The 55,400-nt window shown below is 62.2% G+C and carries 56 protein-coding genes (2 of these 56 cut by a window edge); 26 read left to right on the top strand and 30 right to left on the bottom strand.

Features of this window, described 5'->3' with window-relative positions; all coding sequences use genetic code 11:
- From NA645_RS14875 to polA, 3 genes are all read right to left on the bottom strand, one after another.
- Positions 1-110, bottom strand: the 5' portion of a protein-coding gene (locus tag NA645_RS14875) for a TRAP transporter small permease (RefSeq protein WP_256049542.1). 415 nt of this gene lie to the left of the window's left edge; the window shows 110 of its 525 coding nt (coding positions 1-110); it begins with the start codon at positions 108-110; its stop codon lies beyond the left edge, outside the window.
- A gap of 85 nt (positions 111-195) precedes the next feature.
- Positions 196-1,167 carry a TRAP transporter substrate-binding protein gene (locus NA645_RS14870; RefSeq protein ID WP_256049541.1) on the bottom strand — a complete coding sequence of 324 codons (972 nt, stop codon included), beginning with the start codon at positions 1,165-1,167 and terminating at the stop codon, positions 196-198.
- A gap of 626 nt (positions 1,168-1,793) precedes the next feature.
- The gene (gene polA / locus NA645_RS14865) at positions 1,794-4,532 is read right to left on the bottom strand and encodes a DNA polymerase I (protein WP_256049540.1); all 2,739 of its coding nucleotides are present in this window, start codon (positions 4,530-4,532) and stop codon (positions 1,794-1,796) included.
- Between the two features lie 74 nt (positions 4,533-4,606).
- Between polA and NA645_RS14860 the strand changes: the two genes are divergently transcribed.
- The 6 genes from NA645_RS14860 (at position 4,607) to ppnN (ending at position 10,203) form a co-directional block, all read left to right on the top strand.
- Positions 4,607-4,888, top strand: a complete 282-nt coding sequence (locus NA645_RS14860; RefSeq protein WP_256049539.1) for a DUF2782 domain-containing protein — start codon at positions 4,607-4,609, stop codon at positions 4,886-4,888.
- A gap of 30 nt (positions 4,889-4,918) precedes the next feature.
- A complete protein-coding gene (locus NA645_RS14855) occupies positions 4,919-5,869 on the top strand; it encodes a homoserine kinase (protein WP_256049538.1) in 951 nt (316 codons plus the stop codon).
- 339 nt (positions 5,870-6,208) lie between these two features.
- Positions 6,209-6,817 carry a CDP-alcohol phosphatidyltransferase family protein gene (locus NA645_RS14850; protein ID WP_256049537.1) on the top strand — a complete coding sequence of 203 codons (609 nt, stop codon included), beginning with the start codon at positions 6,209-6,211 and terminating at the stop codon, positions 6,815-6,817.
- Positions 6,818-6,887: 70 nt separating this feature from the next.
- Positions 6,888-7,508 carry a lysophospholipid acyltransferase family protein gene (locus tag NA645_RS14845; protein WP_256049536.1) on the top strand — a complete coding sequence of 207 codons (621 nt, stop codon included), beginning with the start codon at positions 6,888-6,890 and terminating at the stop codon, positions 7,506-7,508.
- A gap of 1 nt (position 7,509) precedes the next feature.
- Positions 7,510-8,442 (top strand): phosphatidate cytidylyltransferase, encoded by a 933-nt coding sequence (locus tag NA645_RS14840; protein ID WP_256049535.1) that lies wholly within the window; start codon positions 7,510-7,512, stop codon positions 8,440-8,442.
- Between the two features lie 387 nt (positions 8,443-8,829).
- A complete protein-coding gene (gene ppnN / locus NA645_RS14835; protein WP_256049534.1) occupies positions 8,830-10,203 on the top strand; it encodes a nucleotide 5'-monophosphate nucleosidase PpnN in 1,374 nt (457 codons plus the stop codon).
- Positions 10,204-10,495: 292 nt separating this feature from the next.
- Here the strand turns inward: ppnN and NA645_RS14830 are convergent, their stop codons facing one another.
- From NA645_RS14830 to NA645_RS14820, 3 genes are all read right to left on the bottom strand, one after another.
- Positions 10,496-11,191 carry an NrdJb gene (locus NA645_RS14830; RefSeq protein ID WP_256049533.1) on the bottom strand — a complete coding sequence of 232 codons (696 nt, stop codon included), beginning with the start codon at positions 11,189-11,191 and terminating at the stop codon, positions 10,496-10,498.
- A 49-nt stretch (positions 11,192-11,240) separates the two neighbouring features.
- The gene (locus tag NA645_RS14825; protein WP_423836584.1) at positions 11,241-13,400 is read right to left on the bottom strand and encodes an adenosylcobalamin-dependent ribonucleoside-diphosphate reductase; all 2,160 of its coding nucleotides are present in this window, start codon (positions 13,398-13,400) and stop codon (positions 11,241-11,243) included.
- A 155-nt stretch (positions 13,401-13,555) separates the two neighbouring features.
- Entirely contained in the window at positions 13,556-14,536 is a 981-nt protein-coding gene (locus tag NA645_RS14820; RefSeq protein WP_272892091.1) for a zinc ABC transporter substrate-binding protein, read from the bottom strand.
- A gap of 60 nt (positions 14,537-14,596) precedes the next feature.
- Between NA645_RS14820 and zur the strand changes: the two genes are divergently transcribed.
- Genes zur through NA645_RS14800 form a run of 4 tightly spaced genes read left to right on the top strand, consistent with a single transcriptional unit; the run spans position 14,597 to position 17,154 of the window.
- Entirely contained in the window at positions 14,597-15,082 is a 486-nt protein-coding gene (gene zur, locus NA645_RS14815) for a zinc uptake transcriptional repressor Zur (protein ID WP_256049530.1), read from the top strand.
- Positions 15,079-15,849 (top strand): zinc ABC transporter ATP-binding protein ZnuC, encoded by a 771-nt coding sequence (gene znuC / locus NA645_RS14810; protein WP_256049529.1) that lies wholly within the window; start codon positions 15,079-15,081, stop codon positions 15,847-15,849. Before zur ends, znuC begins: the two co-directional genes overlap by 4 nt.
- Positions 15,850-15,858: 9 nt before the next feature.
- Positions 15,859-16,644, top strand: a complete 786-nt coding sequence (znuB, locus tag NA645_RS14805) for a zinc ABC transporter permease subunit ZnuB (protein ID WP_256049528.1) — start codon at positions 15,859-15,861, stop codon at positions 16,642-16,644.
- A 6-nt stretch (positions 16,645-16,650) separates the two neighbouring features.
- A complete protein-coding gene (locus NA645_RS14800; RefSeq protein WP_256049578.1) occupies positions 16,651-17,154 on the top strand; it encodes a YgjP-like metallopeptidase domain-containing protein in 504 nt (167 codons plus the stop codon).
- 187 nt (positions 17,155-17,341) lie between these two features.
- Here the strand turns inward: NA645_RS14800 and katE are convergent, their stop codons facing one another.
- Positions 17,342-19,477, bottom strand: coding sequence for a catalase HPII (katE, locus tag NA645_RS14795; RefSeq protein WP_256049527.1), 2,136 nt, complete (start codon positions 19,475-19,477; stop codon positions 17,342-17,344).
- A 266-nt stretch (positions 19,478-19,743) separates the two neighbouring features.
- Between katE and NA645_RS14790 the strand changes: the two genes are divergently transcribed.
- The 3 genes from NA645_RS14790 to NA645_RS14780 are packed head-to-tail and all read left to right on the top strand — an operon-like array spanning position 19,744 to position 22,248.
- Positions 19,744-20,751 carry a methionine ABC transporter ATP-binding protein gene (locus tag NA645_RS14790; protein ID WP_256049526.1) on the top strand — a complete coding sequence of 336 codons (1,008 nt, stop codon included), beginning with the start codon at positions 19,744-19,746 and terminating at the stop codon, positions 20,749-20,751.
- The gene (locus tag NA645_RS14785) at positions 20,751-21,416 is read left to right on the top strand and encodes a methionine ABC transporter permease (protein ID WP_131649247.1); all 666 of its coding nucleotides are present in this window, start codon (positions 20,751-20,753) and stop codon (positions 21,414-21,416) included. The genes NA645_RS14790 and NA645_RS14785 overlap by 1 nt, the downstream gene beginning before the upstream one ends.
- Before the next feature lie 58 nt (positions 21,417-21,474).
- On the top strand, positions 21,475-22,248 hold the full coding sequence (locus tag NA645_RS14780) for a MetQ/NlpA family ABC transporter substrate-binding protein (RefSeq protein WP_256049525.1): 774 nt from the start codon (positions 21,475-21,477) through the stop codon (positions 22,246-22,248).
- A 181-nt stretch (positions 22,249-22,429) separates the two neighbouring features.
- Here the strand turns inward: NA645_RS14780 and NA645_RS14775 are convergent, their stop codons facing one another.
- From NA645_RS14775 to NA645_RS14755, 5 genes are all read right to left on the bottom strand, one after another.
- Positions 22,430-23,062: an SCO family protein gene (locus tag NA645_RS14775; RefSeq protein ID WP_256049524.1), complete on the bottom strand. Its 633-nt coding sequence runs from the start codon at positions 23,060-23,062 to the stop codon at positions 22,430-22,432.
- Positions 23,063-23,082: 20 nt separating this feature from the next.
- A complete protein-coding gene (gene cyoE, locus NA645_RS14770) occupies positions 23,083-23,982 on the bottom strand; it encodes a heme o synthase (RefSeq protein ID WP_256049523.1) in 900 nt (299 codons plus the stop codon).
- A gap of 16 nt (positions 23,983-23,998) precedes the next feature.
- On the bottom strand, positions 23,999-25,075 hold the full coding sequence (locus tag NA645_RS14765) for a COX15/CtaA family protein (protein WP_256049522.1): 1,077 nt from the start codon (positions 25,073-25,075) through the stop codon (positions 23,999-24,001).
- A gap of 153 nt (positions 25,076-25,228) precedes the next feature.
- Complete coding sequence (locus NA645_RS14760; protein WP_256049577.1) at positions 25,229-25,825, bottom strand: hypothetical protein; 597 nt, start codon at positions 25,823-25,825, stop codon at positions 25,229-25,231.
- 5 nt (positions 25,826-25,830) lie between these two features.
- The gene (locus NA645_RS14755; protein WP_256049521.1) at positions 25,831-26,538 is read right to left on the bottom strand and encodes an SURF1 family protein; all 708 of its coding nucleotides are present in this window, start codon (positions 26,536-26,538) and stop codon (positions 25,831-25,833) included.
- 82 nt (positions 26,539-26,620) lie between these two features.
- On the opposite strand from NA645_RS14755, the gene NA645_RS14750 reads away from it, so the two are divergent.
- Positions 26,621-26,821: a twin transmembrane helix small protein gene (locus NA645_RS14750; protein ID WP_131649240.1), complete on the top strand. Its 201-nt coding sequence runs from the start codon at positions 26,621-26,623 to the stop codon at positions 26,819-26,821.
- 22 nt (positions 26,822-26,843) lie between these two features.
- Here the strand turns inward: NA645_RS14750 and NA645_RS14745 are convergent, their stop codons facing one another.
- From NA645_RS14745 to NA645_RS14720, 6 genes are all read right to left on the bottom strand, one after another.
- Positions 26,844-27,743: a cytochrome c oxidase subunit 3 gene (locus tag NA645_RS14745; protein WP_256049520.1), complete on the bottom strand. Its 900-nt coding sequence runs from the start codon at positions 27,741-27,743 to the stop codon at positions 26,844-26,846.
- Positions 27,740-28,321: a cytochrome c oxidase assembly protein gene (locus tag NA645_RS14740; RefSeq protein ID WP_256049519.1), complete on the bottom strand. Its 582-nt coding sequence runs from the start codon at positions 28,319-28,321 to the stop codon at positions 27,740-27,742. The genes NA645_RS14745 and NA645_RS14740 overlap by 4 nt, the downstream gene beginning before the upstream one ends.
- 198 nt (positions 28,322-28,519) lie before the next feature.
- Positions 28,520-30,148 carry a cytochrome c oxidase subunit I gene (gene ctaD, locus NA645_RS14735; protein ID WP_256049518.1) on the bottom strand — a complete coding sequence of 543 codons (1,629 nt, stop codon included), beginning with the start codon at positions 30,146-30,148 and terminating at the stop codon, positions 28,520-28,522.
- 12 nt (positions 30,149-30,160) lie between these two features.
- The gene (coxB, locus tag NA645_RS14730) at positions 30,161-31,294 is read right to left on the bottom strand and encodes a cytochrome c oxidase subunit II (RefSeq protein ID WP_256049517.1); all 1,134 of its coding nucleotides are present in this window, start codon (positions 31,292-31,294) and stop codon (positions 30,161-30,163) included.
- A 209-nt stretch (positions 31,295-31,503) separates the two neighbouring features.
- Entirely contained in the window at positions 31,504-31,764 is a 261-nt protein-coding gene (locus NA645_RS14725) for a hypothetical protein (protein WP_131649234.1), read from the bottom strand.
- A gap of 237 nt (positions 31,765-32,001) precedes the next feature.
- Positions 32,002-33,066, bottom strand: a complete 1,065-nt coding sequence (locus NA645_RS14720) for a PA0069 family radical SAM protein (RefSeq protein WP_256049516.1) — start codon at positions 33,064-33,066, stop codon at positions 32,002-32,004.
- Between the two features lie 191 nt (positions 33,067-33,257).
- On the opposite strand from NA645_RS14720, the gene NA645_RS14715 reads away from it, so the two are divergent.
- A complete protein-coding gene (locus NA645_RS14715) occupies positions 33,258-34,328 on the top strand; it encodes an acyltransferase family protein (protein ID WP_256049515.1) in 1,071 nt (356 codons plus the stop codon).
- A 117-nt stretch (positions 34,329-34,445) separates the two neighbouring features.
- Here NA645_RS14715 and NA645_RS14710 read toward each other — a convergent pair whose 3' ends face one another.
- From NA645_RS14710 to NA645_RS14680, 7 genes are all read right to left on the bottom strand, one after another.
- A complete protein-coding gene (locus NA645_RS14710; RefSeq protein ID WP_256049514.1) occupies positions 34,446-35,525 on the bottom strand; it encodes a hypothetical protein in 1,080 nt (359 codons plus the stop codon).
- A gap of 104 nt (positions 35,526-35,629) precedes the next feature.
- Entirely contained in the window at positions 35,630-36,406 is a 777-nt protein-coding gene (locus tag NA645_RS14705; protein WP_256049513.1) for a DUF1835 domain-containing protein, read from the bottom strand.
- Positions 36,407-36,424: 18 nt separating this feature from the next.
- Positions 36,425-36,703, bottom strand: coding sequence for a YheV family putative zinc ribbon protein (locus NA645_RS14700; protein WP_256049512.1), 279 nt, complete (start codon positions 36,701-36,703; stop codon positions 36,425-36,427).
- A complete protein-coding gene (prlC, locus tag NA645_RS14695) occupies positions 36,700-38,748 on the bottom strand; it encodes an oligopeptidase A (protein WP_256049511.1) in 2,049 nt (682 codons plus the stop codon). The genes NA645_RS14700 and prlC overlap by 4 nt, the downstream gene beginning before the upstream one ends.
- 177 nt (positions 38,749-38,925) lie before the next feature.
- Positions 38,926-39,258: a type II toxin-antitoxin system HicB family antitoxin gene (locus tag NA645_RS14690; RefSeq protein WP_256049510.1), complete on the bottom strand. Its 333-nt coding sequence runs from the start codon at positions 39,256-39,258 to the stop codon at positions 38,926-38,928.
- Positions 39,255-39,461: a type II toxin-antitoxin system HicA family toxin gene (locus tag NA645_RS14685; RefSeq protein WP_256049509.1), complete on the bottom strand. Its 207-nt coding sequence runs from the start codon at positions 39,459-39,461 to the stop codon at positions 39,255-39,257. The genes NA645_RS14690 and NA645_RS14685 overlap by 4 nt, the downstream gene beginning before the upstream one ends.
- A gap of 97 nt (positions 39,462-39,558) precedes the next feature.
- Positions 39,559-40,569, bottom strand: coding sequence for a bile acid:sodium symporter family protein (locus NA645_RS14680; protein WP_256049508.1), 1,011 nt, complete (start codon positions 40,567-40,569; stop codon positions 39,559-39,561).
- Between the two features lie 84 nt (positions 40,570-40,653).
- On the opposite strand from NA645_RS14680, the gene NA645_RS14675 reads away from it, so the two are divergent.
- From NA645_RS14675 to NA645_RS14665, 3 genes are all read left to right on the top strand, one after another.
- Positions 40,654-41,466, top strand: a complete 813-nt coding sequence (locus NA645_RS14675; RefSeq protein ID WP_256049507.1) for an AraC family transcriptional regulator — start codon at positions 40,654-40,656, stop codon at positions 41,464-41,466.
- A 58-nt stretch (positions 41,467-41,524) separates the two neighbouring features.
- On the top strand, positions 41,525-42,061 hold the full coding sequence (locus tag NA645_RS14670) for a gamma carbonic anhydrase family protein (protein ID WP_256049506.1): 537 nt from the start codon (positions 41,525-41,527) through the stop codon (positions 42,059-42,061).
- Positions 42,062-42,255: 194 nt separating this feature from the next.
- The gene (locus NA645_RS14665) at positions 42,256-42,900 is read left to right on the top strand and encodes an HAD family hydrolase (protein ID WP_256049505.1); all 645 of its coding nucleotides are present in this window, start codon (positions 42,256-42,258) and stop codon (positions 42,898-42,900) included.
- Positions 42,901-43,070: 170 nt separating this feature from the next.
- Here the strand turns inward: NA645_RS14665 and NA645_RS14660 are convergent, their stop codons facing one another.
- Positions 43,071-45,014, bottom strand: a complete 1,944-nt coding sequence (locus NA645_RS14660) for an alkaline phosphatase family protein (protein WP_256049504.1) — start codon at positions 45,012-45,014, stop codon at positions 43,071-43,073.
- A gap of 223 nt (positions 45,015-45,237) precedes the next feature.
- Positions 45,238-45,819, bottom strand: coding sequence for an alpha/beta hydrolase (locus tag NA645_RS14655; RefSeq protein ID WP_256049503.1), 582 nt, complete (start codon positions 45,817-45,819; stop codon positions 45,238-45,240).
- Between the two features lie 256 nt (positions 45,820-46,075).
- On the opposite strand from NA645_RS14655, the gene oscA reads away from it, so the two are divergent.
- The 5 genes from oscA to NA645_RS14630 all read left to right on the top strand — a co-directional run bounded on the left by oscA (position 46,076) and on the right by NA645_RS14630 (position 50,277).
- Positions 46,076-46,255 carry a sulfur starvation response protein OscA gene (gene oscA / locus NA645_RS14650; protein ID WP_256049502.1) on the top strand — a complete coding sequence of 60 codons (180 nt, stop codon included), beginning with the start codon at positions 46,076-46,078 and terminating at the stop codon, positions 46,253-46,255.
- 194 nt (positions 46,256-46,449) lie between these two features.
- Positions 46,450-47,448: a sulfate ABC transporter substrate-binding protein gene (locus NA645_RS14645; RefSeq protein WP_256049501.1), complete on the top strand. Its 999-nt coding sequence runs from the start codon at positions 46,450-46,452 to the stop codon at positions 47,446-47,448.
- 153 nt (positions 47,449-47,601) lie between these two features.
- On the top strand, positions 47,602-48,420 hold the full coding sequence (gene cysT / locus NA645_RS14640) for a sulfate ABC transporter permease subunit CysT (protein ID WP_256049500.1): 819 nt from the start codon (positions 47,602-47,604) through the stop codon (positions 48,418-48,420).
- Between the two features lies 1 nt (position 48,421).
- On the top strand, positions 48,422-49,291 hold the full coding sequence (gene cysW, locus NA645_RS14635) for a sulfate ABC transporter permease subunit CysW (protein ID WP_256049576.1): 870 nt from the start codon (positions 48,422-48,424) through the stop codon (positions 49,289-49,291).
- Between the two features lie 2 nt (positions 49,292-49,293).
- Positions 49,294-50,277 (top strand): sulfate/molybdate ABC transporter ATP-binding protein, encoded by a 984-nt coding sequence (locus tag NA645_RS14630; RefSeq protein WP_256049499.1) that lies wholly within the window; start codon positions 49,294-49,296, stop codon positions 50,275-50,277.
- A gap of 74 nt (positions 50,278-50,351) precedes the next feature.
- On the opposite strand, the gene NA645_RS14625 is transcribed toward NA645_RS14630, so the two are convergent.
- From NA645_RS14625 to NA645_RS14615, 3 genes are all read right to left on the bottom strand, one after another.
- Positions 50,352-51,074, bottom strand: a complete 723-nt coding sequence (locus NA645_RS14625) for a ferritin-like domain-containing protein (RefSeq protein ID WP_256049498.1) — start codon at positions 51,072-51,074, stop codon at positions 50,352-50,354.
- An 11-nt stretch (positions 51,075-51,085) separates the two neighbouring features.
- Positions 51,086-52,261 (bottom strand): hypothetical protein, encoded by a 1,176-nt coding sequence (locus NA645_RS14620; RefSeq protein ID WP_256049497.1) that lies wholly within the window; start codon positions 52,259-52,261, stop codon positions 51,086-51,088.
- A 229-nt stretch (positions 52,262-52,490) separates the two neighbouring features.
- The gene (locus tag NA645_RS14615; protein WP_256049575.1) at positions 52,491-53,549 is read right to left on the bottom strand and encodes an aminopeptidase; all 1,059 of its coding nucleotides are present in this window, start codon (positions 53,547-53,549) and stop codon (positions 52,491-52,493) included.
- Positions 53,550-53,684: 135 nt separating this feature from the next.
- On the opposite strand from NA645_RS14615, the gene NA645_RS14610 reads away from it, so the two are divergent.
- The 3 genes from NA645_RS14610 to NA645_RS14600 form a co-directional block, all read left to right on the top strand.
- Positions 53,685-54,110, top strand: a complete 426-nt coding sequence (locus NA645_RS14610) for a hypothetical protein (RefSeq protein ID WP_256049496.1) — start codon at positions 53,685-53,687, stop codon at positions 54,108-54,110.
- A 94-nt stretch (positions 54,111-54,204) separates the two neighbouring features.
- Complete coding sequence (locus tag NA645_RS14605; protein ID WP_256049495.1) at positions 54,205-54,615, top strand: hypothetical protein; 411 nt, start codon at positions 54,205-54,207, stop codon at positions 54,613-54,615.
- Between the two features lie 29 nt (positions 54,616-54,644).
- Positions 54,645-55,400, top strand: the 5' portion of a protein-coding gene (locus NA645_RS14600; RefSeq protein ID WP_256049494.1) for an LLM class flavin-dependent oxidoreductase. It continues 240 nt past the right edge of the window; only the first 756 of its 996 coding nucleotides appear in the window; its start codon is at positions 54,645-54,647; the stop codon falls past the right edge of the window.

Below are 55,400 nucleotides of genomic sequence, written 5' to 3'. Positions count from 1 at the left end.
CCGACCAGGCGTGAAACAAATCCGATTGTAACAACCGCTGCCAGCGCGATGATGTTGATTACAACGATGACTTCAAGAAGCTTGAAGTAACCTTTTTTAAATGAGCTCATCAGTTCCTCCTGATAAATCGACCCTCAATTGTTCCGTGCATGACTTGCGGGATGAGCAAGTCATGCACAACGGAGATATCACCTATCAGTCGCGGAGCTGCCTTACTTTTTCCAGCATTTCTTTGCCGCCATCAACTTCCTCGGAAAACTTCGCATAAATTGCATCCGAGCCGTCAATGAACGCTTGCTGGTCAACCTCGTTGATCTCCATGCCAGCCTCTTTCATCTTTTCGACAAGGCTGTTATCAAGCTCCTCGCCTTGTTTTAGAGCAAAGTCTTCAACTTCCATCGCTGCATCCGACAGCACTGTTCTCACCTCTTCCGGCAAACGCTTCCAGCTGGCGCCTGCCACCACAAACGCCGGGGTGTAGACATGGTTGGACAAGGAAAGAAAACGTTGAACCTCATGGAAACGCTGCGAGTAAATCTGGACGAGCGGGTTTTCCTGGCCATCCATCGCGCCGGTCTGCAATGCAACGAAGGCTTCGGAGAGCGCCATGGGCGCGGGGTTAGCGCCGTAGCCCTTGAACATTTCAACGCGCCAGATCCCGTTCGGCGTCCTTAGCTTTAGCCCTTCGAGATCTTTGGGTACTACGATCGGACGGCTGTTATTGGTGATCTGCCGGCTGCCGTTCTCCCACACGGCAATGATATTCAGGTTTCTTTTTTCCGCCGCTTTGTACATGACATCGCGCACTACTTCGTCGCGAACCTTCTTCATGTGTTCCCGATCCTTGATCAGGTACGGCATTTCGAACAGCGAGAACTCGGGGCTGACGCTGCTCATGACCGTGGAGGGCAACGCCAGATCAAGCGTGCCTAACTTGAGCTTGTTTAGCATTTGCGAATCACTACCGAGCTGACTGGAGCCGTAAGGCACAACCTCATACCCATCCAGTTTTTCATTAGCGATCCGAGCGAATTCGTTAGCTGTTATCTCAAATAGGGAGCCTGGCCCGCCCACATGACCAAATTTGATTTGGGTATCAGCAGCCTGTGCTACCGAAACGCCGAGGGCCAGTACTGATGCAAGAAGCGCTTTCTTTGAGCCTTTCATATGGATCTCCACTGATTGTTATTTTTGTTGGTACCCAACGCCGCAAAGCCCAATTTCTTTCCCGTTCGGTCAGTTCGTCGCTGTTCTTTGCAGCAATAGAACGGGAAGAGTGACGAGTAGAACTCACGCATTTGCCGGGCCGCGCAGCTGACTGATCAAAATGAATTCATAATTCACTTTGGACGTTAGTCTAAGATTCGCAGCCTAGCAAATGGCTTTTCCATAAATTTCATTTTGCTTTTTCAGCACCTAATCAGGCGCTGCGATGGCTAGCGATTAGCGGTTCGCGCAGGGATATCTGCAGCCAACACAGGTGTTCGCCGCTAAGAAGGGACGTTGAAATGCGGTTCGTCGGGTCTGTCAAAGCACAGCCGGACGAGCGCGAAGACTCGTCTGGGCCGGAGTTTTGTCCAGGCGAAAAAAAACCTCGAACTTCGTTGGGGGAGGGGGAAGTTCGAGGTTCCAAATCCGGACCGCTAGGGCGAGGTCCAGATGATCTGCCAACACTTAACACAACAAGGAGCATCGAAGGGTTTTGACACCCTCCGAAGCCTATGACTCGCCTTTTGCGTCAAAAGTTCAATGAGTCATGAAAATAATTTCGTTTCGCTTCGACTACGCTCGCCTCAATGCGCCTCGTCCCAGTTGTCGCCCACGCCCGCTTCCACCAACAGCGGCACGTCCAGCTCGGCGGCCTGGCTCATTAGCGGGCAAATGGCCGCACGTACCTGCTCGACCAAATCATCACGGACTTCCAGCACCAGTTCGTCGTGCACCTGCAGGATCACCCGGGCATCCAGCCCACTGTCCTGCAGCCAGTTGTCCACGGCGATCATGGCGCGCTTGATGATGTCCGCCGCGGTGCCCTGCATCGGCGCGTTAATGGCGGTGCGTTCGGCGCCCTTGCGCATGGCGCCGTTCTTCGAGTTGATCTCGGGCAGATACAGCCGGCGACCGAACAGGGTTTCCACATAGCCCTGCTCGGCGGCCTGAGTACGGGTGCGTTCCATATACGCCAGCACGCCGGGGTAACGGGCGAAGTAGCGGTCGATATAGGCCTGCGCTTCGCCGCGCGCGACATCGATCTGCTTGGCCAGGCCGAAAGCGCTCATGCCGTAGATCAGGCCGAAGTTGATCGCCTTGGCGCTGCGGCGCTGGTCGTTGCTCACCTCATCCAGCGGTACGCCGAAGACCTCGGCGGCGGTGGCGCGGTGCACGTCCAGGTCGTTCTGGAAAGCGTGCAGCAGGCCGGCGTCCTGAGCCAGGTGGGCCATGATGCGCAGCTCGATCTGTGAATAATCCGCCGCCAGCAACTTGTAGCCCGGCGCAGCCACGAAGGCCTGGCGGATGCGGCGGCCCTCGGCGGTGCGGATCGGAATGTTCTGCAGGTTCGGGTCACTGGAGGACAAGCGCCCGGTCGCTGTAACCGCCTGGTGATAGCTGGTGTGGATGCGTCCGGTGCGCGGGTTGATCTGTTGCGGCAGCTTGTCAGTGTAGGTGCCCTTGAGCTTACTCAGGGAGCGGTGCTGCATGATCACCTGGGGCAGCGGATAGTCGCGCTCGGCCAGTTCGGCGAGCACGCTTTCGGCCGTCGAGGGCTGGCCGCCGGCGGTTTTCGACAGCACCGGGCAGCCGAGCTTTTCATAAAGGATGGCGCACAGCTGCTTGGGCGAACCGAGGTTGAATTCTTCGCCAGCGATGTCATAGGCCTCGCGTTCCAGGGCGACCAGCTTTTCGCCCAGCTCGACGCTCTGCAGGCCGAGCAGGTTGGCGTCGACCAACGCGCCGTTGCGCTCGATGCGCGCCAGCACCGGCACCAGTGGCATTTCGATCTCGCTCAGCACTTTGAGCAGCGACGGCGTGGCTTCGAGCTTGCTCATCAATGTCTGGTGCAGCCGCAGCGTGACGTCGGCGTCTTCGGCCGCGTAGGGCCCGGCCTGCTCGATGGCGATCTGATCAAACGTCAGCTGCTTGGCGCCCTTGCCGGCGATGTCCTCGAAACGGATGGTGCCGCGACCGAGATATTTCAACGCCAGGCTGTCCATATCGTGGCGCGTGGCGGTGGCGTCAAGCACGTAGGATTCGAGCATGGTGTCGCAGGTCATGCCGCGCATTTCTATGCCGTAGCGCATCAGCACGTTCATGTCGTATTTGCCGTGCTGGCAAATTTTGCGTTTGGCCGGATCTTCAAGCAGCGGCTTGAGTGCGGCGAGCACCGCGTCTCGATCCAGTTGCTGCGGTACGCCCATATAGGAATGGCACAGCGGCACGTAGGCGGCCTTGCCGGTTTCGATCGCGAAGGAAACGCCCACCAGCTGCGCCTTCTGGGCGTCGATGCTGGTGGTCTCGGTGTCGAAGGCGAAGCAGTCGGCGGTCTGTAGGCGTGCCAGCCAGGCGTCGAATTCGGCCTGCTCGAGAAGGGTGTCGTACTCGGCCTCGGCCTGGATCGAGCAATCCTCGGGCGTGACTTCGCAGTTCGCCGCCTTGGCCTCGCGCAGCAGCTCGTCCAGCCATTGCTTGAATTCCAGCTCGCGGTAGAGCGCGATCAGCGCTTCGCGATGCGGCTCGCCGGGCATCAGGTCACCCACTTGGACATCCAGCGGTACGTCGATCTTGATGGTCGCTAGCTCGTAGGACATGAACGCCGCGTCGCGGTGCTCCTCGAGTTTGACAGCCAGCGACTTGGCGCCGCGGATCGGCAGGTCGCAGACCTTGTCGAGGTTCTGGTAGAGTCCCTTGAGGCCGCCGGGAATGCCGTTGAGCAGGCCGCAGGCGGTCTTCTCGCCGACACCCGGCACGCCGGGAATGTTGTCGACCTTGTCGCCCATCAGCGCGAGGAAATCGATGATCAGCTCAGGGCCGACGCCGAACTTGGTCCTGACGCCCTCGATGTCGTAGACGCTGCCGGTCATGGTATTGACCAGCGTCACGTGCGGGCAGACCAGCTGCGCCATGTCCTTGTCACCGGTGGAAATGATCACGTCGCGACCCAGCGCCGCGCACTGGCGCGCCAGGGTGCCGATCACGTCGTCGGCCTCGACTCCGTCCACGCACAACAGCGGCATGCCGAGGGCGCGAACGCTGGCGTGCAGCGGCTCGACCTGGCCACGCAGATCGTCCGGCATCGGTGGGCGATGGGATTTGTATTCAGCGAACAGCGTGTCGCGGAAGGTCGGTCCCTTGGCATCGAAAACCACCGCGAAGGGGCTGTCCGGATACTGTCGGCGCAGCGACAGCAGCATGTTCAACACGCCCTTCACCGCGCCGGTCGGCTTGCCGGTGGAGGTGGTCAGCGGCGGCAGGGCGTGGAAAGCACGATAGAGGTAGGACGAACCGTCCACCAGAACCAGGGGCGTTTGACTCATGAGCGGGATCAACCTTTTCGGCGGGTCCGGGGCTAGAATGCAGGGACCACTTGACGACAAAGGGCAAGGTTATCATGCGTACGCTCAAACCTCTGATGCTGGCCAGCCTCCTGGTGCTCGTGCCGCTGACCGGCTTTGCCCAGGAGTCGGTCGAGGGCGAGCCCGACGTGACCATTCGCCAGGAAGGCGAGCGGACCATCGAGGAGTACCGGGTAAACGGCTTCCTCTATGCTGTGAAGATCACCCCCAAGTCCGGCAAACCCTACTTTCTGGTGCGCGCCGATGGCGACAGCAACTTCATCCGGGCCGACCGCCCGGACATGCTGATCCCAGCCTGGGAAATCTTCAGCTGGTAACGCGGCGACGTCGATAACGGAAGGCCATTCATGTCGGTATTCACCCCGCTGCAACACGAAGAACTGGAAGTCTTTCTGGCGCCCTATCAACTGGGGCGCCTGCACGATTTCCAAGGCATCGCCGCTGGCAGCGAGAACAGTAATTTCTTCGTCAGCCTGGAGCAGGGCCAGTACGTCCTGACGCTGGTTGAGCGTGGACCGACCCAGGATCTGCCGTTCTTCATCGAGCTGCTCGAAGTGCTGCACCGGGCGGGCCTGCCGGTGCCCTACGCGCTACGCACCCGCAATGGCGAAGCCCTGCGCAACCTGGCGGACAAGCCGGCGCTGCTGCAACCGCGCTTGCCGGGCCGGCACGTGGCGGCGCCCAATGCCCATCACTGCACCGAAGTGGGCCGGCTGCTGGCGCGCCTGCATCTGGCGACGCGCGAGCAGATCATTGAGCGACGTAGCGACCGCGGCCTGGACTGGATGCAGGAAGAAGGCCCCAGCATCGCCATGGGCTTGCCGGAGGACCAGCTACCGCTACTGCGTGAAAGCCTGACGGAAATCGCCGAGCTGAAACCGAAGATCCTCGCCCTGCCCCGCGCCAACCTGCACGCTGACCTCTTCCGCGACAATGTGCTCTTCGAGGGCAGCCACCTGACCGGCGTAATCGACTTTTACAACGCCTGTTCCGGGCCAATGCTCTACGACATCGCCATCACGGTTAACGATTGGTGCAGTCACCCCAACGGCGAACTCGACGAGGAGCGCAGCCAGGCGCTGCTCGCGGCCTATTCCAGCCTGCGCCGCTTCACCCCGGCCGAGGCTGAGCTGTGGCAGCCGATGCTGCGCGTGGCCGGCGTGCGTTTCTGGCTGTCGCGCCTGATAGCAGCGCAGAACTTCGCCGGGCAACCGGTGCTGATCAAGGACCCCGAAGAATTCCGCCGCCTGCTCGCAGCCCGCCGGCAATGCCATAGCGCATTGCCGTTTGCGCTCTAATAGCCCGGCCAAGAGGCTGATCACGGCAGAAGACTGCGAACGCTAGGAATCTCCGGGCCCACACGCATCGAAGATCTGGCCGAACTGAAGCGGCCATGTACCGAAGCCCGGGCGGATCTCCGAGCTTTGGATACCTGGCTGGCGCATCTTCCCAGTGAACCCAGCGCCGTAACGGGTCCTTCTACTGTTGACGACGACCAGCTCCCAAAAACAGCGGCGCACCGCTGAGCCTACTTGCCACGCGCCCTGTTTTTCCCCAAAGTCCGGCTCCGATTGATCTCGCCCGACGGCTTGCACATCATTCGCGTACATCATGCCCCACATCGAAAGGAATCGATGATGCTCTCCATCTATCAGCTCAAGCCACGCTTCCAGGATCTGTTGCGCCCATTGGTGCAGCGCCTCCACGCGCTCGGCATTACCGCCAACCAGGTCACCATCGCCGCCCTCGTGCTGTCGCTACTGGTCGCTGGCGTCGTCGCGCTGTGGGTCGAGCAGACCTGGCTTTTTGCATTGATCCCCATCTGGATGCTGTTGCGCATGGCGCTCAATGCCATAGATGGCATGCTGGCGCGCGAATTTCGCCAGCAGTCCAGGCTGGGTGCCTATCTCAACGAGCTCTGCGATGTCGTAGCGGATAGCGCCCTCTATCTTCCTTTCGCCCTGATCGCTGGCGTTTGGCCGCAGGCGGTCATCGCTGTGGTACTGCTGGCGATGATCAGTGAATACGCTGGCGTCCTAGGATTGATGGTCGGCTCCTCCCGTCGCTACGACGGCCCCATGGGCAAGAGCGACCGCGCCTTTGCCTTCGGCGTACTGGCCGCTGGCGTGGCCTGCGGCTGGTTGCCGGCAAGCTGGATCAACGCAGCGTTGCTGCTGATCGCCGCCCTTGCGCTGTACACGCTGATCAACCGTGTACGCCAAGGATTGAACGAAACAGCCGCCTGATTTCACGCAAGTTGCTCACTGCGCTCAGCTCTGCGCCCCGTCAATCGCCGATACCCCAGAGGAACCACTGATGCTCGGCTACCTGTCCGCTTTCCTTCTCACCTCTGCGGCGCGCCTGCTCACCGGCGCGCGCAGCCTCTGGCTGGGTTGTGCGCCGACCCGCACACAGCGTATCTATTTCGCCAACCACACCAGCCACGGCGACTTCGTGCTGCTCTGGGCCTCCCTGCCGCCCGACCTGCGCAAACGAACCCGACCGGTAGCCGGTGCGGATTACTGGCAGAGGGGACAGATGCGCCGCTTCATCATCAATCGCGTGTTTCACGGCGTGCTGGTCGACCGTGAGCGGCGCGACCCGTCGGTCGATCCGTTGCAGCCGATGCTCGATGCACTGGATGAAGGGCATTCGTTGATCCTGTTTCCGGAGGGCACGCGCAATCTCGAAGAGGGTCTGCTGCCGTTCAAGGGCGGGCTCTACCGTCTCGGCCAGGCGCGACCCGCCGTGGAGCTGGTACCGGTATGGATCGCCAACCTCAACCGCGTGATGCCAAAGGGCCGCTCGCTGCCCTTGCCGCTGCTGTGCACGATCAGTTTCGGCGCGCCGCTAAGCATCAATGAGAACGAAGACAAGGATGCGTTCCTGACTCGCGCCCGCCAGGCGCTGCTGGAACTGGCGCCGGAGGAAGCCTGACATGGATAACAACACACTCATGCTGTTCGCCGGAATCGGCGCCCTGCTCGCCCTGGCCTCGCTGATCGGCTTCGTACTCAAACGCCGCAGCGGCGCTGCCGAGAACCCGGTGATCGACAACCTCAACGCGCGCATCAACGCCTGGTGGGTGATGGTCGCGGTGATCGGCGTCGCCTTCTGGCTTGGCCATACGGCCGTGGTGATCCTCTTCTACCTGGTTTCCTTCTTCGCCTTGCGGGAATTCATGACCCTGGCACCGACCCGGCGCAGCGATTATCCAGCGTTGGTCGCTGCGTTCTATTTCGTGCTGCCGGTGCAATATCTGCTGGTCGGCATCGGCTGGTACGGCCTGTTCGCGATCTTCATTCCGGTGTACATCTTCCTGCTGTTGCCGATCCTCGCCTCGCTGGGCGGCGACACCACGCGCTATCTCGAGCGCGCCGCGAAGGTGCAATGGGGCCTGATGATCGCAGTGTTCTGCGTGTCTCATGTGCCGGCGCTGCTAACGCTGGAGATCGCCGGTTTCGAAGGCCGCAACCTGCTGCTGATCGCTTGGCTGGTGATGGTAGTGCAGCTCTCCGATGTGCTGCAGTACGTCTGCGGCAAGCTGGCCGGCAAGCGCAAGATCGCGCCCAACCTGTCGCCATCGAAAACCGTCGAAGGCTTCGTCGGCGGCATCGCGCTGGCGACGCTGATCGGCGCGGCGCTGTTCTGGATCACGCCTTTCACCTTCTGGCAGGCGGCGCTGATCGCACTGATGCTGAACCTGCTGGGATTCTTCGGCGGGCTGGTGATGTCGGCGATCAAGCGCGACCGTGGCGTGAAGGACTGGGGGCACATGATCGAAGGGCACGGCGGCATGCTCGACCGCCTCGATTCGGTATGCTTCGCCGCACCGATCTTTTTCCACACGGTGCGTTATTGGTGGGCGTAAGCGCAGCTCCCCTGCTGCCGTGAACGAAATGGACTAAGGCGGCGTAGCCCAACTGCGCCGACAACTGTCGAACCGGGCGGTGGCGAGACGCGCCGCAACCCAACCCAACCCAACCCAACCCAACCCAACCGATGGATGATCGTGCGGAACCTTTCTTGTGTCCTGGGCGTCAAGTAAACCCACCCTGCGCGCCGCTGCGGCAGGTGTAAGATGGCCGGTCTCAGCCCGGCTGTCGTTGTGGCGATCTGGACGAAGCATCGCAATGAAGAAGCTAGCGCGATGCTAGCCCGGGCGACCGCACCATGCGCGGCCACACCGCACTGCGCTTACCAACCTGATGCACCTGACCTGCCTGGCTCGGTGGCATTGTTTTCAGGGACAGAACGAATGACCTCACGCTATGTAATCAATGCCTCGGTAGCCCCCAAGGGCAGCCTGGAAACACTGTCCCAGCGGGAAGTACAACAACTCAGCGAAGCCAGTTCGGGCAGCACCTACACGCTATTCCGCCAGTGCGCCCTGGCGATCCTCAACACCGGCGCGCGTATCGACAACGCCAAGACCGTTCTCGAAGCCTACGACGACTTCGAGGTCCGCATTCATCAGCAGGACCGTGGTGTACGGCTGGAGCTGATCAACGCACCCGCCGATGCCTTCGTCGACGGTGAGATGATCGCCAGCACGCGAGAAATGCTCTTCAGCGCACTGCGCGACATTGTCTACACCGAGAGCGAGCTGGGCAGCGCGCGCATCGACCTGAGCAGCTCTGCCGGCATCACCGACTACGTTTTCCACCTGCTGCGCAACGCGCGCACCCTGCGCTCGGGCATCGAGCCGAACATGGTGGTGTGCTGGGGCGGGCATTCGATCAGCACCGAGGAATACCAATACAGCAAGCGCGTCGGCCACGAGCTGGGCCTGCGCAACCTGAACATCTGCACCGGTTGCGGCCCGGGCGTAATGAAAGGCCCGATGAAAGGCGCGACCATCGCCCATGCCAAACAACGCATCGTCGGTGGCCGTTACCTGGGCCTGACCGAGCCGGGCATCATTGCCGCCGAAGCACCGAACCCGATCGTCAACGAGCTGGTGATCCTGCCGGATATCGAGAAGCGCCTGGAAGCCTTCGTCCGCGTCGGCCACGGCATCATCATCTTCCCCGGCGGTGTCGGCACAGCGGAGGAATTTCTTTATCTGCTGGGCATCCTGCTGCACCCGGACAACCGCGACGTGCCCTTCCCAGTCATTCTCACCGGCCCGGAAAGCGCCGCGCCTTACCTCCAGCAGCTGCGCGATTTCGTAGGCGCGACACTCGGCGAAGAAGCCCAGCGTCACTACCAGATCGTCATCGACGACCCGGCCGAAGTGGCCCGGCAAATGGTCGAGGGGCTGAAAGCGGTCAAGCAGTTCCGTCGCGAACGCAACGATGCCTTCCATTTCAACTGGCTGCTGAAGATCGACGAAGGCTTCCAGCATCCGTTCGACCCGACCCACGAGAACATGGCTAGCCTGCGCCTGACCCGTGACGTCCCCCCCCACGAACTGGCGGCAAATCTGCGCCGGGCGTTCTCCGGGATCGTTGCCGGTAACGTTAAGGACAAGGGTATCCGTCGCATCGAGAAACACGGCCGTTACGAGATCCACGGCGACGCGGCAATCATGAAACCCTTGGACGAGTTGCTGCAGGCGTTCGTCCTGCAGCATCGGATGAAGCTACCCGGCGGACGACCTTATGAGCCGTGCTACCGGGTAGTGAGCTGATATCCCGAACCGGGGGCCGCAACGACTACGGTCGCTCGCCCCTCTGTCGAAGCGCTAACCCCGGCCTGCTGGAGCCGTTTTGAATATCTAGCAGAGCCAGGCCCGCTCGATAAAGCGGGCCAGGTGCTCGTCCAGCCGACAGCCAAGGCTGAGCAAGCAAACACTACGCGGTAAACGACGGAAGCGCCTTCGGCGATTCCATCCTACAAAGCAGCCGCAATCCTCTAGTCAACGTAGGTTGGATTAGCCGAAGGCGTAACCGACGGTCCGAACGCGCGATCCGACGACCTATTCAACCGCACTTCGAATTCCCGCAGTTCAAACACGTAGCGCAACCATCCATCTGCACCACCGCCTGGGTGTTGCACTTGTTGCACAGTTGCGCGCCAGCCGGGAAGCCCTCGCCCGGCTCGACCGCCACCGCGCCTTGGCTGGCTTCGTAGGCGGCACGTTTTTCGGCCAGATATTTGAGCTGGGTTTCGTCCAGCGCATGGCCTTCGAGCATGCCGATGGCGATCAGATGACGCTCCAGCACGCCGCCGATTTCGGCGACGATGGACGGCATGTAGACGCCGCCCTTCTTCAGATAGCCGCCGCGCGGGTCGAACACCGCTTTCAGCTCCTCGACCAGGAAGGTGCAGTCACCGCCCTTGCGGAACACCGCGGACATGATCCGGGTGAGCGCGACGATCCACTGGAAATGATCCATGTTCTTCGAATTGATGAAGATTTCGAACGGCCGGCGCTGCTCGTGGGGCGTGCCGGCGTTGAGCACGACATCGTTGACGGTGACGTAGAGCGCGTGCTCGAACAGCGGCGACTTGATCTTGTAGGTCATGCCGACCAGCGTTTCGGGGCGTTGCAGACTTTCGTCCATCTCCACCACCTTCGTCTTGCTGGTGTAGCTATCGGGCGTTACGGCAGGGCGTTCGAGGGTCTCGTCGACAACCTTGAAGCCCTTGATGCGCTGAGTAATCTTGACGGTCATTACAGGTTCTCCATCCGGGCGGCGATGCCACCCGGCTATTGGTCGCGGCTCAATACTTGCCGTAATAGCCTTCTTTGAGGGCATCGAACAGGTTGGCGGCGGAATTGACCTCGCCGTCGTATTCGACCTCTTCATTTCCTTTCAACTCGACCACGCTGCCGTCTTCGAGAATGAAGCGGTACAGGGTTTTCTCCAGGTCGGCTTCCTTGACCAGCACGCCCTGAAACGCCGCCGGGTTGAAGCGGAAGGTGGTGCAACCCTTGAGGCCCTGGCGCCAGGCGTAACGGTAGATGTCCTTGAACGCCTCGAACGGGTAATCGGTGGGGACGTTGGCAGTTTTGGAGATCGACGAGTCGACCCATTTCTGCGCCGCGGCCTGGATATCGACGTGCTGGGTCGGGGTGATGTCGTCGGCGGTGATGAAGTAGTCGGGCAGCTTCTCGCCCGGCGCGTCGGAACCCGGCTTGGCGCGCTCGTTGATCAGCGTGCGGTAAGCCAGCAGTTCGTAGCTGAACACCTCGATCTTTTCTTTGGCCTTGCGCCCGGCTCGGATCAGGTTGCGCGAGTAATGATGGGCGAAGCTCGGCTCGATGCCGTTGGAGGCGTTGTTAGCCAGGCTCAGGCTGATGGTCCCGGTGGGTGCGATGGAGCTGTGGTGAGTAAAGCGCGCACCCTGTTCGGCCAGCGCCTCGATCAGTTCCGGCGCGTACTCGGCGATCTTCTGCATGTAGCGCGAATACTTGGCGTGAAGCACGCGACCCGGCACCTGGTCGCCGACCTTGTAACCGTGCTTCTTCATCTCTGGGCGCTTGCGCAGCATCTCGGCGGTGACTTCGAAGGTTTGGGCCAGCAGGGGCGCCGGCCCCTTTTCCTTCGACAGTTCGAGCGCCACTTCCCAGCCGACCAGCGCCATCTCGCGCGCGACTTCTTCGGTGAATACGCAGGCTTCCGGGCTGCCGTAACGCAGCTTGAGCAGCGTCAGGGTCGAGCCGAGGCCGAGGAAGCCCATACCGTGACGGCGCTTCTGCTCGATCTCATGCCGCTGCTGCGGTAGCGGCAATCCGTTGATTTCCACCACGTTGTCGAGCATGCGAGTGAACAGCCGCACTACCTCGCGATACTTGTCCCAGTCGAAGCGGGCCTCGGCACCGAAGGGATCGATCACGAAGTTCGTCAGGTTGATCGAGCCCAGCAGGCAAGAGCCATAGGGTGGCAGAGGTTGCTCACCGCAAGGATTGGTCGCGCGGATCGCTTCGCACCACCAGTTGTTGTTCAACTGGTTGACCCGGTCGATGAGAATGAAGCCCGGCTCGGCGTAGTCGTAGGTGGAGACCATGATCATGTCCCACAGGTGCCGCGCCTTGACCCGGCCGTAGATCTTGCAGGCGACCAGACCATCGTCGCGGACGATATAGCCGTCATGGCTCGGCCACTCGCGCCAGAGCACCTGCTCCGAGTCATCAAGGTCGAGCTCGGCCTTTTCCTTCAGGTGCAGCGGGAAAATCAGCGGCCATTCGGCATCGTTTTCCACCGCGTGCATGAATTCGTCGGTGATCAGGAGGCTGAGGTTAAACTGGCGCAGACGGCCGTCTTCACGCTTGGCGCGGATAAATTCGCGCACATCCGGATGGCCGACATCGAAGGTGCCCATTTGCGCGCCGCGACGCCCACCGGCGGAGCTGACGGTGAAGCACATCTTGTCGAAGATATCCATGAACGACAGCGGCCCGCTGGTATGCGCGCCAGCTCCCGAAACGAAGGAGCCGCGCGGGCGCAAGGTACTGAATTCATAGCCGATGCCGCACCCAGCCTTGAGAGTCAGTCCGGCCTCATGGACCTTGCCGAGAATCTCGTCCATCGAATCGTCGATGGTGCCGGAAACGGTGCAGTTGATGGTCGAGGTGGCCGGCTTGTAATCCTGCGCGCCAGCGTTGGAAATGATCCGCCCGGCCGGGATGGCGCCGTTGCGCAGCGCCCAGAGGAAGCGCTCGTACCACTGCTCGCGCTTGTCCTCCTGCTCGACGTCCGCCAAGGCACGGGCGACCCGCTGCCAGGTGGCGTCGACGCTGTCGTCGACAGGCGTGCCGTCCTTGTTTGTAAGGCGGTATTTCTGCGCCCAGATATCCTCGGAAGCCGCCTGCAGGGCGATTCCGGCGGTGGTTTTACTGTCTGCCGTAATCGGCCCGTCGGTCTTCGCCATGCGCTGCATATCCTCGTGCCGAAGGTAAAAACGAAGCACGAAGCTTATGCCAGGTAGACGGAAAGAGCACCTGACCCCGGTCAATTCGGCCGACAGCTAATCTGGTTGCGGATCGGCGGCACCGATCCGCTGAGACGAGCGCAGCGGCATATCACAACGGCGCGTTAGAGCGACTCCAGACACGCAGCAAGCGACATCCCAAGATTTTCGATCAGACGCTCATAGCCGCCGGCAGTGGCTTCGATGCCCTGACCCATGGCGTCCAGCTCGGCCACCTGTACCGGTAAATCACGGATCAGACTGTCGGCCAGACGCGGACGGATCGGCGGCTCATAAAATACGCAGCTGGGGCCGGCCTGCTCCAGGCGTTGACGCATCTCGGCGACGTGACGCGCGCCCGGCTGGGCCTCGCCAGCGGCGAACACACCGGCATGCGCGAGACCATAGGCCGCCTCGAAATAGTCGTAGGCTTCATGAAAGACAAAGAAGGGCTTTGGGCTGGTGTCGCTTAGCCGCTTCGTCAGGCGCTGATCGAGCGCGTCCAAACGCTGCCGGAATGCGTCGAGATTCGCCTGATAACGCGCTGCGTTGGCTGGGTCGACGGTCGCCAACTTGTCGGCCATGTTCGCGGCGATGACCAAGGCGTTGGCTGGCAACAGCCAGAGGTGCGCATCGAGACTGCCGGGACGGTGCGCATGATCATGGTGGCCGTCAGCCGCGTGAGCTTCATGTGCATCGTGATCATCGGCTTCGTGCGTATGCTCGTCATGTCCATGATGGGACTCGACATGCTCATCACCGAAATGACGCAATGTCAGCCCCGGCAGCGCCTGTGCGGCGACGCTCGGTCCTTCGCGACCTTTCAGCACCGGTTCCAAGAACGCTTCCATATCCGGGCCAATCCAGTAAAACAGATCGGCATTGCGAATCTGCCGTACGTCGGATGGCCGCAACGCGTAATGGTGAGCGGAGGCTCCCGCCGGGAGCAGCACCTGCGGTTCGCCCACGCCTTCCTGAACGGCCGCAGCGATCAGCTGCAGAGGCTTGATGCTGGTGACTAGAGCCACCTCGGCGCGAGCTGGCGCACTACCGATAAAGATGAGAGTTACAAGTAAAGGCAGCAAAAAAAGGCGAGACACGGGCAACACTCGGCTGGCTCGAAAGGGGTAACATAATAACGTCTCTCCAAAGCCTCGTCTTCGCCCATGTCTAATATCCCGCTGGCCTGCACTCCCCATGATCACGATCACTGCGTGAGTAGCGCACTGGCCGAAGCCGATGCACTTTGCGCGCGCGCTGGCGTGCGTCTGACGGCGCTGCGCAAGCGTGTGCTGGAATTGGTCTGGCAAAGCCACAAGCCGCTCGGTGCCTACGACATTCTCGGCGCGCTGACCGAACAGGACGGCCGCCGCGCCGCGCCGCCGACCGTCTACCGCGCACTGGACTTTCTGCTGGAAAACGGTCTGGTGCACCGTATCGCATCGCTCAACGCCTTTATTGGCTGTAACCACCCCGAACATCCACACCAGGGACAATTCCTGATTTGCCGCAACTGCCACACTGCGATCGAGCTCGAGCAATCGATCGTCAGCGAAGCCATCAATCAGGCTGCGCACAGCGTGAATTTCCAGGTCGAAGGCCAGACCGTAGAAGTGGTCGGTCTTTGCGCGACCTGCCGGAGTGCGGCATGAGCGAGGCGCTGATCCGTCTGGATGACATTCATGTCCGCTTCGCCAAGCAGGCGGTGCTCGAAGGCGCGCAGCTGCAGGTGCAGCGCGGCGAGATCGTCACGCTGATCGGCCCCAACGGTGCCGGCAAGACCACGCTGGTGCGCGCGGTACTGGGGTTGTTGAAACCGGACAGCGGCAGCGTCTGGCGCAAGCCGAAGCTACGCGTCGGCTATATGCCGCAGAAGCTCCACGTCGACGCAACACTGCCGCTCTCGGTGCTACGGTTCCTGCGTCTGGTCCCGGGCGTGGATCGCACCGCGGCCCTTCGCGCACTGAGCGAAGTGGGTGCCGAACAGGTGATCGATAGCCCGCTGCAATCGGTTTCGGGCGGTGAAATGCAACGGGTACTGCTGGCCCGCGCGCTGCTGCGCGAACCGGAGTTGCTGGTGCTCGACGAGCCGGTGCAGGGCGTCGATGTCGCCGGGCAGGCCGAGCTCTATCGACTCATCGGCCGGCTACGCGAGCGTTACGGTTGCGGTGTGCTGATGGTCTCGCATGACCTGCATCTGGTGATGAGCGCCACCGACCAAGTGGTCTGCCTGAACCGCCACGTGTGCTGCTCCGGGCATCCGGAACAGGTCAGCACGGACCCAGCCTTCATCGAGCTGTTCGGCCAGGACGCGCGCAGCCTGGCGATCTATCACCACCAGCACGATCACAGCCACGACCTGCATGGCAGCGTGATCACCGGTAAACCCCACGTTCACGGCCCGAACTGCAAGCACTGATACCAAACGATGCCTGACTTTCTCCTCAACGCTCTGCTCGCCGGCCTCGCCCTGGCACTGGTCGCCGGCCCGCTCGGATCTTTCGTGGTCTGGCGTCGCATGGCCTATTTCGGCGATACGCTGTCCCATTCCGCGCTGCTCGGCGTGGCGCTGGGGCTGATTCTGGAGGTCAACCTGACCCTCGCGGTCGTCGTCTGCTGCGTACTGCTGGCCGTGCTGCTGGTAACGCTACAACAGCGTCAGCCGTTGGCTTCCGACACGCTGCTGGGCATCCTTGCGCACAGCACGCTGTCGCTCGGACTGGTCTCGCTGAGTTTCATGCAGGACGTGCGCATCGATCTGATGGGTTACCTGTTTGGTGACCTGCTGGCCGTCGGCCCGACCGACCTGGCCTGGATCGCCGGTGGCAGTGCGCTGGTGCTGCTGGTACTGATTCCACTGTGGCGTCCGCTGTTGGCGGTGACTGTGCATGAGGAACTGGCGAAGGTGGAAGGGCTGCCCGTCGCGGCCATCCGCCTGGCACTGATGCTGTTGATCGCCATGGTGATCGCCGTGGCGATGAAGATCGTCGGCGTGCTGCTAATCACCTCGCTGCTGATCATTCCGGCCGCCGCGGCCCAGCGCCACGCCCGTACGCCGGAGCAGATGGCCTTCGGTGCGAGCCTGTTGGGCATCGTCGCGGTGTGTCTGGGGCTGGCGCTGTCCTGGTTCGAAGACACACCGGCCGGGCCGTCCATCGTGGTAAGCGCGGCGGCGCTTTTCCTACTCAGCTTCGTCTGGCGCAAGCGCAATTGAACGGCCATAACTGATCTGAAATATCTGCGTGGCTATCCTGAGCCGCTACTGGAGCAGGTCCGCCAGCTGATCGCCGAACAGCGTCTGGGCGACTATCTACAGCGCCGCTATCCCGGCCGCCATGAGCACCAGAGCGACAAGGCGTTGTACGGCTATGTGCAGCGCCTGAAGCAGGATCACCTGAAAAGCGCGCCGCCGATCGACAAGGTGCTCTACGACAACCGCCTCAACCTCACCCACCGCGCCCTCGGCCTGCATACCGCGGTGTCACGCGTGCAGGGCGGCAAGCTGAAAGCGAAGAAGGAAATTCGCGTCGCCGCGCTGTTTCGGGACGCGGCGCCGGAATTTCTGCAGATGATTGTCGTCCACGAACTGGCGCATCTGCGTGAGAGCGAGCACAACCGCGCGTTCTACAAGCTCTGCGAACACATGCTGCCCGGTTACGGCCAGATCGAGTTCGACCTGCGCCTGTTCCTGCATTGGCGCGAGCTGCAGGACAAAAATTACTAAAGCTACGCTTTGCAGCTATCGTTTTCTTCCTCCGCAATGGCGTTTGTTCGCGAGCAAGCTCGCTCCTACATTGGAACTTCTAATCCGTAGGAGCGAGCTTGCTCGCGAACACAGGCAAGCCCGACGAGCTGCTTAAGGCCTCAGCTCTTAGCCCATGGCGCCTCCATGCGAAGGTTTCCGGCCTAGGTCAGGCCGGCACCGCCTTGGCCGCCGCCTCGCGTGCCCAGACGCGGTGCTGCCCGAGGGCCTGGACGAAGGCGCCGAACACCGCGGCCACGTCATCGCCTTCCAGCAGACCGGCGTCGGGCACAAGGTTCAGCGACGCCAGCAACGGACGCGCCGCGCCGAGCACCACCACGGGCTTCAAGTGCTTGTAGGCTTCGAGCAGGTAGTGCCTGGCCTCGCCGGACTGTGCCATGGCCGCTGCCGCGTCCGCCCCGCCGGGTACGAACACGGCGTCGAACATCACAGACGGCATGCCGTCCATGGCCGCATCGATCACTAGCACCTTCCCTTCAGCGGTCTTTACCGGTGCCGGCGACGGGCCGATCAGTTTGGCGAAGGCGCCCTCTTCGGCGAGTTTGGCCTTGAACGCGTCGATGGCCGCGCCGTCCACACCGTTGGCCACGAGGATCGCCACCTTGCGCGACTTGATGTTGCCCGGCGCATGGTTCATCAGGCTCAGCGCTGGCGAACTCGGCGTCGCCGGTTCCTTCGTCGCTACGCTGGGTGCGCTCGGTGCCGGCAGACCGAGGTTTTCCGCCACGCGGCGGGCCAGTTCCAGGTCGATATTGGCAAGAATCTCATTGACCTGCCGCTCGCGGATGAACACCCGCTCCACCTTGCCCAGCTCGAAGGTGTAGGCGCCGATGATGTGCTCCTTCTCCGGCTCGCTCATGCTGTTCCAGAACAGCGTGGCCTGTGAGAAATGGTCGCCGAACGACGCGCTACGATTGCGAATCTTGTGCCCTTCGACGCGCTCCGGATAACTCTCGAAGCCGCCGCCCTGCGGCGCTGGCGGAGTTTCCTTGGGCCAGCCACCATCAATGGAGTTGGGCTCGTAGTTGGCGCGACCCTTGTGGATGGCTTGTCGATGGAACGCATCGCGCTGGTTGTTGTGCAGCGGGCACAGCGGCCGGTTGATCGGGATCTCGTGGAAGTTCGGGCCGCCCAAGCGCAGCAGCTGAGTGTCGGTGTAGGAGAACAGCCGGCCCTGCAATAGCGGGTCGTTGGTGAAGTCGATGCCCGGCACGATGTGCCCGATGTGGAACGCCGCCTGCTCGGTCTCGGCGAAGAAGTTGTCCGGGTTGCGATTGAGCGTCATCTTGCCGAGTTTCTGCACCGGCACCAGCTCCTCGGGGATGATCTTGGTCGGGTCCAGCAGATCGAAGTCGAAGCTGTGCTCGTCGGCTTCCTCGACCACCTGCACGCCCAGCTCCCATTCGAAGTAGTCGCCCATTTCGATGGATTCCCACATGTCGCGGCGGTTGAAGTCCGGGTCTTTGCCGGCGATCTTCAGCGTCTCGTCCCAGACCAGCGAGAAGGCACCGGCCACCGGCTTCCAGTGGAACTTGACGAAGCGGCTGACGCCCTCGGCATTGATCAGGCGGAAGGTGTGTACGCCGAAGCCCTCCATCGCCCGGTAGCTACGCGGAATGGCGCGGTCGGACATAGTCCAGAGCACCATATGCGCCGATTCCGGCGTCAACGAGACGAAATCCCAGAAGGTGTCATGGGCCGATTGCGCCTGCGGGATTTCGTTGTGTGGCTCGGGTTTGACCGCATGCACAAAGTCCGGGAATTTGATCGCGTCCTGAATGAAGAACACCGGCATGTTGTTACCGACCAGATCGAAGTTGCCTTCGTCGGTGTAGAACTTGGTGGCAAAACCGCGCACATCGCGCACCGTGTCCGCGGAGCCGCGCGAACCCTGCACCGTGGAGAAACGCGCAAATACCGGGGTTTCCTTGCCTTCGGCGGCGAGGAACGAGGCCTTGGTCAGCCAGCTATGGTCGCCGTAGCTGACGAACACGCCATGGGCCGCCGAGCCGCGCGCGTGAACGATGCGCTCGGGAATGCGCTCGTGGTCGAAGTGGGTGAGCTTCTCGCGCATGATGAAATCTTCGAGCAGCGAGGGGCCACGGTCGCCAGCACGGAGGGTGTTCTGGTTGTCAGCAATCTTCACGCCCTGATTAGTGGTCAGCGCCTGTCCGGTGGCATCGGAACGGAAGCTTTCTAGCTGGTCGAGCTTGGCGTTGCGGTTGGCGCGGTCCGGCGTATCGGTGCCGGCTATTTCGTTACGTGGGGCATTAATGTCGGTCATGGAGGGCCTCGCAATGGGTTGCGCAAGCCGTGGCGGACCGTCTGCTTGACCCGGCTTTTCCACGGCGCTCGGTAAACTGACAGCCGCGACGTGTACAAGGTCGGTCTTGCGCCAACTTGCTTTTCTCATGATAGCGATAGGAGGTCGCAATGATCGGCGCCGACAGCCGTGCCGTCCGGCGGCTGAGCCTGCGCGCCGGATGCGGTAGAATGCCGATCTTTTGCCGGCCGATGCTGCCGGTATCGACCCTATCTACAGGTTCGCCCGTGATCGAATTCCACGACGTCCACAAGACCTATCGCGTCGCCAGTCGCGACGTGATGGCGCTGCAGCCGACGAGCTTCCGAATCGAAGCCGGCGAAGTGTTCGGCCTGATCGGCCATTCCGGCGCCGGCAAAAGCACCCTGCTGCGTCTGATCAACCGGCTGGAAGAACCTTCCGGCGGGCGCATTTTGGTCAACGGCGAGGACGTCACCGCACTGAACGCCGACGGCCTGCGCCGCTTCCGCCAGCGCGTCGGGATGATCTTCCAGCACTTCAATCTGCTGATGTCTAAGACCGTGGCCGACAATGTCGCCATGCCGCTGCGCCTGGCCGGCACTTACTCGAAAGGCGATATCGAACGCCGCGTAGCCGCCCTACTCGACCGGGTCGGCCTAAAGGATCATGCACGCAAATACCCCGCGCAGCTGTCCGGTGGGCAGAAGCAGCGCGTCGGCATCGCCCGCGCACTGGCCACCGGACCGGACATTCTGCTCTGCGACGAGGCCACCAGTGCGCTCGACCCTCAGACCACCGCGCAGGTGCTACAGCTGCTGGCGGAGATCAACCGCGAGCTGAACCTTACTATCGTGCTGATCACCCATGAGATGGATGTGATCCGCCGGGTCTGCGACCGCGTGGCGGTGATGGATGGCGGTGTGATCGTCGAGCAGGGCCCGGTGACCGATGTGTTCCTGCATCCGCAGCATGCGACCACTCAGCGTTTCGTGCTGGAAGACGAGGCGGTGGATGAGGGTGAGCAGCGCGACGACTTCGCCCACGTGCCAGGCCGCATCCTACGCCTGACCTTTCAGGGCGAGTCTACCTACCAGCCACTGCTGGGCACCGTGGCGCGCGAGACGGGGGTCGATTTCAGCATCCTCTCGGGGCGCATCGACCGCATCAAGGACACCCCCTACGGCCAGCTGACGCTGGCACTCACCGGCGGCGACATGCAAGCCGCCCTGTCCCGCTTCGATAGCGCCGATGTTCACGTGGAGGTGCTGCGCTGATGGATGCTCTTTTCACGAATGTGGACTGGTACGAAATCTGGCTGGCGACGCTCGACACGCTGCTGATGCTCGGCGGCTCGCTGCTGTTCACCATCCTGCTCGGCCTGCCGCTGGGCGTGCTGCTGTTTCTCAGCGGGCCGCGCCAACTGTTCGAGAACGGCCCGCTGTATGCCCTGCTGTCGTTCGTGGTCAACGTGCTGCGCTCGCTGCCGTTCATTATTCTGCTGATCGTGATGATTCCCTTCACCGTGCTGCTGACCGGCACCTCGCTGGGCGTGGCCGGTGCCATCCCGCCGCTGGTGGTGGGCGCCGCACCCTTCTTCGCGCGGCTAGTAGAAACCGCCCTGCGCGAGGTGGACCGCGGCATCATCGAGGCGACCCAGGCGATGGGTGCCACCACGCGACAGATCATCTTCAGCGCATTGCTGCCGGAGGCGCGGCCGGGCATCATCGCGGCTATCACCGTCACCGCCATCACCCTCGTGTCCTATACCGCGATGGCCGGTGTGGTAGGGGCCGGCGGTCTCGGCGACCTGGCGATCCGCTTCGGCTACCAGCGCTTCCAGACCGATGTGATGGTCGTCACTGTAGTCCTGCTGCTGGTACTGGTGCAGGTGCTGCAGAGCGTCGGCGACAAGCTGGTTACCCATTTTTCACGCAAATGAACCGCAACCAGGGCGAGCGAACCATCGCAACCCGCTCACCTTCTGAAGGAACCAAACGATGAAAAAACTGCTTGCCGCTTTCGCCGCCGTCGCGGCCTTCTCTGCCCAGGCTGCCGACGAATTGAACGTCGCCGCGACCGCCGTCCCGCACGCGGAAATCCTCGAATTCATCAAACCCCAGCTGGCCGAGCAGGGCGTCGATCTGAAGATCAAGGTCTTCACCGACTACGTGCAGCCGAATATCCAGGTCGCCGAGAAGCGCCTGGACGCGAACTTCTTTCAGCATCAGCCGTACCTGGATGAGTTCAACAAGGGCAAGGGCACCGAGCTGGTCAGCGTAGCCGGTGTGCATATCGAGCCCTTCGGCGCTTATTCCAGCAAGCTGAAATCACTGGACGAACTGCCGAAAGGCGCCAACGTGGTCATCCCCAACGATGCCACCAATGGCGGCCGTGCGCTGCTGCTACTGGCCAAAGCCGGCGTGATCACCCTTGAAGAAGGCGCCGGCATCACCGCCACGCCGAAGGACATCGCCGAGAACCCGAAGAACATCAAGGTCCGCGAACTGGAAGCCGCGACCCTGCCGCGCGTACTAACCCAGGTCGATCTGGCGCTGATCAACACCAACTACGCGCTGGAAGCCAAGCTCAACCCCACCGAAGATGCCCTGATGATCGAAGGCAGCGACTCGCCCTACGTGAACATTCTTGTTGCCCGCCCGGACAACAAGGACAGCGCCGCCATGCAGAAGCTGGCTGCCGCGCTGCATAGCGAAGAAGTTCGCCAGTTCATCGAAGAGAAATACCAGGGCGCGGTCGTTCCCGCCTTCTGATCCGCCTGGCCTGACGACGAACCCCGCCACGTGCCGGGTTCGTCGTTAATGGCCGTAGGGCCGAATTTATTCGGCCATAGGTTGGCCATGGCCAACCAAGTTCGGCCCTACGAGGGCCGTTGGCGGGGTTTCGTTTTCAGGGCCATGGTTTTGAGCGGGCCGGCTAATGCCGGCGTCATGCTTACTCCAGCGCCAGCACCATCGGCAATTGCTCGGCGAGCTTCTGCGTACGCATTGGCGCACGGATGAAGCCACGCAGCTGGCCGTCCGGGCCGATCAGCGCGAGGTTGCCGCCGTGGTCGACGGTGTAGTTTTCTTTCGAGGTATCGCCCGGAATGAAGGGCACGCCAGCGGCGTTGGCAAGCGTCTGGATGTCATCCAGCGGCCCGGTCAGGCCGATGAATCCGGCATCGAAATAATCCAGATAGGTTTTCAGCTGCTCCGGCGTATCGCGCTCGGGGTCGACGCTCACCAGGATCGGCTGCATCCGTTGGCGCGTCTCCTCCGGCAACATGCCGCGCAACTGACGCAATTCGGCCAGCGTCGCCGGGCAGATATCCGGGCAAAAGGTGTAGCCAAAGAACAGCAGGTTCCACTGCCCTTCCAGCTGCTGCAGCGACACGGATTCGCCGTCCTGGTTGGTCAGTGTCAGTTCCGGCATGTCACGACCCTGCGGCAGGAGCACGATGCCGGCATCCAGCAACTCGGCGGTATCGAGTTGGCGCTCGGTGTTGAGCACCTTGGAAACCGTCAGGCCGATGACCAGTGCGACCAGCGCGACGAGAACGAATACGGTTTTCTGGATGCGGGTCATGGGGTTCCTTGTCGAGCGGCTCAGATGTTGAGCAGCAGATAATGATCAACCAGCAGCGCGATGAACAGCGCGAACAGGTACCAGATGCTGAATTTGAAGGTCTTGATCGCCGCATGGGGCCGGCTGTCGCGATAGAGCACGATGGTCCAGAATAGGAATCGAGCACCCAGCAGCGCGGCCGCCGCGAGGTACAACGGGCCGCTCATGTGAATGGCAAAGGGCATGAAGCTCACTGCCAGCAGCACCGCCGTATAGAGCAGGATGTGCACCTTGGTGTAGTGCTCGCCGTGGGTCACCGGCAGCATGGGCACGTTGACCTTGGCGTATTCGGCCTTGCGGTGGATCGCCAGCGCCCAGAAATGCGGCGGCGTCCAGGCGAAGATGATCAACACCAGCAGCAACGGCTCCGCCGTCACCTGCCCGGTCACCGCAACCCAGCCGAGCAACGGCGGCGCGGCGCCGGCCAGCCCGCCGATGACGATGTTCTGTGGCGTGGCCCGTTTGAGAAAGCCGGTGTAGATGACCGCATAGCCGACCAGAGAGGCCAGCGTCAGCCAGGCCGCTAGCGCGTTGGTGAAGGTCAGCAGCAGGCCCATCCCCGCCACACTCAGCAGTAGCGCGAAAAACAGCGCGGCAGCCGGCGACACCCGTCCCTCGGCCAATGGCCGCTTGTGCGTGCGCGCCATCACCGAGTCGATACGCCGGTCCACCACATGATTGACCGCCGCCGCCCCCCCGGCACAGAGCGCAATCCCGAGGTTGCCGAACACCAACACGGTCCAGGGCACGCCGGCCCGCGTCGCCAGGAACATGCCCACCAGGGAGGTGATGAGCATCAGCAGCACCACCTTCGGCTTGGTCAGCTCCAGATAATCGCGCCAGCTGGCCTGGGCGCCGCGTTCGCTGAGTAGAGTCGCCATGGGATTCTCCTTATGGTCAAGCGCGGGGCAGGTCGAGCCCGCCCGTCGTGTTCGGATTCAGGCGTGCCTGTGTCGTCAGGTCTTGCGCAGCGGCAACCTCGCTGCTCAAGCGCAAGCGGTGGTTGATCAGCACGGTAACCAGCAGCAGCAGCGCGCCGCCGCCGTTGTGAGCGACGGCGACCGCGAGCGGAAGATTGAGCAGCACGTTGCTGATGCCCAATCCGATCTGTAATGCCAGCGCGGCCAGCAACAAGCCGGCAAGGCGCGGCAGCCCGTTGCGCCAGAGCTGCCAGGTCAGCGCCAGAAGGATCAGCGTCACGGTCAGAGCACCCAGCCGATGCGCGACGTGGATGGCCGTGCGCGCTTCGCCGTAGAGCATCCCACCCAGATAGTTCGGGCCGATGTCGTGGTGAGTCAGATTGAAGGCATTGGCAAAATCCATCTCAGGCCACCACTCGCCGTGGCAGGTGGGGAAATCCGTGCACGCCACCGCCGCGTAATTGCTGCTAACCCAGCCACCCAGCGCCACCTGAAGGATCACCGCCAGCATGCCGACCATCGCCAACCCTCTGACCTGACCCGCCACACTAGGGATCGCCGGCTGCCGACCGGATAGGCGCAAACTCAACAGGAACAGCAGACTCAAGGTGGTGAAGCCACCCAATAGATGGGCCGTGACCACTTGCGGCCAGAGCTGCAGGGTGACGGTCCACATGCCGAACGCCGCCTGGGCGATCACGACGGCCAGCAGCAACAGCGGCAGTCTTACCGGCTGGCCGGGTTCGGCGCGGCGGCGCACAGCCTGCACGGCCAGCGCGAGAATCACCAATCCCAACGCACCGGCGAAGTAGCGATGGACCATCTCGTTCCAGCCTTTGTGCACCTCCAGCGGCGCGTCCGGAAAGCGCAGCGCGGCCAGGCTCTGCTTGTCTTCGCTCATAGGCACAGTGAGAAACCCGTAGCACCCCGGCCAATCCGGGCAGCCAAGGCCAGCGTGGGTCAGCCGCGTGTAGGCACCCAGCAACACCACCACTACAGTCAGCAGCGTGGCGAATACGGCAAAGCGATAACCGGGGCGTGATTTTGGTTGCATAAGGTCCTCGTTTCACTCGGGCTGAAGGCTGGACGATCAGTCCGCCGAAGCCCTTAGCTATCAGCTTCCTTCCATCAGGCCTACTCATGGCTCTCGACATCTTTTGTCAGGCTCCAACGCGTCCAGCCTCAAGCCTTCAGGTCTTTATCGTCATCACCCGATTTGCGAGATCTTCAACAGATACTTCAGATCATCGAGAATCGCCTTGCCGTCCGCTTTCGCGTCGTAGCGCAGCACCAGATTCCCGTGCGGGTCGACGATCCAGAGTTGCGCGCCAGCGGGCAGCTCGGGATTGGCGCCGTATATGGCGGCGTCCAGCGGATAGCGCTGCAGTTGAGGGTATTCGCGTTGCAGGCGCTGGTCATAGTCGCTAGCTAAAGGTTGCGCGCTGGCTAGCGCATGACCGGCGCGACCGGCTTCGCGGGCCAGGCCGATATTGATCTGACGGGCCAGATAGACCAGTTGCTGGCAATCCTCGGCGCAGCCTTGCGGTGCCGTGACCAGCAGCTCCCAGCGCGGCTCGGCGGCGGCCGCCGCGGTGGCGACCGGCGCATTGATCCCGAGCGCATCGCGGCCCTGCCCGGTCGCGACCAGGGCGCCGTCATAGGTTCGGGTTTGCGGGACCCAGAAGCCGAAGTGGTACATAGCGTTGGCCAGCAGCATGGGGCCAATCACCACCGCCAGGATCAGCAACAATTGCAGCCGCCCGCGACGCCGCTGCGGCTGCGCAGGGTTGAGTGTCGGATTCATCGTGGTCACTGCTTGCTCCCTCGTGCCTGATGCACGCCGAAGTAGATGAACAACGCCAGCAACGCCGCTGCCAGCGCAAACCATTGCACCGCGTAACCCACATGCTGCTGCGGCTTCATGAAGGTCACCGGCCAGTCGGCGCGGTATGCCGCGGGCCCCGGCTCCAGCCGCAGCTCGTAGCTGACGCCATCGCGATCGAGCATCTGCCAGATCTCCTCGACATCGACGTGATTGATCAGCCGCGGCCAGCCTTCGGCCATGCGCTTGCTAAGAATGAACGGCTCGCCCGAGGGGGCGTAGACCCAGGCGGCCAGCTTCAACGGGCGATCCGGTGTGTCGAATTTCGGCGGGATGCGGCGATCCGGCCAAGGCAGCCAGCCCCGGTTGACCAGTACCCATCGGCCGCTGGCCTGATCCTGAAACGGCTGCAGCAGCTCGACGCCGACCTGACCGTCGCGGGTGCGGCTGTCCAGCAAAAAGCTGTGCTCGGCATCGAAGCTGCCCTGAAGATGGATGCGGCTATAGATGGGATCTTCAAGGTTCTCGATCTGCTCCGGCGATACCGGCGCGGCTTCCTGGCGGGCCTCCTGACGGGCCAGCATGTCGCGCTTCTGCTCGCCGCGCTCCAGCTGCCAGAAACCTAGCCAGACCAGCAGCGGCAACAGGCACAGCACTATCAGCGTTGGCAGCAAACCCGGCTTGAAGCCGCTCATGCCGCGCCCCGCGACGTATTTATCCGGCTGGCTATACTCCACCCCCACTTCCCCCAGTTCACCTATTACGGCGGACCCGCTCATGCTCAAGGCGGTGATTATTCTGTTATTAGTCGCCACGCTGGTCAGTCTGTTCAGTGGACTGTTCTTTCTGGTCAAGGACGAAGGCCGCACCTCCCGTCTGGTAACCGCCCTGTTCGTTCGAGTCTCCCTCACTGCATTGACTGTAGCGCTGATCGCGTGGGGCTTTTACTCCGGGCTGCTGCAGCCCGGTTTCGGATAGCGCCTACAACGGGTGTGCAGCTTCAAAGCACATAAACGAAGACGAACAGGCCGAGCCATACCACGTCCACGAAGTGCCAGTACCAGGCCGCCGCCTCGAAGCCGAAATGTTGCTCGGGCGTAAAGTGACCGCGAAAACTGCGCACCAGCATGACCGTAAGAATGATCGCCCCCATGGTGACGTGAGCGCCGTGGAAGCCGGTGAGCATGAAGAAGGTCGCGCCGTAAATGCCCGAGCCGAGCGTCAGGCCGAGCTCGGTATAGGCGTGCACGTACTCCTCGATCTGCAGGATGAGGAAGGCCACGCCGAGCAGCACGGTCAGCCCTAGCCCGAGCTTGAGGTGTTTGCGATTGCCCTTGCGCAGTGCGTGGTGCGCCCAGGTCAGCGTAAAGCTGGAGGTGACCAGGAGAATGGTGTTGATCAGCGGTAGCCCCCAGGCGCTGATCGTGCCTTCCGGCGCCGGGTACAGTTGGGGATCGGGGTTGTTCAGCAGCGGCCAGGTGTATTCGAAGTTGGGCCAGAGCATATTGCTGACGCCCTTGTCGCCATCGCCACCGAGCCACGGACCAACCCAGTAGCGTATGTAGAACAGCGTGCCGAAGAACGCAGCGAAGAACATCACCTCGGAAAAGATGAACCAGGTCATGCCCCAACGGAAGGACCGGTCCATCTGCCCGCTATAGAGCCCGGCACGACCTTCGCGGACTACCGAGCCGAACCAGCCGAACATCATGTAAACGATCAGCAGCGCACCGATGAAAAAGATCAGCGGACCGTTGGAGTCGGCGCGCTCGGCCTTGAGGTCGTTGAACCAGCTGCCGAGGCCGTAGACGGTGACCAACAGCGCAACCGTGGCAACGATGGGCCACTTGCTCTGGGCGGGGACGTAGTAATTCTCGTGCGTGGTGGTCTGTTTGCTCATTGCAGACTCTCCTTGGCCGCCACCACGGGCGCCTGATCAATGGCGGCGACGGGGGGTTGGCGAGACGTGATGTCGAACAGGGTGTAGGCGAGCGTCAGATGACGCACGTCTGCGGGCAGATCACGATCAACGATGAAGCGCACCGGCATCTCGATGCGCTCACCGGGCTGCAACACTTGCTGGGTAAAGCAGAAGCACTCGGTCTTGTGAAAGTACGCAGCTGCTTTGGAGGGCGACACGCTGGGCACGGCCTGGGCCGTCATTGGCTTATCCGTGGGGTTGTAGGCGACGAAGCGCATTTCCTGACTGGCGCCGGGATTCACGCTGAGCTGATCGGCCTGGGGGCCGAATTCCCATTCCATGCCTGCGGCGTTGGTGGCCAGGAACTGCACACGAATCTCCCGCGCCTCGTCCGCCGTCTGCGTTCCTTCGTAGGCGCCAGCCGTCTTGCCGTTGATGCCGAAAGCCTGGCACATGACGTCATAGATCGGCACCAGTGCGAAGCCGAAGGCGAACATCGCCACCACGACGAGCAGCAGACGGCGAACCAGACGGGCGGTGGGCAGGGAATCGCTCATTGCATTCTCCTCGCGCAGGGCCGTTCATCGCGCAGCGCGGGGGTCAGCCCGCCCCGCTTCAGACCACCATGGGAGTCCTGTAGGGTGGGCTTCAGCCCACCAACGCAACCATCAGCCACAACCCAAGTACCCGCGGAGCACGCCCTCGAAGCCACTCCTCGTCCGACCCTCAACCTCCAGCCTTGAGCGGCTTCGACCTTAATCATGCTTCGGCCCCGTCCGGTGTTCATGCAGGGTGTGCATATCCGGCGGCACGCTGAAGGTGTGGTAAGGCGCCGGCGACGGCACGCTCCATTCCAGCCCTTCGGCACCATCCCAAGGCTTGGCGGCGGCGACCGGGCCACCACGAATGCACTTGATGACGATGAACAGGAACAGCAGCTGTGTGGCGCCGAACATGAAGGCGCCCACCGACGAGATCATGTTGAAGTTGGCGAACATCATGTTGTAGTCCGGGATGCGCCGCGGCATGCCGGCCAGGCCGACGAAGTGCATCGGGAAGAACGCCAGGTTCATGCCGACGAAACTCATCCAGAAGTGCAGCTTGGCCAGCGTCTCGTCGTACATGTGCCCGGTCCACTTGGGCAACCAGTAGTAGGCCGAAGCGAAGATACCGAAGATCGCCCCCGGCACCAGCACGTAGTGGAAATGCGCCACCACGAAGTAGGTGTCGTGGTACTGGAAATCCGCCGGCGCGATGGCCAGCATCAGGCCGGAAAAACCGCCGATGCTGAAGAGAATGACGAAGGCCACGGCGAACAGCATCGGCGCCTCGAAGGTCAGCGAGCCGCGCCACATGGTCGACACCCAGTTGAACACCTTCACCCCGGTCGGCACGGCGATCAGCATGGTTGCGTACATGAAGAACAGCTCGCCGGTCAGCGGTATGCCGACAGTGAACATGTGGTGCGCCCAGACGACGAACGACAGGAAGGCGATCGCGCCGGTGGCGTAAACCATCGAGGTGTAACCGAACAGCGGCTTGCGCGAGAACGCCGGAATGATCGAGCTGACTGCGCCGAACGCCGGCAGGATCATGATGTACACCTCGGGATGGCCGAAGAACCAGAACACGTGCTGGAACAGCACCGGGTCGCCGCCGCCCGCCGCACTGAAGAAGCTCGTGCCGAAGTGGATGTCCATCAGCATCATGGTCACCACGCCGGCCAGCACCGGCATCACCGCGATCAGCAGGAAAGCGGTGATCAGCCAGGTCCAGACGAACAGCGGCATCTTCATCAGCGTCATGCCCGGCGCGCGCAGGTTGAGCACGGTAGCGACCACATTGATCGCGCCCATGATCGAACTGATCCCCATCAGGTGGATGGCGAAGATGAAGAAGGTCACCGACTCCGGCGCGTAGGTGGTCGATAGCGGCGCATAGAAGGTCCAGCCGAAGTTCGGCCCGCCGCCCTCCATGAACAGCGTCGAGACCAACAGGCCGAACGCGGCGGGCAGCAGCCAGAAGCTGAAGTTATTCATGCGCGGCAGGGCCATGTCCGGCGCGCCGATCATCAGCGGGATCATCCAGTTGGCCAGGCCGACGAACGCCGGCATCACCGCGCCGAAGACCATGATCAGGCCGTGCATGGTGGTCATTTGGTTGAAGAATTCCGGCTGCACGATCTGCAGCCCCGGCTGGAACAGCTCGGCGCGGATCACCATCGCCATGGAGCCGCCCAGCAGGAAGGCGCAGAAGCTGAACCACAGGTACATCGAGCCGATGTCCTTGTGATTGGTGGTCAGCAGCCAGCGTGAGAGACCCTTGGCTGGGCCGTGGTGATGGTCATGCCCGGCATGACCATGATCGTCGATCACTGCACTCATCACCTGATCCTCTTACTGGGTGGCTTCTTCGGCCTGTTTGAAGACGAGCACGTCTTTCGGCGTGACCATGTCGCCCGTGTCGTTACCCCAGGCGTTGCGCTCGTAGGTGATCACCGCGGCTAGATCGACCTCGGAAAGCTGCGGGCCGAATGCCGGCATCGACGTACCCGGCGCGCCCTTGACGACAATGCTGATGTGGTTTTCAGCATCGCCAGTAGCGATTGGCGAGCCCTTGAGCGCAGGGAACATTGGAGGTATCCCCTCGCCATTGGCCTGGTGACAGGATGCGCAGTTGGTCTGGTAAACCTGCTCGCCGCGGGCGGTCAGCTCTTCCAGTGTCCAGTCCTTGCTGGTCAGCTCGGCGAGCTTGGCCGCTTCGGCCTTCTTCTCGCCCAGCCAGGCGGCATAGTCCTCTGTGGATTTGACCTCAACCACGACCGGCATGAAGCCATGATCCTTGCCGCACAGCTCGGTGCACTGGCCGCGGTAGATGCCGGGCTCCTCGACACGCGTCCAGGATTCGTTGATGAAGCCAGGGATGGCGTCTTTCTTGACCGCCAGCGCCGGTACCCACCAGGAATGGATGACGTCCGCGGCGGTAATCAGGAAGCGCACCTTGGCGCCCACCGGAATCACCAGCGGCTCGTCGACCTCCAGCAGATAGTGTTCGCCCTTGGGCGCCTGGTTGTTGATCTGGTCTCGCGGTGTCGTGAGGTTGCTGAAGAACTCGACATCCTCTCCCAGATACTTGTAATGCCACTTCCACTGGTAGCCGGTGATCTGGATATCCACGTCCGATTCGGACGCGTCATAAATGTGGATGAGAGTGCGCGTCGCCGGCACGGCCATGGCGATCAGGATCAACAAGGGAATGACGGTCCAGAGAACCTCGACCTTGGTATTTTCGTGGAAGTGCGCCGACTCCAGTCGTTTAGAACGCCGATGGGCGAACATCGACCAGAACATAACCGCGAACACCAGCACGCCGATGATCACGCAGATCCAGAAGATGGTCATGTGCAAATCGAATACGGAGCGACTGACGTCCGTTACGCCGGGTTGCATATTCACGTCCCAGGCCGCCTGGGCCTGACCGAATAGCGACCACAGCCCAATCCCCATCCAGACTCGTGGATGTCGCGACATTGCGGGTTCCCCTTATGGTTCTTGTTATCCCGCCGACTGGCCTGTTGTCCGGACGCGAAGGGAGCCACGCTCACTTCGACGGCCTGACTACGCCTTGATCCGGTGCCCCCCAATTCCTGGTCACCAGCCTTCGCTTTGCACGCGCAGTCGGATTCAATCGGTACGCTTACGATCGGAGTATAGACAGCGTTCTCCGACTGGCAATTTCGTCAGGTGCTCGGGTTAGCTTCCGCTTCGCGCGGCTGATCGTTCTTCTTCACGCCACGGATATTCATCAGCGCCAGACATACCTGCAGCGTGATCAGTGCCCAGGCCTGGGCGTGCCAACCCCAGATCACCCAGAGCAGGTTACTCAGCAGAAAACACCAGAAGCCCACCGTGCGCCGGCTCGGTTTCAGCGAGCCGATCAGCCACGCCGCTAGCACCGTGATGACCATAGCCGGCCATTGCAGCAGATCGATCCAGTCCACATCACCTCCAGTAAGCCAAGAATCAAGGTCCGGCAATCCGTTCCGTGCATGGATTGGTGCCCTTCGCGCTCGCTAGAGTTCCGGCGCGAACTCGTGAAGGTAGAAAGCCGTAGATCCCGCTCGTCGGGTATGAGCTATCGAAAGGCCGAATGAATTCGACCCACGGTCAGCAGCGCCGGTATCTGGACTGGTTGCAGGGATGTAGGGCCGAAATTGTTCGGCCTTTGTTTCAAAGTCCTAGAGCAGGCTCAATTGCTGCCCCGGCGGCGCGAAACGACTGCAATCGAGGCCGAAATTCTGATCGCGACGGTTGTAGCCCAGGCGCTTACAGGCCAGCTGGAACCGTTGAGCGAGTAGCTGAGCGAACTGCCCTTCTCCGCGCATGCGGCTGCCAAAGCGGCTGTCGTAATCCTTACCGCCACGCGACTGGCGCACCAGGCTCATCACATGCGCCGCGCGCTGCGGGAAATGCTCGGTCAACCAGGCCTCGAATAGCTCCGCCACCTCGTGGGGCAGGCGCAGCAGAACATAACCCGCCGACGCCGCACCGGCCTCGCGCGCGGCCTCGAGCATGCGCTCCAGCTCCATGTCGTTGATCATCGGAATCATCGGCGCGCACATCACGCTGACCGGAACACCCGCCTCGTGCAGCGTCCGTAACACGCGCAGGCGCGCCGTGGGCGAGGCCGCGCGAGGCTCCATGATGCGCTTGAGCTCGTCATCCAGGGTGGTCAGGCTGACCGAGACGCTGACCAGCCGCTGCTCAGCCAGAGGCACCAGCAGGTCCAGATCGCGCAGCACCAGCGAACCCTTGGTGATGATGTGCACCGGATGCTTGAAGCGCAGCAGTATTTCCAAGGCCTGACGCGTCAGCCGCTGCTCGCGTTCCAGCGGCTGATAGGCGTCGGTATTGACCCCCAGCGCGATGGGCTGTGGCACGTAACCGGGCTTGCTCAGCTCCTGTTCCAGGCGTTCGGCAAGGTTGGTCTTAGCGATCAGCCGAGTCTCGAAATCAATGCCAGGCGACAGGTCCCAATAGGCATGGCTGGGCCTCGCAAAACAGTAGATGCAACCATGTTCACAACCCCGATACGGATTGACCGAACGATCAAAGCCGACATCCGGCGACTGGTTGCGAGTGATGACGGACTTTGCCGTCTCACTGCGCACTTCGGTCGCCCGGGTCGGGGGTACTTCCTGCTCCCAGCTGTCGTCATAGGCTTCGCTAAGGGTCGGCGCGAAACGGTTGTGCGGATTTATGGCGGTACCGCGACCGCGTGGTGTGGCGACGATGCTGGACATGGGCAGCCCTCATAACTGTTCATGCATACAGTATATGAGAACGATCAACATGCACTCGTCTTCCGACGAGCGCAGGGCCGGACGATTCATGACCGCCGGTCGGAATTGCGAGTGATTCACAGCCGCGCAAAATAGATCGTCTACAACGGTAGTACCCGGCTAAAAGAGGCCGTTGCGGAGAGAGAGCGGCAATGCATTCCAAGGGACCTTTGCATGCCCGGGAAAACAACTTTGATTTCCTGCGCTTTTTTGCAGCGTCGCTGGTGCTGCTCGTTCATAGCTATCCGCTGACCGGGCGCCGGCCTGACGAGCCCATCGAGCTGCTGACCGGCTATGAGAACGGCGGAGAATTCGCCGTCGCGATCTTCTTCGTCATCAGCGGCTACCTGATCACGTCGTCCTGGATCAATAGCAGCAGTGCCAGAAGCTTCCTGATCAAGCGCGCTTTGCGGGTTTTTCCGGCCTTGATGCTGGCCGTTTTGTTATCGGCGTTCGTCATCGGCCCGCTGGTGACCGAGCGCAGCATGACCAGCTATTTCTCGTCCCCCATCACCTGGACATACCTGCAGAACATCCTGCTCGTCACGCGATTCGAGCTGCCGGGCGTGTTCAGCCATAACATCTATCCGAACGTGGTGAACGGGTCGCTGTGGACGCTTCCGCTCGAGGTACTGATGTACCTGGGCGTGCTGGTCATGGGTCTGGTTGGATTGTTGAAGCCTCGACTGATCCTTTTGCCCATCGCCGGCCTCGCCCTGGGCTATTTCTGGTTACTGGAGCGGCTCGGGATCGAGTCCTTCTTCATCACCAACGTATTCAAGCTGGGTCTGCTGTATTACACCGGCGCTGCCATCTTTCTCTACCGCGACGCGCTGCCCTGGCGCGGCTGGATTGCCGCCCTGTTCGTCGCGGCACTGGTGTTGACGTTTCATACCGCCGTTGGGCCGTATGTTTATGTGATCGCACTGCCCTATCTGGTGATCTACCTCGCCTATGCGCCGATTCCGTTGCTTTCGCGATTCGGCAAGTACGGCGATTTCTCCTATGGCATGTACATCTATGCCTTCCCTTTCCAGCAGCTCACCGTCTATCTGCTTGGCCACGAAATCGGCGTGTTCTGGCTGACCGTTATTAGCCTCGTGCCGACCTTGCTGCTGGCAATTCTGTCCTGGCACCTGATCGAGGCGCCGGCTATGAAGTTCAAGCAACGCCTAGCCCGGGCGCCAGAGCCTAGCCTGGTGCCGCCCAAGACCTTGGTTTGAAGCGCGACGTCGAATCGCCGTGGCTGCAGGACAGCCATATAGAAACACTGTGCTTGCTCTGCCTTCCGACCGGCGTGACCTCAGTGGTCGCCCCAGCGGCGCGGATCGGCAACGCAATCAGCGCAGATTGACCGGCAGTGGCGGGCCACCATCCTTTTGCCAGCTGCCACTGAGTTGGCCGTCGCGGCCAAGCTGAAGCTCGAACAGCGCGGGTACCTCACGCTGCTCTCGAAGTAAGGTGCGGCTCGCGTCGTGGCGAACAACAAGCCTGATCGCGCTGGAGTCCTTGCCATGAAAGTAGACGGCTCTGGACGAGCCTTCGGCGTTTGGCGGCGTGATCACCAGCGTGATTCGATCGCGGTGACCAATCTCGCCACGGTACGCACCGCCCATTTGCGGCTTCGCCAGCTGCCGGCAATCGCTGCGTTGCTCCAGCAGCAGGCAGCGTCCGTACGAACTGAGATCCTCCGCAAGATCGGTGTAGGGGAAACTGTTCGAAAACTCATCAAGATCATCTAGTGCGCGTACTACATGCGCCGAGCATCTTTCCGCAATTAGGGTCAGCTGCGCTTGCTCGAGCACCAGCCTGTTATGAGCGAGATTGGTGTCGAGATGGCGCGGCAAGCAGTGCTCGTAGATTTCGCGCTGAATGGCGGCGGACTCGGCCTCTTCTTCAGTGGCGCTGTTCGCTGGAAGTCGGGCAAGGAAATTTTCGATGCGCTCTATCCGCGCCTGGCTTACCCGTTCACGCAGCCGTTGCAGACCCGACTCGCTGAACAACTCAGACAACGAGAGGGGCGAACCATCGGCTAGCGCGAACGCATAGCTGTTGCGGCCCAGGCTGAGATAGGCACCGTAATACTCACCAATGATATCCAGCGAAAGGAAGCCAGGCGTCTTTGCATGGATTTCATAATCCAGGCTGACCAATCCGTTCCCCTCGTCCTCTTTCGGCCAGATTCGCTCGAACGGCGACTGCTTGAAGCGGCCCGGCAAACCGTCGAGTTCGAACGCGTGCAGGTAGATATTGATTCGCTCCAACGCAGCCGACTCGCCTTCGAACAACGGAAAGCGATAGGTCGACCATTCGCTCCGCGCGGCTTCGAGTGTGGAGACGTTTGGATCGGCAATTGACGACATCGGTACGAGGGCAAGCAGACAAAGCGTCAGCAATCGCCTGTGGCACGTCATACGCATGAACCTCGGAACTGACTTGGGAATACGGCGTGACGCCTGAGAATAAACGCTTCCCCCGTTCGAATGGCCTCCGCCTCGAACCAGCGCTGCGCAAGCAAGCTCGCTCAGGCTGCGGTACGACGCACCTGCACCTCGCTGTACTCAGCTTCTGCACCGTCGCTGAGCTGAATGACGCCGCGTTGCGCCAGCTCACGGGCGCGCCAGTAGAGAAACAGGTCGGTCGGGAAAAACCCATCGCAGTGGCCCATAACCTCGGCCATGGCGCGGGCCAGTGGCATCCAGTCATCGCCGCAGGCCACTGTCAATTCGTGATCGATACGCTGAGAGACTTCGCCGACGAAACGCCCGTCCACCCAGCGACGTATCGCTGCGCTCTCCTGAACGACCGCACGCCATTGGCTGGCGAGTTCGGCGATTCTGCCCGGCTCGACGGTGCGTGGTCGGTAGAGCGTTGCCAGGGCATCCGGCGCGTGCATGGATACCGCCATCCGCGTGCCGACGCGGCTGTCGCCGGTGCCACATACGACCTCCCGAAACGGCAGCGCCGAACCTTCAAGCACCGCTGCCACGCGGGCCAGCATCAGCTGCTCGGAGGCGCTGTCGCCATGCCAAACCGTCACCGGTCGCGACTGGCTGGCCAGCCGCGCCAGAAACTCGGCAGCATCAGCGAGGCCCGTCGCGAAATCCGGACGCGGCGTCAGGCCAGCCGGCCAGACGCCTTCCCAGAACGCCACACGCTCCACGCAAGATAGAGATTCGATATCGGCAAGCGGCCCGACCGCGAGATCGTCGCGCAGGACACGCACCGTCTCGCCGTTGCCTTCGCCCAAGAGCTGCCGGACGCTGTCAGCGGCGAGATCGCCACAGGTGAGATGCCACATGGCGGGCCTCGCAATGGATCAGTCGGGCTTTTTCTTCAGCTTTGGATTGGGGAAGAACTGCACCGCCTGCACCTGCGGGTCGGCGGGTTTCGGCTTGGCCTGGTTGACCCGCGTGCCCAGCTCCGAGGGCACCGACTGCCCTTGGGCGTTGAGGGTATCAGCGTAGCCGCATTCGACGCATTCGCGATGCGGCACGCCGTCGACGTCCCACATCTTGATACTGTCCGACGCGCTGCACGCCGGGCACACCGCGCCGGCGATAAAACGCTTGGTCGTTACTTTCGGCTCGTCAGTCATGCCACTTGCTCCGTCAGGCCGAGGTGGCGTAGTAGGGCGTCGGTGGATGGCTCGCGACCACGGAAATCGACGAACAACACCATCGGCTCCTGCGAACCACCACGCGCCAGGATGGCATCGCGGAAGGCACGGCCGGTCTCGGGGTTGAACACGCCTTCTTCCTCGAAGCGCGAGAAGGCGTCGGACGACAGCACTTCGGCCCACTTGTAGCTGTAGTAACCAGCGGCGTAACCACCGGAGAAGATGTGCGCGAAGCTGTTGGGGAAGCGGTTGCTGGCCGGCGGGCGCATCACCGAGACCTCATCGCGGATACCTTCCAGAACCTCCAGCACGCTGCGACCGTCGCCATGGGTGGCGTGCAGCTCGAAGTCGAACAGCGAGAACTCCAGCTGGCGCACCATCATCAGCCCGGACTGGAAGTTCTTCGCTGCCAGCATCTGCTGCAACTTGTCCTGCGGCAGGCGTTCGCCGGTCTGGTAATGACCGGAGATCAGCGCCAGGCCTTCGGGATCCCAGCACCAGTTCTCCATGAATTGGCTGGGCAGCTCGACCGCATCCCAGGCCACGCCGTTGATGCCCGAGGCGCCAGCGTGTTCGACCTGGGTCAGCAGATGATGCAGGCCATGGCCGAATTCGTGGAACAGAGTGGTGACTTCATCGTGGGTCAGCAGCGCCGGGCGCTCGCCAACCGGTGGGGTGAAGTTGCAGACCAGGTTGGCCACGGGCGTCTGCAGGGTGCCGAGGCAGGTGCGGCGCTTGTCGCGGGCACCATCCATCCAAGCGCCGCCGCGCTTGTTGGCGCGCGCGTAGAGGTCGAAGAAGAAGCGCCCGACGTGCTCGCCGTTTTCGCGGATCTCGAACAGGCGCACGTCCGGATGCCAGCTGTCGAACCTTTCCAGCTCATGAATCTCGATGCCATAGAGGCGCTGGACGATGGCGAACAGCCCGGACAGCACCTTGTCGATGGGGAAGTACTCGCGCAGCTCTTCCTGGTTCAGGCTGTAGCGCTGCTGGCGCAGCTTCTCGCCGAAGTAGCCGACATCCCAACTCTGCAGATCATCCACGCCGTTTTCGGCGGCGAAGGCACGCAGCTCTTGCAGGTCGCGTTCGGCGAACGGCTTGCTGCGCACGGCCAGATCACGCAGGAAGCCCAACACCTGGTCGGTGCTCTCGGCCATCTTGGTGGCCAGCGACAGCTCGGCGTAATTGCCGAAGCTGAGCAGTTTGGCCAGCTCCTGGCGCAGGTCGAGGATCTGCTCCATCACCGGACCGTTGTCGAACTGACCGGCGTTCGGACCTTGATCGGAAGCGCGGGTGGAATAGGCGACGTAGACCTCTTCGCGCAGCGAGCGGCTGTCGGCGTACGTCATCACGGCGTAGTAGCTGGGAAACTCCAGACTGATCAGCCAGCCGTCGAGCTCTTTGGCTTTTGCAGCTTCGGCCATCTGCGCCTTGGCCGAATCGGTGACGCCAGCCAGCAGGCTTTCATCCGTGACGTGCTTGGTCCAGGCCTGAGTCGCATCGAGCAGCTGGTTGGAGAACGTGCTGCCCAGCTCGGCGAGCTTCATCTGGATAGCGCCGAAACGCTGCTGTTCGGCCGGCGGCAGGTCGATGCCAGACAGACGGAAGTCGCGCAGGGCGTGCTCGATGATGGTCTTCTGCGCGACGTCGAAGCCTTCAGCCTCGGCGCTCAGCGACAGTGTCTGGTAGGCGGCGAACAGGTCGGCATTCTGCCCGAGTTCCGTGGCGTACGCGGACAGCTTGGGCAGGCAGGCCTCGTAGGCGGCGCGCAATTCGGGATTGTTGCGTACCGAATTCAGATGGCTGACCGGGCCCCAGGCACGGCTGAGGCGCTCGTTCATTTCATCCAGGCCGACCACCAGTGTCGACCAATCGAGGCTTTCCGCCGGACGGCTGAGCAGTTCCTGCAAAGCGACGCGGTTGTCGCCGAGGATGCTGTCCACGGCCGGTTCGACGTGCTCGGGGCGAATCTCGGAATAGGGCGGCAGGTCGAAATCGCGAAGCAGCGGATTGGTAGCGGTCACGGCATTGGCCCTTTCAGATGGATACCTGCGGCATGTTAAAGGCAAATGGCCGACCGCGCAGCCAGGGATCGGAGCGATAGGCGGGGGCTATGGGCGGCGCGCTCGTAGAAGCCAGTTCGCTGGCGATCCCGTTTGCGAGCGACGTGGCCAGTGAACACTTCGGGAAGGTCTCGAAGGCTACGCGTGAGCTTCTCTGCTGAGCAGATCGGCAACCCACTGATTGATGCTCTTGTGAGATAACGCAGCCTTTAAGGCGACGGAGGCATGCAGCTCTGGCTCCAGACGCAGGCTCAGCTTGCCGGAGTACGGCTTCTGCGGGGAGCGATCCAACTTGGCGCACGTAGCCAGGTAATCGTCCACGGCCTCTTCGAAGGCGTCGCGCAGCTCCTGTACGGATTCCCCATGAAACCCCACCACGTCGCGAATACCCGCGATATGCCCAACGAACAGGCCGTCTTCGTCGCTGTACTCGATACGGGCGGCATAGCCCTTGTAATTCATGGCTTTCATGGCGTCACTCCTGCTTGTTCAAGGAAGGCTCGCGCATCGCGTACCTGATAGGGCTTGGCTTCCTTGTCTGGGTGCGGCCGATGGAAGGTACCGACCACACCATTCAGCTCGAAGCGGACACGAGAGCCGTTGCCTTCGATGGTTCGGGCACCCGCTGCCACAAACAGGGCTTCGATGCGCAACCATTCCAGCGAGCTCGGCACCGGTTTGGCGAAAATGGCTTTGAGTGTGCTGAGCTGCCTCTGTTCATGGTGTCAGATTTTAATACCATATTGCGGTGTTACAACCTTACGAAAGCACTCACGAAGAAGGGCTGCCATGCGCACCGCCCTCGTCCTTCACCGGCTCCTCTTCCCGCTGCGCATAGCGCTGGGCGAGCACCGCGCAGACCATCAGTTGGATCTGGTGGAAGATCATCAGCGGCAAGATGATGGTGCCCACCGCGCTGGTGGCGAACAGCACCTGCGCCATGGGCACGCCGGTGGCCATGCTTTTCTTCGAGGCGGCGAAGAGGATGGTGATGCGGTCTTCCAGATTGAACCCCAAGCGCTTGCCGAGAAAATGCGTGGCCCAGAGCACGATGGCCAGCAACAGGCAGCAGACCAGCGTCAGCGCCAGCAGCCGCGACAGCGGTATCAGCTGCCAGAGGCCCTCGACCACCGCATCGCTGAACGCGGTGTAGACCACCAGCAGGATGGAGCCCTGGTCGACGGTTTTCAGCCAGCCCTTGTTGCGCGTCACCCAGGCGCCGATCCAGCGCCGTGCGAACTGCCCGGCGACGAAGGGCACCAGCAGCTGCAGCACGATCTTGCCGATGGAGTCGAGCGTCGACCCGGCTTCGCCTTCAACGCCCAGCAACAGCATCACCAGGATCGGCGTGAGGAAGATGCCAAGCAGGCTGGAGGCCGCCGCGCTGCAGATCGCCGCCGGGATGTTGCCGCGCGCCAGCGAAGTGAAGGCGATGGCCGACTGCACGGTGGCGGGCAGGGCGCAGAGGTAGAGGATGCCCAGGTACAACTCGGTGCCGACCAGCGGCGTCAGCAGCGGCTTGAGCGCCAGGCCCAGCAGCGGAAACATCACGAAAGTGCAGGCGAAGACCAGCAGATGCAGGCGCCAGTGGCCGGCACCGGCGAGAATCGCTTCGCGCGACAGCTTGGCGCCGTGCATGAAGAACAGCAGGGCGATGGCCAGGGTTGTGGCCCAGCCGAAGATCACCGCGCCTTGGCCTTCGCAAGGCAGGAAGGTGGCGATGGCAATGACCGCCAGCAGGGCGAGGGTGAAGTTATCGAATAGCAGGCGCAGATGGGCCATGGCGAAAATCCTTGTAGCTTGCAGACAACAGGCCGCGACCTTATCGTGACCGGAATTTTCCGACTAACGCCAGGCAGGCACTAAATGTCGCCAATCGGACAAGAGGCTGCGCTGATCGCCCGCCTCGGTGAACTCCGGCAACTGCCACGACCGGTCTATGGCCAGCTCGATTCGCCACCCAACCTCAAGCTCGGCTATCGCCACAGCCATCCCTGGGTGCAGCTGTCCCACGCGGTGGAAGGCGTACTGGAAGTGCGCACCGACCGCGGTCGCTTCATCGCGCCGCCGCTGCGCGCCGTATGGATTCCGGTAGGGATCACCCATCAGGTGTTCTGCGCGGCGGATACCTGCATCCGCAGCCTGTACATCGACCGCAGCGTGGCCGGCGACACCCCCGAGCGCTGCCGCGTGTTGCAGATCAGCCCGCTGCTGCGTGAACTTATCCAGCACTTCAGCACACTGCCCGAAGCCTATGCCACGGATGGTGCGGAAGGCCGACTGGTGCAGGTATTGCTGGACCAGCTGGGCAGCGCACCGGAGATCGAACTGGTGCTGCCGCTGCCAGCCGAACCGCGCCTGCGCCAGCTGTGCAAACGCCTGCAGAACCATCCCGACTCCCGCGAAAGCCTCGCCGACTGGAGCCAGGCGCTGGACGTTTCGGAACGCACCCTGAGCCGGCTGTTCCTGCGCGAAACCGGCCTGACCTTCCGCGCCTGGCGGCAACGCCTGCGGCTGCTCAGCGCGCTGCCGGCACTGGAGCGTGGCGAGCGGGTCACCGACGTGGCACTGAGCTGCGGCTACGAATCGCTATCGGCCTTCATCGCCGCGTTTCGCGAGCAGTTCGGCGCCACGCCCGGCGAGTTCTTTCGCGATGCCCGGCGAGAGAATCAGCCATAAGCTTTCACGCCAAGGAGGTTTTGCTCTGCTTGGCGTTCACTCATCACAGGAGTCAGCCATGTCCATTCGTACCTACCAGAACCACACGCCGAAGCTCGGCGAGCGCGTATTCGTCGACCCCAGCGCCGTGCTGATCGGCGATATCGAGATCGGCGAAGACAGCTCGGTCTGGCCGCTGACGGTGATCCGCGGCGACATGCACCGCATCCGCATCGGCGCGCGCAGCAGCATCCAGGACGGCAGTGTGCTGCACATCACCCATGCCGGCCCGTTCAACCCGGACGGTTTTCCGCTGATCATCGGCGACGAAGTGACCGTCGGCCACAAGGTCACCCTGCACGGCTGCACTCTGGGTAGTCGCATCCTGGTAGGTATGGGTTCGATCGTCATGGACGGCGCCGTAGTCGAAGACGAAGTCATCATCGGCGCCGGCAGCCTGGTGCCGCCGGGCAAGACGTTGGAAAGCGGCTTTCTCTATGTCGGTAGTCCAGTGAAACAGGCCCGTCCGCTGACCGAAAAGGAACGCAGCTTCTTCAGCTATACCGCTGGCAACTATGTGAAATTGAAGAATCTGCATATGGCGGAAGGCGTCTGAAATCGCCTCTGTACCACCACCGGATCAGGAGGGAAAGCTAAAAGCTTCGCGAGCAAGCTCGCTCCTACAAGAGCGCGGTACCGCACCGAACCTGTAGGAGCGAGCTTGCTCGCGAACCGCTCGCCGGGCACCGTTTGCCCTGACGCCGATCGGTACGGGACAATCGACAGCCATCCAGCTGCTGACCTTCCTTCATGCACCAGTCCACCATCCTCTTCGACCTCGACGGCACCCTTACCGACCCGCGCGAGGGCATTACCCGGTCGATCCAGCATGCGCTGGCTAGGCTCGGCATCGACGAGCCTGACCTGAAAAAGCTCGAACCCTTCATCGGCCCGCCGCTGCTGCAGGCGTTCATGGAGTTCTATGGCTTTGACGAGGCCCGCGCATGGGAAGCGGTGGGGCATTACCGTGAGCGCTTCAAGGTCACCGGCCTCTATGAAAACCTTCTGTTCGACGGCGTGCTGGAGATGCTCGAACACCTACGCGGTCAGGGCCGCACACTCTATGTCGCCACCTCCAAGCCCTCGGTGTTCGCGCGCGAGATTGCCCGGCATTTCGCCTTCGATCACCACTTCAAGGTGATCTACGGCAGCGAGCTGGATGGCACCCGCACCAACAAGGTCGAACTGATCGCGCACCTGATCGCTGAAGAACGGCTGGAAGCCGCGCAGACGCTGATGATCGGCGACCGCAAGCACGACCTGATCGGCGCGCGTGAAAACGGTTTGCAGGCCGCCGCCGTGGGCTACGGCTTCGGCAGCCATGCCGAACTGATGGCCGAGTCGCCCGCCTACTATTACGCCACGCTTCCGGCGTTGCGAGCGGCGTTCAGCTAAGAGCCTGTTCACGATCTCGCGAGCTAGAGACCTGCAAGGCAAAAACAGGCGAGGAAGCGGACTGGGCTCGCACTCGAGTTTACTGGTGTAAATGAGCATTCCGACTGGGCTCGCATCCGAGCCTGTTTTTAACGCAGCAGGGCCGACGCGCAGCAGATCGTGAACAGGCTCTAAGACGTCTGGTCGCGCTCAGGGCCGAAGGTCACCGGAGGCGAGCCATCGGCGTTGATCTGTTCGACACGCAGCGGCCGGCCCTCGGCGTCGAGGCGAATGCGGCCGATACCGGCGCCGTTCCACAATCGCTCACCGGATCGGCTGCGGCTCGGCAGCCAGGGCTGGACCCGCACGCGGCGGCGCTTGGTGAACCAGTTCAGCGGCGAGCGCGGCGAATAGAGCCAGCGGTTGAGCCGGTCGAACAAGTCCAGCAGGCGACGGGGAAACTCGTTCTTCACCCCGCTGCTGGTGATCTGCCACAGCCGTGGCCCTTCGGTACGACCGCGGATGTGCACCTCATAGGCGAACGAATAGTGCACGTCGCCGGACAGGATCACGTAGTTACCCGGCGTACGCGTATGGCGAAAGATGTTGAGCATGGTCTGCGCCGCACCGCGATGGGCCATCCAGTTTTCCGCATCGACCAGCAATGACTGCCCGGCCCAGCTGAACACCCGCTGCACGGTCTCGATCAGCTTGACGCCGAACATCGGTGTCGGCGAAACGATGACCACCGATCGCTGATCGAGCAGGTGCTGCTGAAGGTCGGTGAGCGCTTCCCAGTCCATCAGACCCGACGGCCGGCTCAGGTGGAGTTCGCTGCGCCAGCGCCGGGTGCGAGTGTCGAGCACCACCACCGCCGGTTCGCTGGGCAGTACGTAGCCCCAATCGCCGCGTTGCAGCACCTCATCCACCATTTCATTCTGCAGCGCGCAGTCGAGTCGCCCGTCCTCGCCGCTTGCCAGTAACGCCTCGATGGCCTGCAGCGGCGCCGCGTAATCCTCGGGGACATTGCCCCAGGCCTGGCACAGCAGGTAGCCGAGCAGCGCATTGCCGAGGATGCGTCGCGAAAAGGGATGGCCATAGGCGGTCTGTTCCCAGCGGGCGCTGAGATTCCAATCGTCGGTGACGTCGTGATCGTCGAAGATCATCAACGACGGCAGATGTGCCAATGCGCGCGCGACCGGCGGCAGGCCTGCCCGGAAGGCCTCGATGCAACTCGCCTCGCGAGACCAGCGTTCGGCCAGTTTCTCGTCCAGGGGCGGTGTCTGCACGTCGATCAGACGCCAAGGTACGGGCGACCAGACCAGCAGGTACATCGCCAGCACCTCGGCCAGCGTCACCAGGTGGTTATGCGCGTTGGCGGTGGTGAACACCGGCTTCTCGACGCCGCCAAAGAAGCGCTCACGTAACGCCTCGTTGGACTTGAATGCTGGCAGCAACTGCTCGCGTCGGTAGTAGGTGGCCGGATGCGCCATCAGCTCATCGCTGTCGGCGACGGTCGCGCCTTCCAGGCATTCGCCATAAAGCCCGAGCCGGCGGATCAGCGCGTGGATAGCGACCAGCGTCGGCCCGGCGACATCGTCGACGTAGACCTGATCGCCGGTCATCAGCAGCGCGGCGGGCCAGCGTTCGGGTGTCTGGCGGGCCTGGGCAATCAGCTCATCGACCTTTACCAGCCCGTCTGCCGATAGGTGATGCGGCTTGCGGCAGGAGCCGTGCAGCAAGTCATCGTGGCGCGAGCGGATGACGAAGGCCGGTCGGTCGGCGCCGTCGTGAAGCAGATGCGGCGCCCACTCGGCAATCGTCTGTTCGACACCATCGCGTAGGATCAGCATGTCGTATTCGACTAGCCGATCGACCGGCAACGGCTCATCCAGGCGCAGGTCGATCAGATGCAACCAGGCCGAAGTGCCGATACGCAGCCGACGGCAGGCCTCGCCGACCAGCGCCAGCGAGCGCGCCGGCTCACCGTCAGGGTGCAGCTCCAGGCGCAACGAAAGCGGCTCGCTGGCAACCAGCCAGAGCACCAGGCGATCGGCCTGCAACCTACGCAACAGAGGCCCGGCGAGCACGGCAGGTAAGGGCGAGGAGTTACTGGGTGGCGTGCGGACGTTCATGCATCGCTCGTGGGAGGCTGGTCAGGGATCAGAGTGTAACCAACCCCGCGGGTTCGCCCGCACCCCGACGCGCAACGAATGCAATCCCGGCGGCGCCCTCATAAGAAGTGGATGAACGGAGCCTTATCCAACCCGCGTGCTTTACCCATCAAGCAAAAGCAGCGCAGTCAGATGCATTCGAATTAAAAAAACGACTAAGGCAGGGCTCGACGTTAACCTGCTGTCAGGCTCGCCGCCGGGACTGTTGTTCGATCTGCATTTGCAGACGATAAAGAAACGCGAACCCCTGATCCCATCGATGATGACCGGACTTCACATTGAGATGTCCGACGCCTGAAAGAATGCTCACCTGACTGCCCCATTGCCGACCGAGCGCTACCGCCCGCTCCGGACTGGCGGCCGCATCGTTGTCCGACCCCACCAGCAGGCTTGGGAATGGCAGGCTCACGACCGGCAGCGGCGCGAAGTTGCGCAGCGGCTCGGGGCAGTCGACACGCTCCACATCCGCCGGTGCGACGAGCAGCGCACCGCGCACGCGCGACAACGCCTCGCGTGATGCACTGGCTGCCCAGTGCGCCACGGTCACGCAGCCCAGGCTATGGGCGATCAGCACCACCGCTCCCGATACAGACGCGACGCTACGATCGAGCTCGCTGACCCACGCCTGACGTTGCGGCAGCAGCCAATCGTCCTGCTCCACGCGTCCTGAGTTGGGCAGTGTGCGTTGCCAATGGCTCTGCCAGTGGTCGTCTGGTGAGCCCTGCCAACCCGGCACGATGAGGTAGTGAATGGTCTCGCTGGTCATAATCGTCGCTCCTATAAGCCTCCCGAGCGCGCAGGCTAAGCCAGGCAGATCAAAACTTAAAAGAATAAGAATTCATTTGATTATTCCTGAAAGCAGAGTCCCGAGGTGTTGAGAGTGCTGCATTTTTATTCCATAAATGCATATAAATGTTCTTAAACAATATTTTAAAGAATATTCAGACGCCCCTTATGATTCGCCGGACCCCGGTTCGAGCCGTCGCGCCGCCCGGTGGTCGCACCCGGCAGAGGAAACAACAATGACAACCACGCTTCGTACGCCAAAAGTCCAGGACGACGCAGTCATCCTGGATGAGATCCGCAGCGCGTTGCATGACCTTAAGTTCGGCTCGGTGGAGATCACCCTGCACAACGGCCAAGTCGTGCAGATCGAGCGCAAGGAAAAAATCCGCCTGCAGCCATCCGGCAAACAGGCCTGAACCCAACCCACCCCGACCGGACCACCGGAGGGCGTGACATGAGCACACGACAGGAAAGCCCGACCATGTACACGCCAAGCCAATACCTGCTCCCGACGTATCGCTGTCGTTGCCGAATGCGCAGCTGACACACCCGCTTCGTTACCGATACCCGTTACGTCAACGCATCCACTGGGATGCGCCAAGGAGTCTTCATGTCCATCGGAAAATCTCTTCTGGCCGTTCTGGTCAGCGCCCTCATCGCCGGTCAGGCGCTTGCCGCCGATTCTCTACTCAACGTGTCCTACGACCCGACCCGCGAGCTGTACGTCGACTTCAACGCCGCTTTCAACAAGCACTGGCAGGCGCAAGGCCATGAGCCGCTGCGCGTCCAGCAGTCCCATGGCGGCTCGGGCAAGCAAGCCCGCGCGGTCATCGACGGCCTGCGCGCTGACGTAGTGACGCTGGCGCTGGCCGGCGACATCGACGAGCTGCACCGGATCGGCAAGCTAATCCCCGCCGACTGGCAGAGCCGCCTGCCGGAGGCCAGCACGCCCTATACCTCGACCATCGTGTTCCTAGTGCGCAAGGGTAATCCGAAAGGCATCAAGGACTGGGACGACCTGATCAAGCCCGGCGTCGAAGTGATTACCCCGAACCCGAAAACCTCCGGCGGCGCACGTTGGAACTTCCTCGCCGCCTGGGCCTGGGCCCAGCAGGCATACGGCAGCGAGGAGAAGGCGCAGGCGTATGTCGAGCAGGTCTACAAGCAGGTGCCAGTGCTCGATACCGGCGCGCGTGGCTCGACCATCACCTTCGTCAACAACGGCATCGGCGACGTGCTGCTGGCTTGGGAAAACGAGGCCTTCCTGGCGCTCAAGGAGCAAGGCGGCGACCAGCTCGAAATCGTCGCACCGTCGCTGTCGATCCTCGCCGAGCCGCCGGTCGCGGTTGTCGACAAGAACGTCGAGCGCAAGGGCACCCGTGAGGTGGCCGAGGCCTACCTGAACTATCTCTACAGCGACGAGGGCCAGCGCATCGCCGCCAAGCACTTCTATCGGCCACGCAACCAGGCGGTCGCTGCTGAGTTCGCCGAGCAGTTCCCTGCGCTGAAGCTGGTGACCATCGATGACGACTTCGGCGGCTGGAAGGCCGCGCAGCCTAAGTTCTTCAATGATGGCGGCCTCTTCGACCAGATCTATCAAACCGAATGAAGCGACTGCGCTTGCTCATACTGCGTTGAAGACCGGCTCGGGCCTGCTCATTTACCGCCCGTAAACTCCGCGGCCCTCGCCGGTCTTCGCCTTGTCTGAGCTGCGCTCGTAACGCTTCAGCCGACACATTGCTCGAATAGACAAGGCCGATCCATGTCCCGTCAAACCTCCCCCGTCATACCCGGCTTCGGGCTGACGTTGGGTTACACCCTGGTGTACCTCAGCCTCCTGGTGCTGATCCCCCTGGGTGCCATGTTCGTTCATGCGGCGCAGCTGACCTGGGCTGAGTTCTGGGCGATCATTACCGCCCCGCGCGTGGTCGCCGCGCTGAAGCTGAGCTTCACGACCGCCTTCATCGCCGCGCTGATCAATGGTGTGATCGGCTCGCTGCTGGCCTGGGTGCTGGTGCGTTATCGCTTCCCCGGCCGCAAGATCATCGAGGCGATGATCGACCTGCCCTTCGCACTGCCCACCGCCGTGGCCGGCATCGCCCTTACCGCGCTTTATGCACCGAACGGGTTGATTGGCCGGCTGGCCGCCGAGCTGGGTTTCAAGATCGCCTACACGCCCATCGGCATCACGTTGGCGCTGACCTTCGTCACCCTGCCGTTCGTGGTTCGCACCCTGCAGCCGGTGCTCGCCGACATCCCGCGTGAAGTCGAGGAAGCCGCCGCGTGCCTGGGCGCCAAGCCGCTGCAGATCGCCCGTCACGTGCTGTTGCCGGCACTGTTGCCAGCCTGGCTGACGGGGTTTTCTCTGGCCTTTGCCCGCGGCGTCGGCGAGTACGGCTCGGTGATCTTCATCGCCGGCAACATGCCGATGAAAACCGAGATCCTGCCGCTGCTGATCATGGTCAAGCTCGACCAGTACGACTACCACGGCGCCACGGCCATCGGCGTGCTGATGCTGCTGGTGTCCTTCGTTCTGCTGTTGGCGATCAATCTGCTGCAACGGAGGATTTCTCATGGCTGAGATGACCACCACGACCCTGTCCGCCCCGCTGGCCGCCAAAACACGCCAGGGCAACCCGCTGGCGCGGCGCCTGCTGATCATCGCCGCTTGGCTGACCTTTGCGCTGTTTTTGCTTTTGCCGCTGCTGGTGGTGCTGAGTGAAGCGTTGAAGCTCGGCCTGGGTACCTTCTTTGGCTCGATTTTCGAAACGGACGCCCTCGCCGCGCTGAAACTCACGCTGCTCGCGGTTGGCATTTCGGTGCCGCTCAATCTGGTGTTCGGCGTGGCCGCGGCCTGGTGCGTGAGCAAGTACGAATTCACTGGCAAGAGCCTGCTGGTAACGCTGATCGACCTGCCTTTCTCGGTCTCACCGGTGATTGCCGGGCTGATCTACGTGCTGCTGTTCGGCGCCCAGGGCTTCTTCGGCGAATGGCTGGCCGACCGCGACATTCAGATCATCTTCGCCCTGCCCGGCATCGTGCTGGCCACGGTGTTCGTCACCGTGCCCTTCGTCGCTCGCGAGCTGATTCCGCTGATGCAGGAACAGGGCACGCAGGAGGAAGAAGCGGCGCGTCTGCTCGGCGCCAACGGCTGGCAGATGTTCTGGCACGTGACCTTGCCCAATATTCGCTGGGGCCTGATCTACGGCGTGGTGCTCTGCACCGCGCGGGCGATGGGCGAATTCGGCGCAGTATCGGTGGTGTCCGGGCATATTCGCGGCTACACCAACACCCTGCCGCTGCACGTCGAGATTCTCTACAACGAATACAACCACGTCGCCGCCTTCAGCGTGGCCAGCCTGCTGTTGTTGCTGGCGCTGCTGATCCTGCTGCTCAAGCAGTGGAGCGAGTCCCGTCTTCAACGCCTCAAAGCCAACGCTGGCGAGGAATAGCCATGTCCATAGAAGTGAGCAATGTCAGCAAGCAGTTCAATCGGTTCAAGGCCCTGAACGAGATCGACCTGAACATCGCCAGCGGCGAACTGGTCGCCCTGCTCGGTCCATCCGGCTGCGGCAAGACCACCCTGCTGCGGATCATCGCCGGCCTGGAAACCCCCGACAGTGGCCGCATCGTCTTCCACGGAGAGGACGTTTCCGGGCGTGACGTGCGCGATCGCAACGTCGGCTTCGTGTTCCAGCATTACGCGCTGTTCCGCCACATGACGGTGTTCGACAACGTCGCCTTCGGTCTGCGCATGAAACCGCGCCGCGAGCGCCCCACCGAAAGCCGGATCAAACAGAAGGTCCACGAACTGCTCGATCTGGTGCAGCTCGATTGGCTCGCCGATCGCTACCCAGACCAGCTCTCCGGTGGCCAGCGCCAGCGCATCGCCCTGGCCCGCGCCCTGGCGGTGGAACCCAAGGTGCTGCTACTCGACGAACCCTTTGGCGCGCTGGACGCCAAGGTGCGCAAGGAGCTGCGCCGCTGGCTGGCGCGCCTGCATGAGGAGGTGCATCTGACGTCGGTATTCGTCACCCACGATCAGGAAGAGGCGATGGAAGTCGCCGACCGCATCGTGGTGATGAACAAAGGTGTGGTCGAGCAGATCGGTTCGCCAGCCGAGGTCTACCGGCAACCGGCCAGCGATTTCGTCTATCACTTCCTCGGCGACGCCAATCAGATGCAGATCGGTGAGCGGCAGGTGCTCTTTCGCCCGCACGAGATTCATCTGTCTCAGGACATGGTCAACGACCACCAACCGGCAGAAGTCCGCGACATCCGACCGCTGGGCGCCGTCACCCGCGTCACGCTCAGGGTCGCCAGTCAACAACAGCCCATCGAGGCGGAAGTCGCCCATGATCACGCCAGCCTGATCGACCTTGCCCGGGGCGCAACGCTGTTCTTCAAGCCGGCCATCGCGGTGGCGCCGCCGCGGTGATTCCGTGCAGAAAGAATTCGCGCATAAAAAAGACGCGCCCAAGAGGCGCGCCAAGTTTCAAGCGCACGCGCTGTCTATTTAATCTGGCCTATCAAATCCCGACGGATCAGGGTCTTGATCTTGACCAGATGGTCATCCTCTTGGTCCTTCGCCTTTTTAAAGCCTTTGGCGATGTTCGGATGGCCGCCTGCTTCGGCCAGTTCGATGAGCAGCTCCCAGGCGGCGTTGTCTTCGAGTTCGATGGTGAGCAACGCGCCCATGCCTTGGGCGAGATTGGTGCGCGGATCGGTAAGCACCTGCATGACGCCCATGGACTTCACCGCAGCGACATCGGCGCAAGGCGTCTGCGCCGTCGGGTCGGCGCCCAGCGTCTCGATCGCCTCGGCGACCATGTTCATGTGCTCGAACTCTTCGTCACGAATGTGCTGCAGCACCTGGATCAGGTCCGACTCTGCCGTGCCCAGCGCTTTGGCTTTGGCGATCATCGCGTCATACAGACGCACGCCGCTGCGCTCGAATGCCAGCCGCTCGCCAAGCTTGTCGACCAGCAGTTCCGGGCTCTTGCCCAGTGCCATGTCAAAGGTGGACTTGAGCATGCCCTTGGCCGAACCGGGGACTGGCACCGAACCGATACGGTCGGCTTCTTCGGCGCGCTTTACGCGCTCGAGCATGATGCCTTTGGAGTCACCCGGAACGTCTGGTTTGATCTGCTCAACCGCCTCGAGCAGGCTCTTGGTGTCCTTCGGGGACATCTGCACCCCGGTGAAGTTGGTACCTAATTTCGCAGCAGTTGCCATGTTCGTTCTCCTCAAGAAGCCTTGCGCCCGCGCATGAGTTCACCACCCGGCGCCCATTGATAACCGGCCGACACGATGTTCGACGCGATGCCCTCAGAGTTGAGCTGGTTGCGGTAATCCAACGAGTTCTGCGGTTCTTCGCTCTTGTCGACGTACTGGGTGCCGCTGGTTCGCAGATTGACCTCGGCAGCGAGGACCTGACGGACAAATTCGCGCTGGCTCTTGAACTCAATCATTTTAGGCAACGAACCTCCGAGAATTTCCGCCGGGTCACGGCGTTCGATGTTCTTGAAGTGCTCGCAGGCGATGTTCAGATGGCCCAACTCGTAATCGAGGAAACGCTCCCACATGTCCTTGATGCGCGGATTGGTTTCCTGCTCGGCGCAGCTGGCGTAGGCGTAGACTTCCATCGCCTCGTGCACCAACCACTTTTCCATGAAGGATTCCTGCGGATCGGCCAACGAGCCGTACTGGGTCACGTGCTGTTCTTCCACCGAGGCAATTTCGGCATACAGCTGACGCGCCAACGGATCGGCGAACAGCGGGCCTATGTTCATGTAGTAATCGTGGGTCTGGAATTCGGCTGCGGTGATCAGTGCGCAGTGAATCTTGGTAATCAGCGCCGCCTGCTCTTTTTCGTAGCTGTCGCGCAAATCGTTCAGGGGATGACGATGGTGCTCGGACGTTTGCCGCCCCGGCACGATGTCGGTGTAGCCCTGCAGGATGTTGTTGGCATCCTTACCTTCGAGGCGGTCGAGCATCGCCGAGTAGCGATACAGGTGATCGAAATCTTCCAGCAGGCCGAAGCGATAGGTCTGCGCCTGATAAGGGTCGGGCTCGGTCTGGGCGACTGCGGCGGTCACCTCGATGGCGACCTGCTCGTAGGCGACGGTGGTTTCCAGCGGCGAGTGGTCGGCTGAAATCAGCCAGTTGATCATGGTTGCCTGATGCTGTTCGACGCGCCGGATCTCGGCGAGCGGGCCGCGCAATTGGCCGGTGATGCGGGCAATACCATGCTTGAGACGCAGCGCATCGATTTCGACGCCGTTCATCAGAATGATCCGCACACGGGTGAAGGCATCGTCGTCGAGCTTGCTGATCGGCTTGCCAGCCATCTCCTTCCAGGTGAACTTCTGCTTTTCGAGCGGCGTGCCCTTGTTATCGAGAATGCCGGATAAATTGTCCATGAAGCCTCCGTTTTTACGGCTTGTATTGAGTAGACGTACGAGCTGAATCACGGGCAGCTGGGGCCGACGTCCTGAAAAATGGACGGATGAAGACAGAAAACAATTCCGCGGTATCGGTGGCGAAAACGCGCGAAGACGACAAGCGGCAGTCGCCAACCCCTTCGAATGAGTTCGGTTAGTAGGCGTAAAACCCTTGTCCTAGCAGGCCTTAAGCGAAGCGGCGTAGGCTTCAGCGAAACGACTCAAGAAGACGCATCCGCTCGTCGGCAGGCAGCCGACCCAGGGCATCGACTCGCGCATAAAAACGCGCCCAATCGCCGCCCACCTGCTCGAACAGCGCGGCGAAGGCCGGCACCCAGCCGTCATACAGGCCGAACGGCAGCAGGCTGGCATTGTTCAATGGCTGAGCCATCCAGCGGTCGAAACGGCGGTCGCCGTTCCAGGCACCGTCACGCAACTGGCGATAGGTCTGGCGCAACCGCATGAACTCGGTCTGCTTCACGGCGCGCATGGCCGATTCGTCCAGGTTGCTGTCATACAGCGTCGCCAGCCGCGCCCGGGTTTCGAGCATGAGCTCGCTGAATTCGGCGGAACGTCTTTGTGCCGCGTCGCTGAGCGGCGGCAAACCGCGACTGGCACGCCATTGGCGCAGGCCCTCGCGCTCGACAAAGGACGCGAAAGATTCGTTGAACGCGGTGTCGCCAGCTACGTACAGCTGCTGATGCGCCAGCTCATGGAAGATCAGCCCGGCCAGACGCTCATCGTCCCAACGCAGCATGGAACTGAGCAGCGGGTCGTCGAACCAGCCCAGCGTCGAGTAGGCCTGCACGCCGCTTACGAGCGTGTCGTAGCCCTCTGCCTTGAGAAATGCCGCCGCCCCCCGTGCCCGCCCCGGCTGGTAGTAGCCGCGGTAGGCCACGCAACCGGCGATCGGAAAACAATGGGTCAGCGGCGCGACGGAAAACTCCTCGGTGGCAAACAGATTCCACACCACGTAGGGCCGCTGAATGTCCGCATAGAGCCGGTAACTGCCGTTATCCGGCAAGGCCAGCGCGCTGCTGGCAAAGGCTCTGGCCTGTAGCACCAAGCTCAGTCGTTGACGCAGCTGTGGGTCGCGTTGGGGGTCGTCGATGATGGCGGCGATGGGCTCACGCTGGCGCAGCAGATCCAGCTGACCGACCGCCAGCTGACCGTAATAGGTGCTGCAGCCATTCAGACCAACGGCCAGCAGCAGCGGAACCCAGCGCACGCTTCGGTTGTCGACAAGGGCGGTTTTCAGCTTCGAAATGAACAAACGCCTGCTCGCATTTGAAGACCTGCTCGGTCGATGCGCTGAGCCTACAACGACATCGAAGCCCACCCAACCACCGAAGGCAGCAAGCCTTCGCAGCCAGACCGCGCCCGCAGCGGTGGAGACCTGTCCATGCGAATCCTGACCCTTGCTCTTGCGCTGTCCACACTCGGCGGTTGCGCCCTGTGGATGCCCCAGCCGGACCCGAACCAGGCCTGGATCGAGCTGGTGCCGCATGACGAAACCGAACTCAAGGCCGTGGCCGTGGATTCGAAGCCGCTGGACGATCACCGATACTTTCAAGTGACGCCCGGCAGCCATCAGCTGGGCATGCGCTACCGCTTCGAGGTGGGGCCGGCCAATGTTGGCGGCGACAGCGAAGCACTGGAACGTGATTGCCGCCTGACGCTGGAATACGACGGTTTCGATGCCGGCGCGCGTTATCGTCTGGTCGCCGGAGGTTACGGTTTCCGCCCCTGGGCGCGGCTGTACGATCAGCATGATCAACTGCTGGCCAAAGCTACCGAGCGCGGCTGCGGCGGTGTCGCCATTCGCTGAGGTCGCTCGGGCCGTTGAAAAAGCACCGCCGCTGGCTCAGGCTCAGGTGACCGTCACAGCAATGGGCTGATGGCGGCCCGCTGGAGGAACTGCCATGCGTCTGCCACTTGTCCTGCTCCTGTCCGTCGGCCTGTCCGGCTGCGCCAGCCCTCTGCCGCCACCCGATCCGAACATGGCCTGGATCGATCTGACCGCACAACCCAGCGACATTTTTATGTCCGATCGGCTGGACGACAAACGCACGCCCGACGGTCGCTATTTCCAGGTCAGCCCCGGCGCGCATGAACTCGAAGCACGCTATGAATTCGAAATCAGTAGCGGCGGAATGGGCATTTTCGGCGAAACCCAATATCTGCGCTGTACCATGGTCATCCGCTATGACGATTTTCAGGCCGGGCGGCGCTACCTGTTTCAGGCGCGCTCGCTGGGCTTCACGCCGCAGGGCTGGCTGCGCGATGAACAGCACAACGTACTGGCCCGTGCCGAAGCGGAGCACTGTTACTGAGCCCGCCCCGCCAGCAGAGAGAAGAGAATATGTCCCGTATCGAACACACCCGTTTTTCCACCCTCGACCTGGCGCCGATCCGCGATGACGGCGATGCCGGCCTCGCCCTGCGCAACGCTCTGGCGCTGGCCCAGCACGTCGAAAAGCTCGGCTTCGAGCGCTTCTGGGTGGCCGAACACCACAACATGGACGGCATCGCCAGTGCTGCCACCTCCGTATTGATCGGCTATCTGGCGGCCGGCACCTCGCGGATTCGCCTGGGCGCCGGCGGGGTAATGCTGCCCAACCACGCGCCGCTGGTCATCGCCGAACAGTTCGGCACGTTGGAAGCGCTCTATCCAGGCCGCATCGACCTCGGCCTGGGTCGCGCGCCGGGTGCCGACCAGTTCACCGCACACGCCCTGCGCCGTGATCGCATGGGCAGCGCCGACGACTTTCCCGCCGACGTCGAGGAGCTGGAGCTTCTGCTCGGCCCGCGTCAGCGCAACCAGCGCGTAATCGCCATGCCCGGCGTCGGCAGCAAGGTGCCGATCTGGCTGCTGGGCTCCAGCCTGTTCAGCGCGCAACTAGCCGCAGCCAAGGGCCTGCCCTATGCCTTCGCCTCACATTTCGCGCCGCGTTATGCGCATGAGGCGATTCGCCTGTATCGGGAAAATTTCCAACCGTCCGAAGTGCTCGACAAACCCTACGTGATGCTTGGCGTGCCGCTGATGGCCGCCGACACCGACGAGCAGGCCGAGTACCTGGCGACCACCGCTTACCAACGCATCCTGGCGCTAATCCGC

The organism is Stutzerimonas stutzeri (genome assembly GCF_024448955.1).
Classification (GTDB): domain Bacteria; phylum Pseudomonadota; class Gammaproteobacteria; order Pseudomonadales; family Pseudomonadaceae; genus Stutzerimonas; species Stutzerimonas stutzeri_AQ.
This window is presented reverse-complemented; position numbering and strand designations above follow the sequence as displayed.

Excerpts from the sequence above, each read along its gene's own strand:
- NA645_RS14690 (WP_256049510.1), bottom strand. The coding sequence starts at position 39,258 with ATGAAAGCCATGAATTACAAGGGCTATGCCGCCCGTATCGAGTACAGC.
- zur (WP_256049530.1), top strand. The coding sequence starts at position 14,597 with ATGTCTAATATCCCGCTGGCCTGCACTCCCCATGATCACGATCACTGC.
- NA645_RS14780 (WP_256049525.1), top strand. The coding sequence starts at position 21,475 with ATGAAAAAACTGCTTGCCGCTTTCGCCGCCGTCGCGGCCTTCTCTGCC.
- NA645_RS14610 (WP_256049496.1), top strand. The coding sequence starts at position 53,685 with ATGCGAATCCTGACCCTTGCTCTTGCGCTGTCCACACTCGGCGGTTGC.
- NA645_RS14675 (WP_256049507.1), top strand. The coding sequence starts at position 40,654 with ATGTCGCCAATCGGACAAGAGGCTGCGCTGATCGCCCGCCTCGGTGAA.
- cysT (WP_256049500.1), top strand. The coding sequence starts at position 47,602 with ATGTCCCGTCAAACCTCCCCCGTCATACCCGGCTTCGGGCTGACGTTG.
- NA645_RS14840 (WP_256049535.1), top strand. The coding sequence starts at position 7,510 with ATGGATAACAACACACTCATGCTGTTCGCCGGAATCGGCGCCCTGCTC.
- NA645_RS14710 (WP_256049514.1), bottom strand. The coding sequence starts at position 35,525 with ATGCGTATGACGTGCCACAGGCGATTGCTGACGCTTTGTCTGCTTGCC.
- NA645_RS14715 (WP_256049515.1), top strand. The coding sequence starts at position 33,258 with ATGCATTCCAAGGGACCTTTGCATGCCCGGGAAAACAACTTTGATTTC.
- ctaD (WP_256049518.1), bottom strand. The coding sequence starts at position 30,148 with ATGAGTGCAGTGATCGACGATCATGGTCATGCCGGGCATGACCATCAC.
- NA645_RS14830 (WP_256049533.1), bottom strand. The coding sequence starts at position 11,191 with ATGACCGTCAAGATTACTCAGCGCATCAAGGGCTTCAAGGTTGTCGAC.
- NA645_RS14620 (WP_256049497.1), bottom strand. The coding sequence starts at position 52,261 with ATGGACAATTTATCCGGCATTCTCGATAACAAGGGCACGCCGCTCGAA.
- NA645_RS14605 (WP_256049495.1), top strand. The coding sequence starts at position 54,205 with ATGCGTCTGCCACTTGTCCTGCTCCTGTCCGTCGGCCTGTCCGGCTGC.
- NA645_RS14670 (WP_256049506.1), top strand. The coding sequence starts at position 41,525 with ATGTCCATTCGTACCTACCAGAACCACACGCCGAAGCTCGGCGAGCGC.
- NA645_RS14845 (WP_256049536.1), top strand. The coding sequence starts at position 6,888 with ATGCTCGGCTACCTGTCCGCTTTCCTTCTCACCTCTGCGGCGCGCCTG.
- NA645_RS14870 (WP_256049541.1), bottom strand. The coding sequence starts at position 1,167 with ATGAAAGGCTCAAAGAAAGCGCTTCTTGCATCAGTACTGGCCCTCGGC.
- NA645_RS14850 (WP_256049537.1), top strand. The coding sequence starts at position 6,209 with ATGCTCTCCATCTATCAGCTCAAGCCACGCTTCCAGGATCTGTTGCGC.
- znuC (WP_256049529.1), top strand. The coding sequence starts at position 15,079 with ATGAGCGAGGCGCTGATCCGTCTGGATGACATTCATGTCCGCTTCGCC.
- oscA (WP_256049502.1), top strand. The coding sequence starts at position 46,076 with ATGACAACCACGCTTCGTACGCCAAAAGTCCAGGACGACGCAGTCATC.
- NA645_RS14860 (WP_256049539.1), top strand. The coding sequence starts at position 4,607 with ATGCGTACGCTCAAACCTCTGATGCTGGCCAGCCTCCTGGTGCTCGTG.
- NA645_RS14825 (WP_423836584.1), bottom strand. The coding sequence starts at position 13,400 with ATGCAGCGCATGGCGAAGACCGACGGGCCGATTACGGCAGACAGTAAA.
- katE (WP_256049527.1), bottom strand. The coding sequence starts at position 19,477 with ATGACCGACATTAATGCCCCACGTAACGAAATAGCCGGCACCGATACG.
- NA645_RS14645 (WP_256049501.1), top strand. The coding sequence starts at position 46,450 with ATGTCCATCGGAAAATCTCTTCTGGCCGTTCTGGTCAGCGCCCTCATC.
- NA645_RS14855 (WP_256049538.1), top strand. The coding sequence starts at position 4,919 with ATGTCGGTATTCACCCCGCTGCAACACGAAGAACTGGAAGTCTTTCTG.
- NA645_RS14660 (WP_256049504.1), bottom strand. The coding sequence starts at position 45,014 with ATGAACGTCCGCACGCCACCCAGTAACTCCTCGCCCTTACCTGCCGTG.
- NA645_RS14765 (WP_256049522.1), bottom strand. The coding sequence starts at position 25,075 with ATGCAACCAAAATCACGCCCCGGTTATCGCTTTGCCGTATTCGCCACG.
- znuB (WP_256049528.1), top strand. The coding sequence starts at position 15,859 with ATGCCTGACTTTCTCCTCAACGCTCTGCTCGCCGGCCTCGCCCTGGCA.
- cysW (WP_256049576.1), top strand. The coding sequence starts at position 48,422 with ATGACCACCACGACCCTGTCCGCCCCGCTGGCCGCCAAAACACGCCAG.
- NA645_RS14760 (WP_256049577.1), bottom strand. The coding sequence starts at position 25,825 with ATGAATCCGACACTCAACCCTGCGCAGCCGCAGCGGCGTCGCGGGCGG.
- NA645_RS14705 (WP_256049513.1), bottom strand. The coding sequence starts at position 36,406 with ATGTGGCATCTCACCTGTGGCGATCTCGCCGCTGACAGCGTCCGGCAG.
- NA645_RS14655 (WP_256049503.1), bottom strand. The coding sequence starts at position 45,819 with ATGACCAGCGAGACCATTCACTACCTCATCGTGCCGGGTTGGCAGGGC.
- NA645_RS14750 (WP_131649240.1), top strand. The coding sequence starts at position 26,621 with ATGCTCAAGGCGGTGATTATTCTGTTATTAGTCGCCACGCTGGTCAGT.
- cyoE (WP_256049523.1), bottom strand. The coding sequence starts at position 23,982 with ATGGCGACTCTACTCAGCGAACGCGGCGCCCAGGCCAGCTGGCGCGAT.
- NA645_RS14785 (WP_131649247.1), top strand. The coding sequence starts at position 20,751 with ATGGATGCTCTTTTCACGAATGTGGACTGGTACGAAATCTGGCTGGCG.
- polA (WP_256049540.1), bottom strand. The coding sequence starts at position 4,532 with ATGAGTCAAACGCCCCTGGTTCTGGTGGACGGTTCGTCCTACCTCTAT.
- NA645_RS14700 (WP_256049512.1), bottom strand. The coding sequence starts at position 36,703 with ATGACTGACGAGCCGAAAGTAACGACCAAGCGTTTTATCGCCGGCGCG.
- ppnN (WP_256049534.1), top strand. The coding sequence starts at position 8,830 with ATGACCTCACGCTATGTAATCAATGCCTCGGTAGCCCCCAAGGGCAGC.
- NA645_RS14665 (WP_256049505.1), top strand. The coding sequence starts at position 42,256 with ATGCACCAGTCCACCATCCTCTTCGACCTCGACGGCACCCTTACCGAC.
- NA645_RS14740 (WP_256049519.1), bottom strand. The coding sequence starts at position 28,321 with ATGAGCGATTCCCTGCCCACCGCCCGTCTGGTTCGCCGTCTGCTGCTC.
- NA645_RS14680 (WP_256049508.1), bottom strand. The coding sequence starts at position 40,569 with ATGGCCCATCTGCGCCTGCTATTCGATAACTTCACCCTCGCCCTGCTG.
- NA645_RS14630 (WP_256049499.1), top strand. The coding sequence starts at position 49,294 with ATGTCCATAGAAGTGAGCAATGTCAGCAAGCAGTTCAATCGGTTCAAG.
- NA645_RS14720 (WP_256049516.1), bottom strand. The coding sequence starts at position 33,066 with ATGTCCAGCATCGTCGCCACACCACGCGGTCGCGGTACCGCCATAAAT.
- NA645_RS14775 (WP_256049524.1), bottom strand. The coding sequence starts at position 23,062 with ATGACCCGCATCCAGAAAACCGTATTCGTTCTCGTCGCGCTGGTCGCA.
- NA645_RS14745 (WP_256049520.1), bottom strand. The coding sequence starts at position 27,743 with ATGAGCAAACAGACCACCACGCACGAGAATTACTACGTCCCCGCCCAG.
- NA645_RS14755 (WP_256049521.1), bottom strand. The coding sequence starts at position 26,538 with ATGAGCGGCTTCAAGCCGGGTTTGCTGCCAACGCTGATAGTGCTGTGC.
- coxB (WP_256049517.1), bottom strand. The coding sequence starts at position 31,294 with ATGTCGCGACATCCACGAGTCTGGATGGGGATTGGGCTGTGGTCGCTA.
- NA645_RS14625 (WP_256049498.1), bottom strand. The coding sequence starts at position 51,074 with ATGGCAACTGCTGCGAAATTAGGTACCAACTTCACCGGGGTGCAGATG.